The organism is Imperialibacter sp. (genome assembly GCF_048007035.1).
Classification (GTDB): domain Bacteria; phylum Bacteroidota; class Bacteroidia; order Cytophagales; family Cyclobacteriaceae; genus Imperialibacter.
The window spans coordinates 3,368,938-3,417,500 of the sequence record NZ_CP180355.1 but is presented as its reverse complement, the minus strand read 5'-3'; the positions used below and the strand labels follow the sequence as shown (position 1 = coordinate 3,417,500).

Sequence of the window (48,563 nt, the reverse complement as noted above, 5' to 3'; positions counted from 1 at the left end):
ACTTTTTTGAGGGCGTTTCCCTCAAATGGGACTGCAAAATTAGTGGCTTGGTTTTAATATACAAGGCCCACACCAGAATATTTATGACATTTTTTTGAACACCGGCACCGTACTACAAGGCTCTCCATACATAAGGCTTGAAACCCAGGGGATTAGCCTTTGAGTAGCTTCGAAAAAAGAAAAATCAGGATCAACCAAATTACTACAACCTTTGATAATCACTTTAGCTCCATCGAAAGTCGACCAGTCCTTTTTGTCTAATTCTTGCAGAAATAATTTCTTTTCAAGCTCCTCAGGAGAGCCCTTCATGCTGAACGCAGCCACACCGTTCATCTTCGTGGCCACCAACATGTAAGCCCATGTGGGTATAATCGCATCGGCCGAACAGTGAATAGCGACCAACTTTCTCTGAAAGACAGACCAATCAAATTCCTTAATGGCCAGCCTAAAGTCTTTCTCTCTAAGGATCATTCCCTGAAAAAGGTAGTCTTTCAGATCGAATACTGCCCTTTCACCGTGAGGGATAAACTCGGCCAGGTCGAGGGAAATCAAAGAACTACTGGCTACTCTATTGACAATTGGTTGTTCCATTTGATGAAATACGAAGAACTAAGTGAACACTAGCTAACCGATTTTGGTTTGGTTGCTCTGAATTCTTTTAAATAAAATGGCTCGAAGTATGCCAGGTCTTTATAAGATGAAGATTGTAGCTGCTCACATGCCAACTCACCCATCGACTTTGCAGAGGGTACTACGTCGGATATGAAAACAGCATTAGTATTTTTACCTATCAATTCTTTGCACTTGTCGGACCCATTCCCAAAAAACCAAACCTCATGTTTATCAAGGTATTCAGAAAATGAATGCTCATCTATTATGTGTGGCGCAGTTTCTTGTTCGGCTCCTCCCTCTGAATTAATCACACAAGCATACACTTCCATTCGCCTGGCATCTATCATTGGACATAAAAAAGCGTCTTTCGTATTAAACTTGTTCACTTCCGCCGCCATGGCATGCAAGGTATTCACTGACAGCAGCGGTATTTCCAATGCATAACATAAGCCTTTTGCAATAGATGTGCCTATCCGAAGGCCAGTGTATGAGCCGGGGCCTTCAGATACGGCTATGGCTGTTAAATCGGCCTTGCTGAGCGACAACCCATGCAAAGTAGTATCAATAATAGAAGGCAACAGGTTTGAGTGTGATTTGTCTATCCTGTACTCCTGGTAACCCAACAACTGTTTGTCGGCAAAAATCGCTACGGAACAAACCGTAGTGGCTGTCTCCAAACACAAAATAACGGACATGCTTAGTTGGTTGGATTTAATAGCTCTGTGTACCTGCCCTTAGCTCGGAAAAGCTTTACAGCTTCGAGGATATCGGGGTCATAGCTGAAAGAAGATTCGATGATGCCTGCCTCGAAGTAGTAGCGACTTAATATCTCTTCTTCAAGCACCTCTTTTATCTCATCCTTGAATTGTTCCAAGTCTGTGCTCTTCATCTTATTCAACTGATTTCTCAGCTGCTGGATTTCATTTTCCAGTGGTGTAAGGTACTGCTCCTTTTTTGCAGAGGCCTCGAACCCATCAAGTGACCTCTCCATGGCGCTTGAGTACTTCAAATCTCGTTTAGCGAGCCAGCTTTTGAAATTGGTGAATTCCTCATCCGACAATTTAAATGTGGCCGGAGACGGGATCGTATTGTGCTCAAAATGATATTTGGTGGCATAGTCGAAAATATGATTGCCATTGACTAGACCAAGAGTGACCGGCGCATACTCAATCATTTCCGCTGTAATGTCGGGATTAACGCCACCACCGTCGAAGACCACCCGACCTTTTGAGGTTTTAAAGGCAACCATCAGCGAGTCGGGAATCTTTGCCACACTTCCATCTGGATTTCTGTGGGCATAATCGATCGCCTGAATGCATCGACCGCTTGGGATGTAGTATTTGGCTGTTGTGATTTTTAACTGGGAATTGTATGCCAGTGGCCTCGTGGCCTGCACTAGTCCCTTTCCAAATGTTCTTCTGCCTACCAACACCCCCCTGTCATAGTCTTGAATAACGCCTGCAACAATTTCCGCCGCCGATGCACTGCCTCCGTTCACCAGAACAGCCAACGGGATTTCGGTATCAACAGCATCCTGATAGGCTTTGTAAGTTTTGTTCCAATCCTTCACTTTGCCCTTAGTGGTTACGATCTCCGATCCTTTTTTGACAAATACATTTGATACATTGATTGCTTCGTCGAGCAAACCACCGGGATTGCCTCTTAGGTCCAACACAATATATTTTGCGCCCTGCTTTTTGAGGTCAGTTAATGCGTTTCTTACTTCTTTGCCTGCCTCGGTGGTGAAGTCAGACAGCCGGATGTAGCCGATATCGGATTGAAAGAGCCCATAGAACGGGACGTTGTTGATCGTGATTTTTTCCCTGACAAGTGGCACGTCAAAAGCTTTTTCTACACCGTATCTTTCAATGGTTAAGACAATGGGAGTGTTAACAGGGCCTTTCAAAAGGTCACTAATATTGTCTGAATACTTTCCTACAATGTCTTTGCCGTCTATTTTAGTCACCTTGTCGCCTATTTGAAGACCCGCCCGGTAAGCCGGGAAATCCTTAAAAGGCATAATGATGGTGCTGTAGCCGTCCCTCTTCCCTACCAGTGCTCCTATGCCGCCATACTGGCCTGTGGTGATGGTACGAAAGTCGTCATACTCGTCTTCTGAAATAAAATCTGTGTAGGGGTCAAGTGAACTAAGCATCGCATTGATGCCACTTTTCACCATGTCATCCGGGCTAACCTCATCAACATAGTAGGTATTCACCTCTTTAAAAAGTGTGGCAAAAATATCCAGACTCTTGGCTATCTGAAAGTATTTGTCGTCTGGCTCAGTAAATGAAAGGCTAAAAACCCCTCCAATAACCAGCATCAACAAACTGCCTCTGACAATTCTTTTTTTCATAGACTTGCTATGTTTTTGCACTTTTCACATCATTCAAACGCTTCAACGCCGCAATTAGTTGACGCTCGATAAGTTGATAGGTGGCTTTTTCTTTACCAACGTAAATATAGGCGATTAAGAGGAAATTCTCCTGATCGGGCAGGGACGTGAGTGTGTGCTTGTGCCGCCGATAAGCTTCGAACATTCTTCGCCGAAGCAGGTTTCTGTCTACTGCTCTCTTAAAGTTCTTCTTCGATACTGAAAAAAGAATCTGATTAACCCCTTCAGGAACAGGGGATTCCATGTACTTGATAAGAAGGGGGTATAAAAAAGAGGAACCTTTCTGGAAAAGTTCCTTAATGCGCTTGTCTCTCTTTAACCTCTCCGACTTTGAAAAGGTAGCAGGTAGACTTTTATATTCCTGCTCCTTCATAAAAGCAGTGAAGATTTATTTCTTGTGACGACGCTCGTCAGACACAGTCAGTCTTTTTCTTCCTTTGGCCCTTCTGGCAGCCAACACCCTACGACCATTAGCAGTCGACATTCTTTCTCTGAAGCCGTGCTTGTTCTTTCTCTTTCTTACTGAGGGCTGAAATGTCCTTTTCATATCTATCTATTCTTCTTTGCCTAACTTAAAGTATCTTTCCGAGGCATACAATTGTAGTTCTTCAGAAAAATTACGGGCTGCAAAGTTAAAGAGCTTTTAATTAATTGCAAACAAGGAAGAGAAAGAATAGTTGGGAATTATTAAAAAATGATCAGATATACAGTTAGTTACAACAACCCGCTCAGCCACCTTATAAATATTGTCATGACTTTTGAGGCCAATACGGCCCAAAACGTGGAAGTTAGGCTGCCAACATGGAGACCCGGGCGCTATGAGTTGGGGGATTTTGCCAAGAATATTTTACGTGTTTCAGCAAAGGGTTCAACGGATGGGCTTCTGCCCATGAGAAAGTTAAACAAGAGCAGTTGGTCATTTTTTGTAAAAAGTAGACAGTCCATTGAGATAAGCTATCAATACTATGCATATAAAATGGATGCTGGCAACTCATGGCTTCATGATGACCAGCTTTATGTAAACCCTGTCAATTGTCTTATGTACCTGCCGGACAGGATGACAGAGCCGGTTGAATTGCTTCTGAAGCTACCTGATCACTATGAAGTGGCCACTGGATTGAAAAAAGAAGGCCACCAGCTGCTGGCAGAAAGTTTTTACGAATTGGCCGACAGTCCGTTTATTGCAAGTCCGTCATTGACACGTCTGACCTATGAAGTTGACGGCATCACTTTTCATATCTGGCATCATGGATCGACGGATGTGAAACCGGCTCAAATGCTGGAGGACTTCCGAAAGTTCACGACCACTCAGTTGCGTCTTTTTGGTGACTTGCCAATTACAGACTACCACTTTTTGCTTCAATTTCTTCCCTATCAGACCTATCATGGTGTCGAGCATGCCAATTCCACTGTCATTACTTTAGGGCCGTGCACCGGAGAGCACACGGCGAGCTTCTATGAAAAGCTACTCGGTATTTCGTCGCACGAGCTCTTCCATGCATGGAACATTACCAGGATTCGCCCTGCAGAGCTTCAGCCTTATGACTTTTCGAAGGAGAATTATTTTGAGACTGGATATGTGGCGGAGGGTTTCACGACATATTACGGCGACCTGATGTTGGTAAGAAGTGGCGTTTACGGCGAAGAATGGTGTTTGAATGAGCTGAACAAACTTCTCAGCCGCCACTTTCAAAACTTTGGCAGGTTCAATCAATCGGTGGCGGAGTCGTCGTTCGATCTATGGCTGGACGGCTACCAGGCTGGTGTGCCTAACAGAAAGGTGTCGATTTATGTGAAGGGGGCCATCATTGCGCTTATGCTTGATTTCACGATCAGGATTTCCAGCAAAGGGAAGCATTCGATGGACGACGTGATGCGGGCTCTTTGGGAAGATTTATATAAATCTGGAAAGCCCTACAAGAAAAACGATATTCAAAACATTGCAGAAAAATTGGCCGCTCGCCCCCTGCAAGATTTTTTTGACAAGTTTGTGGATGGAAATAAGCCAATTGAAAATGAACTCGGCACTCTGGCTGAACAGTTTGGGCTGGCTCTGCAAAAGAAGCTACCTGACGCTTTTCACGAAAGGGGGCTGGGCTTCAAAGTGAGGGCTGATGCAGACAGGTTGGTGGTTTCTCATGTACATCCTGAAAGCGGAGCATTCGAAATTCTGTCAGTCGATGATGAAATTGTGAATGTGGACTCAGAAACTGCCACTGACAAAATGCTGGCTGTTTTTGCGGCCGATTCTACAATTAGAATCAAAAGATATGGCAGGACTATTGATCTTTCTATTCCGACTGGTGGGCCATTTTACGAAAGCTACTCCCTGGAAAAGAAAAAAGACCCAACGGCCGTTGAGTCTTCTCTTTTTAAGGGTTGGTTAATCGGCTAAACTATTCGAACAGGTGATTCATTATTTCCTTTACCTGATGCCACTCCAGTCGGGGGCCGTACTGCGAAACCACTTTCGACGAGGCAAGGCTGGCCATTTTCCCTGCTTCAGCGATGGAGTGGCCATGTGTGATTCCATAAAGAAATGCGCCTGCGAACATATCGCCGGCTCCTACTGTGTCTACTGCATTTACTTTGTAGGGCTCAATATCGATGAAGGTGTCACCATCGAAAATCATAGCGCCGTTTTTGCCTTGCGTGATGGCGAATTTTTTTGCCGCCTTTTTTAATTCCTCCCGGGCGTGGAGTATGTTGGTTTTGCCAGTGAAGAGCATGGCCTCCTCTTCGTTGCAAAAGAGCAAATCGACGCTAGCTCCAACCACCTCCTCCATTTGAGTCTTGAAGTACTTCACCATGCTGGGGTCAGAAAACGTAAGCGCCACCTTGACCCCATTTTCCTCGGCAATTTTCTTGGCATGTTTCATAGCCGCAAGTCCAGTCTCGCTAGTCACCAGATAGCCTTCGATATAGAGGTATTGTGAGTCCTTTAAGGCTCTTTCGTCGATTTCTGCGTTGGAGAAGTTGGTGGTTATGCCAAGGAAGGTATTCATGGTGCGGTCAGCATCGTCAGTCACCATCACAAGACATTTGCCTGTTATTCCTTCCGGAGTGGTAGCATCAGTCAGGTTGGTATCGACGCCGTTTTTTCGCAGGTCTTCAAGATAGAAATGTCCGAACTTATCGTTAGCCACCTTGCAGGCATAGTAGCACTTCCCGCCGAACTGACTTGTTCCGATAATGGTGTTGGCTGCAGAACCTCCGCACTGCATCATGTTCTCGTCAAGTTGAAGTGCTTCAATAAGTTCATGCTGACGGGCTTCATCGACCAGCGTCATCAAGCCCTTTTCCACTTTATACTTTTCTAAAAAGCTATTATCAGCATCAAACACAATGTCCACCAGGGCATTCCCGATACCAAAAACGTCGTAAGTCTTTTTCATTTATATCAACAGCTATTTTTTATAGCGGGCAAAGGTAGTGAATACCTGATAATTATGAAGCCACCTGTTCGATCAGGTTAGGGTAGTCGGTGATAATGCCGTCGACGCCCATTTTGATGAGCTCCTGCATTTCTGTTACCTCATTCACTGTCCAGGGGATTACCTGAAGACCTTTGCCGTGTAACAAAGTGACATCGTCCGGCGTCAATCTTTTGAAATAGCAGCTATAAACTGCAGGGGTAAAGCCCAGTTCGCTAAGGTTTTCTTCGACGGACAGGTCATTCCCGACGAGCACAGAAAGTTTGACTTCAGGGTAGGTTTCATGAAAATAACGAAGTATCCGAAAATCAAATGACTGGATGGTCAATTTATCGAAAGGCACCTTGCCGTTGATTTCAGCGTACACAAGCTCGCAAAACACGCTTGGTTCCGGGTGGTATATATGGTCTCCCTCCTCGTCTGACTTCAATTCGATATTGTAGAAAGGAATGTTGAGGCCTTTGTCACTGGCATATTGATCCACTGCTTTGAACACTTCCGACAAAAGCGGCTTATTAACGTTCATTTTTTCCTGATCGGGAAACCCCGGATGAAGCTTACTGCCACAATCGAACATTGCAAGCTCATCGCTTCGCATTTGATAAATATTCCACTTCATTTCAGATCCTTCTGCAATAGGGTTGCCCAAAGAGTCGGTGCAGAAAGTTGGGGACAGAAATGAATCGTGAGACACTACCACCATGTTGTCGGCCGTTATGACCACATCCATCTCCAGTGTCTTGATATCGTATTCCATGGCCTTCAAAAATGCCGGGATAGTATTCTCAGGCATAAGTCCCCTGGCTCCTCTGTGACCCTGCCAATCGAAGGCCGGAACCTCAGGTGTGCATGAAAATAAAAAGGCTGCTAAACCAAAACATAAAATATTGCGCATCATTTTTGAGTAAGACCTTGTGGAAATGTTTGACATAAAGCTTTCGACGAATTTGAACAGGTATAAACGGTTGAGGAAGAATAGCGTTATTCCGACTGACCTTCTTCGAATTTGAAAATGAATTAGATAGCCGAAAAATAATCTTTTAATTTGAGCCACGAAACGGAACTATGAGAAAAGCCCTGGTAAATAATTTAATATTTTGTTCAATCCTTTTTTTGGGCTGGAGTTGTAAGCAAGCAGAACCCGCTGAGCTGATCAGGTTCCAAAAGCTCACTTTCGGCCCCGTTGTCAACAACGAAACGCAAGTTAGAGGCGAAGCTTTACTTTACAACCCTAATGCATTTGGCGTGAGCATTAAAGAAATTCAGTTACAGATTGAAATTGAGTCGACTAAAGTGGCCTCTTTAAGGGAGGTTAAAGTAGTAAAGGCAGGTGCAAAAAAGGAGTTTGTAGTCCCATTTCAAGGCATACTAGTTATGGCTGATATCCAGAAAATTGTTGAAAAAGACGGTCTGGCTTATTTGCTGGGTAAGAAAGTGCCTTTGCAGTTTACTGGCGAAATTAAAACAAGCATCGCAGGCTGGTCGTCGAGATATCCTGTGAATGTAAAAGAAGAAGTAAGTCTCAGTAAATTGCTGTCGAGATAAATGGATTGGCAACGCCGGCAAGCAAAACTACTGCCCGTTTTCCATTCCTGGCTTCTGCCACTAAGACAAAACCTTGATCCGGGTGAAGATATAATCCAAGTCTTCTTTGTTAATGACCATTCTGTAAAAATCCGTGTCTCCCAGCTGTTCCGGATTGTAACCAGTTTGTCTCAGGTATTTTTCGGTTGCTTTCTTATCGAACCAATGAATCAGAGATATTGAGCCATTCTCAATCTCGAGACAGGTGATTCCACGCTTCCCGATGACAGTGCCTGAATTGAAAAGGACCGGTATATGAAAAATAGAATGATACAGGTTGCCTATTTCCAGAAAAGGGAGCTTTTTCCTATAGATAGATTTCAATTCCTTCTTGTAGGCTTTGATACTCTTCAAAGTCACAGATTCCTCCCCCTCTTTCAGTCCAACAAGCTCCCGGCAAAGCTGCTCTATTTTGTATTTCAGCCTTTCAGCTTTTGAGAGAGATTCAAACAGCGGGCGGTGCGTATGACCGATCACTGAAGCAATTTTATTGAAGACTGAATAATTATAGACCCGCCTTTCGATTTTGTATTGCTTCCGGCTGTCATGTGCCACCGAAAAGTTTTTGATCCGAAGCGGGTTGGCTATGTATTTCAGTGTAAAGCCAATAAGCCTATTGCTTTTCTGATATTTTTTGGAAGCCTGGTGGCCGTGAAAAATAAATATGGGATTGCCTTTATACATCAGCTTGACCGACTCATACAGTTCGTACTGGAAAGGCTGCTCTGGCTCCGTTACCAGTGTGAGGTCGTGGTTGCCGACAGTCTTTATTAGAAGGCGTTTCTTATTTATTTCATCAAAGAGCTCATAAACTTCCGCCCATTGCTTTGTTATTTTCTTAAGAGAAAATCTTTGAAGCTCTTCAATGTCGCCATTCAAAACCATGGAGAAACCTTTGGGGATATAGTAGTCTTTTACCGACTGAATGAAGAGGCTGGAATTGGGAAGAAAGTCGTCTTTGGAACTACCGTCGCCCATATGCAAATCACTAAAAATGACAATCTTGCTCTTCTGGTCAATTGGAAACGACGGAGCTTGTTCGAACAACTCATCGAGGTTTCTGTAGACTAATTTAGCTTCGTTCATTTGGTTAGGTTGGGATGAAATGGGAAAGTAAAAGCGTTCTTTTCAAAACGAAGAAAGGTGCATTTTAAATAATTATTACCCGATTGTTATGTCTCCGGGGGCCGTCCTCGAATTCGTTGTAGAATCTAAGTTAATTGTCCTTTACAAGTTAAAAATAAAGCGCAATACATTGCGGCATACTTTTAGCTAAATTGCATTATCAGGTTTTACTTTTTAAAACATACTGTCATGAGACTCCTCCTAAGTTTCCTATTTTTCTTGACTTCCTTCGTTGCCGGGGCACAGCTCCCTAAGCTTATTGTGCCGATTGGCCATACCAACCCGGTGATTGGTTTGGCAACGGATCCCTCCAACACCTATCTGTACAGCGTTGATGGTGGTTCGGACGTTACCGTTTGGGATATCCGGACAAAAACAGTAGTCACTTTCCTGGAAGGGCACAGTAGCGCCATTACGTCAATTGGTGCCTCAGCTGACGGGAAATATCTCGCTACAGCGGATGCGTCTGGCAAAATTGTGATCCGCCATCAGTCGGACTGGAAAATCTCAGGCATTGCGGAAGTAGAAGGAAGTGTTACTCAAATTCAATTTGACGCAGAAGGAAAATTATTGGGCGCTCTTACCACAACTGGCAAGCTATCGGTGATTACAGCGAACAAGCCTCAGGAAGCTTATAGTGTTGAATTAAACGAGAAAAAAATCACCAGCTTCACCTGGAACGCTGCAGGCAAGCTTGCTCTCGGTTGCGATGATGGCACTTTGGGTATGCGCCAACAGGATGGTGAGGTGGCTACCACTGTTACCAATTCGGCAAAAGCGGTAACAGGCATTGTGCCAGGTGCAGAAGAAGATTCCTGGATTTACGTGACTGGCGACGGCGAAGTGTTCCGTTTTCAAAACGGCAAAATCGGGTCCCAAACCATGTCCCCCCTACCAAGAATTATCAGTCTGCATGCATCGAAAGATTTGCTGGTATTAACCGGAAGAGGTAGCACCACAAACGTTCACTTTTATCCGCTGTTGAGTGGTGAAGAGGTCTCTGACAAAATACAAATTCCAACAGCCTTAGTTGAACAATCAGGCAGTGCCATCGGGCTGCAAACAGCGATCTTTTCAGCCAATGGGAGAGAACTATTTCTGCCCGACTATCAGGGGGGCATTCACGCCTATGACCTTGCCACCGGAAAATACAATGGTGCCTTTGTCGGCCTTGCCTCCAAAATCCTCTCTCTGGCCATCAATAAAGGCGGAACCCAGCTAGCCGTCGGCAGAAATGATGGCGTTGTGTTATTCGACCTGACAGGGGCCGCTGCTCCAAAACAGCTCAAAACTGCCTCTGCACCAGTTATCGGTCTTGCCTTCGGAACCAACCAGTATCTGCTGGCAGGTGTGCAACAAAATGGAACTGTATCTGCCTGGGACAGCAAATATGATGCGGTGGTGTACAGCAGAGCCACAGGTGAGAAACTCATCTACCCCTATCTGGAAGTAACAGCCGATGACCAGCGCATTATCAAAAAAGTAGACAATGGCACAGGCATTTTTTCAATTAAAAGCGGCAAGAAACCCAAAGCAATCAAGCTCAAAGAAAGCTTTGATCAACGCCTAACGCCCGATGGGAAGCTGCTACTGGCTCAAGACGCTTCGGCTGGCATTACCTTCTATGATACTGAGAATTTCAAAAAGCAAAATGCTATTAAAATTGATGGCCTTCAATATTTCGAAGTAAGCGCCGACGGAAAATGGATTGGGGCCGTAGTGAAAAATAAAGGAACAAGTCTCCAGCTTATTGATATGGGCAGCGGTAAAGCGGTGAAAAAGATAGCCGTACCAGATGGCAAAACTATCACAAAGTTGAAGTTTGACCCTACCAGTAAGCATCTTGTTACGCTCTCCAATGTGATCAGTAAAGGAAGCAGTCAGGGTGACTATAGCATCACTTTCTGGGATCTTGAAAAAGGTGCTGAAGCCTTCCAACTTAAAGGCCATTCGGCGGCGGTCTCAGGGCTGGCCTTCAGTAGTTCTGGCGAAGTGCTTTTTTCCTCTGGCTTCGATGGGCTGATCAAATGTTGGTCGCTGAGCGACAAGAAGGAGCTGGCAACCCTGACGCCTTTAAGTGCCACTGATTGGGCAGTGGTGGCTGGCGATGGGCTGTTTGATGCTTCACGAGAAGCTATCTCACAAATGCATTACTCGGTTGGTAAGGAGTCCATTGCTCTGGAGCAGATGAAAGACAAATTTTATGAGCCTTACCTTTTACCAAAGCTACTTGGCTTTCATAAAGACCCCATCAGGCTATCTCCGAAACTGGACGGATTTGATCTTTATCCAGAAATCAAACTGGCACACCCTGAACAAAATGACGGTAAGCTGGGCATCAATCTGAATGACCAGGGAGGTGGTATTGGGCGAATTGTAATTTTCATCAACGGCAAGGAGGTCATTAATGAGTCGAGAGATGTGTCGACCACTACGGACGGTTTTGCCAGCTTCGACTACGGCATTGAAAATCATCCCTACATCAAAAAAGGAGGACTTAACAAGATTACGGTAAAGGCCTACAACCAGGATGGCTACCTCTCAAGCCCTGAGAAGAGTGTTTACCTGATCGACGAGAACAAAGTTGGCGGTGCCACGCCCCCAAAAGTATATGGAATAGTGGCGGGGGTTTCGGACTACCAGGGAAATGACATGGACCTGAAATACGCTGCGAAAGATGCCGAAGACTTTTATGGCGCCATAAAGCTGAGCTCAGAGAGTCGCTTTGGAAAAGAGAATGTGAGCATCAAATTGCTTTCTACCCTACCAGGCCATGACAAGCCTACAAAAGCGAACCTTGTTTCGGAGCTGGCAAAAATCAAAAATGTGGCTACCTCAAACGATTATCTTGTTGTCTATCTTTCGGGTCACGGTGTGGCCGACAAGGGAGAAGATGCTGACTTTTATTACTTAACAGCTGATGCTTCGAGCATGGAAGTTAATGGCAATAAAGAGAGAGCTAATTTTTCTCTGTCAAGCAAGGAGATCGCCAAGCTGATTATGGAAGTGCCTACTATCCGGCAGGTGCTTATCATAGATGCCTGTCATTCGGGCCAGCTGGCACAGAACCTTTCGGGCAGCAGCTTTACTATGAGCTCTGAAGAAGCGAGAGCCCTAGAGACCCTAAAAGATAGGACTGGGCTGTATATTATTGCAGGCTCAGCAGCTGATGCAGTGAGCTATGAAGCCTCTGCTTTCGATCAAGGCCTGCTTACCTACTCACTATTGTACGGAATGAAAGGCCCTGCTTTGAGAGAAGACCGATACATTGATATTATCAGCCTTTTCAATTTTGCTTCGCAAAAAGTGCCCGAACTGGCGTCGGAGATTGGCGGCATTCAAAAACCAGAAGTGAGAGTGCCTAACGACCTCAACACCTTCGACATTGGTGAGCTTAATGGCGAGCAGCGAAAGCAAATTGCGTTAAAGGCCAACAGGCCAGCCGTGGCGGCCTCTCTTTTCCAAAATGAGGCGTCATTTATTGATGACTTACAGCTAGGCGAATTGATAGATCAGCGTTTGAAGAAACTTGAAGGCCAGAATAGCCAGGCGGGCGTGATGTTTGTTGACGTAAAAACTTTCCCAGAAGCTTATGTGATCAGGGGAAGATATACCGAAGATGGAGAAAACATATCAGCAGTGGGTGCAGTGTTTCAGGGTAAAAAGAAAATTGCTGATGTAGAGGCAACGTCAAAAGATGCCAGTCAATTAGCAGACATGATCATAGATAAGGCACAGCAGTCGATCAAATAGCAGCTGCTAGTTGCAGATCACACAGGTACCTCCTTCGACTCTTTCGCAATCGGTTTGCGTAGCGTAGCAGGTACCGGCTCCGGCTTTCGACCATGGGCTTGCTGCCGTGCAACCAGTACAGGTAGGGTTTTCGTCGTCCAAACCACATGACACAAAAATAAGCGTACCTGCAATCAGTACACCCAGGCTGACTGACGAAAGAATTCGCTTTTGACTTAAAAGAAAGGCTTTCATATTATCGGTTGATTGTGCTAATATAGCTAAAGCCTAGAAATTTGTTCGTCACTTTTAAAAAGTGTTGTTTTTCTTCCTACAAACCCGTGTGGCACCTTTCCACATAATTTCAGGGACTTTCATGGAATTAGTTGCTAAATTATGACGTACCCTAATTTGCAACACCTATGAAATTTGCATTACTCCCAACAAGGTTCTGCCTCTCCGGTTTTCTCCAATTCGCTATGGCTTTAGCCGCCAAGCCAAAAAAAGCATCTCCAGCTTTCGGTTCAATTCCAGTCTGCTAAGGCCAGTCAACATCTCCAACCTGAACAACAACGAAAATCCTTTTATGAAACCCATTGTACAAATCTCCCTTGACCTTACCGATATAGACGAAGCACTCGAAACAGCTGCCATGGCACGGCGGGCAGGTGTCGACTGGCTGGAAGCGGGCACGCCGCTCATATTGGCTGAAGGGCTTCACGGCGTGAGAAAACTGAGGGAAGCTTTTCCCGGCATACCGATAGTAGCTGACCTCAAAACCATGGATGGCGGCTATCTGGAAGCTGAGATGATGGCCAAAGCAGGCGCTACTCATGTTGTAGTAATGGCCAGGGCTCATGAAGAGACGATTAAATGCGTGGTGCAGGCAGGCAAAGATTTCGGAGTGGAAGTGATGGGCGACAACCTCGGGTGCCCCGATATGGTGGAAGGAGCAAAATGGCTTGAAGGGCTCGGATGTGACTACGTAGTGCATCACATAGGCTATGATGAACGAAGAGGCATAGCGGCGGCAGGAAAAAGAATGCCGAGTCCGCTGGACCAGCTCAGGGAAGTAGTGGAAGCGGTGAACATTCCGGTGCAGGCAGTTGGTGGATTAAGTTTGGAGCAGGCCATTCGGTGCCCGGAATACGGAGCGCCGCTGGTGGTATTGGGCGCACCACTAACGATCGACGCCGACGCCTTTAAGACAGCCGATGGCAATCTGGAAAGCTCGCTGAGGATGATTTGCGAGAAAGTGCATGGTTACGGGGAGGTGGAAATCAAAACTGCAAGCAATAGAAGATAGTGCAAAAGAAATACGGCTCTGAGGCGTGTGGAGACATCCGCCCAACCAAAGAATTAGAGGTGGTGTGTGAAGACACCCACCATAACATAAAAATAAGGGAATTATGAAATCTGCGGCAGTTGTGAATTACTCCGAAGCGAAAGGCTCGGTCGAGATTCGGGAAGTAGAGCAGCCGGTGATCGGGGAAGACGAAGTGCTGCTCGAAGTGGCCAGTGTCGGCGTTTGTGGTAGCGACCTCCATCAGTGGACGTCGGACCACAGCTGGACTGTGAACTACCCTGTGGTGCTGGGCCATGAGTTTGGCGGGCACATCGCCCAGCTAGGGAAAAGAGTCACCGGCTGGAAAGAAGGAGACCGGGTAGTAAGCGAAACAGCTGCGGTAATAGATCAAAACAACCCCATGTCAAGAAGAGGTTTTTACAACCTCGACCCCAATCGCAAGGGCTTTGGCTATGGTGTGAATGGCGCTATGACAAAGTATGTGAAGGTACCCGCCCGTTGCCTCCACAATGTGCCGGACCAGCTATCCTTCGAAGAAGCTTGTCTTACAGAACCCTGCTGCGTTGCCTACAATGCCGTAGTAGAAAACAGCCGCATCAAACCCGGCGACAAGGTGGTAGTAATCGGCCCGGGAACCATTGGTATCCTTTGTGCCGCTGTGGCTCAGCTTTGTGGAGCTGAAGTAGCTATCATTGGGCTGGAGGCAGATAAAAAAAGGCTGGAGATCGCCAAAAAGTACGGTCTCCAGACAATTATTGGAGACGCCGCCGAATGGGCGAAAAAAGTCGACGGCATGGGAGCCGATTGTGTGGTGGATGCAGCTGGTGTTAGCGACTCTCTTCAAATCGCTCTTGATTTGGTGCGGCCTAAGGGCCAAATTACGAAAGTCGGCTGGGGGCCTACCCCCCTTGGCTTTTCACTAGATCCTATTGTGCAAAAGAATGTAACGCTACAGGGAAGCTTCAGCCACAACTGGCCTGTTTGGGAGCGAGTCATCGCCTTACTGGCTAGCGGCTCGCTCAATGTAAAACCTATCATCGGCGGTGTGTGGCCCGTCACCAGTTGGCTGGAAGCATTCGAAAAAATGCACCACCACGAAATTGTGAAAAGTGTTTTGAAACCTGTTTAAACATGAGACTACAGGACAAGGTAATAATAGTAACAGGGAGCACTACCGGTATTGGCAAAGCCATTGCGCTGCGTTGTGTGGCTGAAGGCGCCTCAGTCATCCTTCATGGGTTAGAAAAGGACTGGGGCGAAGCTGTGCTAAAGGCCATTGGCAAGGAGCATGCGAGGCTGCACATAGAAGACATCAGCAAGGAAGGAGCACCCCAGAGGCTGGTAGACTTTGCCATTAAGTCTTTCGGCAGGCTGGATGCTATTGTTAACAATGCGGCCAGTGTACTGTCGTCCAACATTCACACGACCGACGCTGCCTTTCTTCGCGAAGTCATCGAAGTCAACACAATCGCACCATTTAACCTCATCAAAGCCGCATTGCCAGAGCTGAGAATGAACAGAGGCTGTGCACTTAATATTGGCTCGGTGAATGCCTGGAGTGGCGAGCCCAACCTCCTGGCATACAGCATTTCCAAAGGAGCGCTTATGACCATGACCCGCAACCTGGGCGACACACTCCACCGGGAGGACGGAGTGAGAGTGAACCAGATCAATCCTGGATGGGTGCTCACAGAAGTTGAAACCATTCGCAAGCGTGAGCATGGCCTGGCCGACGACTGGTACAAAGACCTGCCCGACGTGTATGCACCGGCAGGAAGAATACTAGCGCCGGCGGAAATCGCTGCAGCAGCGGTGTACTGGCTGGCAGACGAAAGTGGGCCTATCAGCGGACAGGTAGTGGACCTGGAGCAGTATCCCTTCATGGGCAGAAACCCACCTAAAGACACAACCACCATTAAGCCGAAGAAAAAATAAGCTTATGCCTCAACTCGCAGCCTTCCCCAAAGCCTTTATGCAAGCCCTTTGCAAAGACGGAACGATGACGGTTTCGCAGTGGATTGAGCTGGCAGTGAAACTTGACATTGACGGTCTGGAATGGTACGCTGGCTTTCTGGAGATGAATGACCAGAGAAACTGGTCTGAGTTCCGAAAACAAGTTGAAGGACATGGGAAGGTGATTCCGATGATGTGCTGTTCGCCCGACTTCACCCATCCTGATAAAGCTTTTCGGCAAAAAGAGATAGAGAAGCAAAAGCATTGGATTGACATGACCTATGCCCTGGGGGGAAGCTACTGCCGTGTTCTTTCCGGACAAAAAAGGCCCGAGCTGACCATTAATGAAGGTGTGAAGCTGGCTGTCGATTGCATTGAAGCCTGCCTTCCCTATGCAGAGGAAAGAAGCATCACGCTGATCATTGAGAATCACTATAAAGACGATTTCTGGGAGTATCCCGAGTTTGCACAAAAAGCTGATGTCTTCTGCCAACTCGTTAACAGCATAGATGATCCTAACTTTGGCGTCAACTACGATCCGAGCAACACCTACCTGGCAGGAGAAGACCCAATAGACTTGCTCAAGCGGGTTTCGCACCGGGTGGTGACCATGCATGCCAGCGACCGGTATTTGAAATATGGCTCCATTGAAGATTTGCGGACCGAAGAAGGAGGAGCCGTTGGGTATGCCAAACGATTAAGTCATGGAGAGATTGGCAAAGGGCTGAACGACTATGATGCCATTTTTACTGAATTGAAAAGGGCAGGTTTCAATGGTTGGATCAGTATTGAAGATGGCGTAGACGGCATGGATCAGCTGGAAAGAAGCGTGGCTTTTGTGAGGAGAAAGATGGCTGAGTATTGGCAAGCCTGATGGTTAGCTGCAAGCTTAGTTGCCCTTTGTGCTACAGATTTTGAAGCCAACGCATAAGTAAAGTATCATGCAAGGTATGTCTGCCATCATTTACAATGACGAATTCCTTTTTTGTCAGCGCCTGTAAGGCTGAACTCACTGAACTTGCCGCTCCAAAGCCATGCTTACCCAAAAACTCCTGAGAAAGTGGATTCTCCACCTCTTCTGATTTGGCAATAGCAATCAGCAATTTCCATTGAAAGGCTGTAAGCAATTGCTGGTAGGTAGAAAAAATTGGCACCTCCTGATAAATAATCTCTGCAAGCACTTCATCGAGTACCTTCTGGTCGACAACATTACTCCTTCCATACAGCTTGTTACAAATCAGCTGTACATAGTAGGTTTGCCGCCTCGTCCACTCAAAAATCCTATCAATAAAAGCCGTGCCGATCGACTTCCCAGCGTTGTTGAATCGAACCGAAATAAAATCTGAATACTCTGCAACCGGAAGAGCCTCTAGTTGCAGCATTTGAGCACTTCTATAAAAAGGCCTCGATGCTTCACTGAACATAGATTCCATCATCTGCCGATGGCTTCCACTGAATACGAAGCGTACCATCGGAAATTCCTGCATCCAGGTGCGAAACGTGGCCTCTGCGTGCTCCTCCTGGTAATTAACTACTTGTTGAAATTCGTCAATGCAGATCATCACGGGTTTCTTCCTTGCTTCCAGGTATTTGCCCATAGCTTCCAGGGAGGATGGCACAGACTGATCTGGAACAAGGCCAAAAGTAACCTGGGGGGTTCCGCTAAGTGGGTCAACGCCAAAAGTGGCGCCAATAGAGCCAATGAATTTGAGTAAACCAGCCCCTATTCCTTTGCTGGTATCATTTAGCTGATGGACTATGGCGGTTGCGATCCGTTTGTTAGCTTCGCCCAATGTTGAGGTTCCCAAAAGATCAACAAATACGGTGTCTGCCTTTTTGTTCTTATTCAAGTGATAGAAAAAATGCCTGATCAAAGACGTCTTCCCCATGCGGCGCCATGAATAAAGCACTGTGTTTCTCTCGTTATCAAATTGCTCCATCATCCAGGCTAACTCCCGGGCCCGGTCACAGAAGTGCTCAGGGCTATGATAACCTGAAACAATGAAAGGATTCGCTGATGGCCTCATACCTGTCTATTTATTACGAATTATTCGTTACGCATAGTTCGTTACGTAAAGTTCGTAATAAAGGTAAGAAATACCAAACAGTTGGATATAGAAGTGAAAATGTGGGATCAATCTGTATTTCTGGGGGGATTGATGTTTGGCATGGGTATTTTCTGCTTGCATAAAAAAGCAAAAGGTCCAAGCCTAACCCGGCCGGGCGAGACGCATTGAACCAGTTCTGCTTTTTTATTGCCGCCTATTTGCTGAATCGAATAACACTCCTTTTGAGTTTTATCCCCCAGATTTTCCGCTTGATCCAAAATGTTTTTGGTATTGTGAGACCGCAGATGCAGGCTATTTTATTTTAAGGCAAAAAAAGAAGGTGTTCTACCAGAACACCTCTTTCAACGCTGCCTATTCGCACAGTATTTCTACTTTACGATCAGACGGCTAATATTTTATGGGTTGGCCTAAGGGCCGCTCCCCTAAAAAAGGAGAGCGTCCTTAAGCCGAGGTCAGGTCGATGGCCTCATTGTTGTTTATGACTAAATCTTTTAAATCTGTTGGTGGAGAAAATGTCTCAAGTCGTCTGAACGACCACCCGATGAATCTGGCTTTGAGTGCTACAGCTTTCGAAATCTGGCCGAGCAACAATACGTCATAAATATTCATTAGGCAGCGATAAAACTCGTCTGATAAGACTTCCTCTTCTCCAAGGTGCTCAAATCTTACCAGGCGAAGTAGCGCTATTTAGCCAACGACATGATTTTTTTAGTGATCGACAGAGGTAAGCGAGAATGTGATTACAGAAGAGAAATTTTGGCCATAAAATCAGGCTTATAGGCCCGGCCAATAGGGATTTTCGTTTTGTCGAAAAAAACGTAGCCCTCGCTTATCATCGTGATTCTGGAAAAGTTGATCAGGTAAGACTTATGCACCCGTTCGAAGCCAAAGGCCAGCAACTTGTCCTCAATACTTTTTAGTGTGTGACTGATAATGTGCGATTGACCCGCCACAAAAATCTTTGCGTAGTTATCAAATGCCTCCACATAGTCAATGTGTTCCGGATCAACTGACACCAAACCTTCTTTGTCTTTTATAAAGAACTTTTCCGGTTTGGTTCGCCTGGCAGACTGGATTTTATGAAAGGCCATTTCAACGTTCACTTGTATATCCTGCTGATTGAAAGGTTTCAGTATATAGGCTACCGGGTTCACTTCCTTCGCACGACTTAGCGTATCCGTATCATAGTAGGAGGTAATAAAAATAAACGGGGTTGGGTTTGTCCGATTAATGAACTTTGCCACATCTATGCCATCTTTTTCACCCGAGAGATTTACATCCAACAGTACCAAATCAAATGTTGACTCGGTAAGCCTCCTGAGAGCATCTTCGTATTTGAGAGATATTTTGATGTCGCTGACACCAAGATCCTGCAGATGAAAGGAAAGGTCATCAGCGATAAGCGGTTCATCCTCTACTATAAGTACCTTTTTCTCCATGATCTTTTACGCCAACTTAAAACTAGAAATGAGTAAAGACGCTTCTGTACCGTTATCGAAATTAAAGCTGACAGTGGCTTCCAGTTTCATTGCAAGTGATCTGATCATCCGAATCCCAAAAGAATCAGATTTACTAATATCCTTTTTGCTACCCACTCCGTTGTCACAAACCTTCAATTCAAGCTGGTTGTTGGCTCTTTTCAACGCAATTGAGATGTTCCCCTCCTTGTCGTTGGGGAAGGCGTGCTTGAATGAATTGCTTATCAATTCGTTCAGGATAAGCCCGATGGGTATGATGGTATCTACATCAATGTTAAGGTTTTCGATATCGTAGCTCACGGACACCCGTTCAGGCCCGACACCATAGGAGGAGCGGAGTGTGCTGGTGAGGTTTTCAATGTAATCCAGGGCTTCTACGCCAGCCAGGTTTTCGTTTTGGTAGAGCTTCTGATGAATAAGCGCCATTGCCTTTACCCTGTTCTGCCCCTCATTCACTGCATCCTTGGCCCCTTTGTCTTCGATGTACCTCGATTGCAAGCTCAACAGGCTCGAAATAATTTGCAGGTTGTTTTTGACCCGATGGTGAATCTCCTTCAGAAGCAGCTCCTTATCCTTCAATGACTTGGATATTAACTTGTTGGATTTTGTCTTGGAGCGAATGAGCACCCCAAGAAAAACCGCTCCCACTATTACTATGAGCGTAACAAAAAGATAAATATTCCGCTGATTGACTGACTGCTGATTTTCAAGTTTGAGCTCTGTGATCTCCTGCGCCTTCTTTTCGCTTTCATATTTGGTTTCCAATTCCGCCAGGGCCTTCAGCGACTTTTCATTGATGAGAGAATCATTTAAGGCCACATAGCTATTCAAGTATTTATTGGCTGTTTTATAGTCTCCGGTGGCTTGATACGATTGATACAGAAGCTGGGTAGCGTCTACGGCCGATGGAAGTGTTGCCGTTTCATTTGCAAGGCTCATAAGCCTTTCCGCATAGTCTATCGCTTTTGCATAGTCTTCGAGTGTGAAAAGTATCTGGCTGGCATTTTTCAAAGAAGAAGTCCTGATGTCTACGTCAGGGTTTGTGCTTTGCAGCATCTCATCGTATAGCGACAATGCCCGGGCTAGTTCGCCTCGATTTTCATGCAACTTTGCCAGATTTAGTGTATTGTAATCTCTCAGGTAAGGATCGCTATTCTCCCTTTCCATTAACAAAGAAGCCAGCTGATGATACTCAAGAGCCTTTTCGTATTCTTTCGTCTTGTTATAAATTAAAGCCAGGCCAACATAGCTGTATTCCATTTGGGCCGTATCACTGATCGATTTTGCATGCTCAAGCCCACGCAGGCTGTATTGCTCGGCTTTCTCATTGTCGCCCATGCTGAAGTAGATGCTCGCCAGGTTAGCAATAATGGAACCTTCAAAGCTTTGGCTCATAAAGTCGGGCTTTCCTTCTACCTCCTTCAAAGCATTCTGAAAGCTCTCAAATGCCATCTCATTGTTGCCCTTTTGCCGGCTTACATTGCCTATACCGTTGTGAGCCCGGGATTTGAGTAAATGCTGCGCTTCGCTGCCTAATTGCAGCGCCTGATTGAAGAAGTATATCGATGAGTCGGCTTTCCCGGAAATTCCATAGGTAATGCCACAACGAAGAAAGAATTCAGCTTTAATGGAGTCGTCCCCCTCCTTCTGGAGTAGGTTTTCTCCAAGTTTAATAAGCTTCAGTTTATATCCGGGGTTTTGAATGGTGTCAAACTGACTAATCACTTCAGGGAGGGATTCCTGTGCATTGGAGATAGTGCAGCTAAGCAGCAACAGTGCTAACAAGTGAGCTTTCTTTAACATATAATATAGGCAGTCGGTCGATTGAGTCATTCCGAAGAATCGCTCAGCAGTGCCTAAGATAGTAAATTTGAGTTTTAGACAGTCGTTTGTGGGAGATGCAATACAGGAACGGCGAAAAATAAGAAGGTCATCCATTTCTGAATGACCTTTTATAGTGGGCCCACCCGACCGCAGGGAAAATTTCGAAGCCGAAAACAGGCGTTTTCATATCTTTTTATCCTTGCACTAAATAAAACGTATCGCCAGGCTTAGAGAGTTGCCTATTTACCTTTTGGGTTCCCTTTTGCTTGTAGTTTAAGTATTTTTTTTAGTTCCTGGGCATCCACTAAGTCTTGCATAGAATCATCAAGTCGCTTCGTGTTTTCCTTCATTTGTATTAGATGATTGATGTGAACAACCGGAAATTTAATGTCTTTCAGCGTAATCACATTTGAATGCTGCTTGCACTCGTCCCAACTGAAAATTCTCTGAAATGTATTAGTCATCAAATCGACATAGGTTGCTTCATCATCTGAAAAAAGTCTTATCGGTGTCGGGCTCTCAACAGGTCTGTTTTTTTTTATGGCTGTTATCGATGCATGGTCATATTTTAACACGTCAACAAGCGCTGAGTAAAGTTTGCTCATGTTGCTTTCGGTAGACTTTACCCAAAGATCCATATCTCCGGTATACCTGTGGAATCCATAGTAGGCAACTGCAAGGCCACCAACGAGGACGTATTCTGTGCCCGTGCTATTGAGCGCTTTTGCGATCTCGTAATAAAACGGATCGTTTATGTCCATTTTATGATTCTTTTCTCAAATGTAACAGCTGTCGTGCGGCCCACATTAATTAGTCGCATCATGGCGTTCCAATATTCGTGATCACTCATTGCCATGCAGCGAAGCCGGTCTTCGGTCCGAGGATCGCTCTCTGGGTTCCAGGACAAAGAAGACTTCATTCCGTTGGGCAACACGGTGGTGGAAGAAACCGCCTTTAATGTCTGCTTAGTCTTCATATTCTTTGTAGTCAGCACACTTAAAGTTACAAAAACTGGCTTTTAAAAATTAATCATACTAAAGTAATGGGCAAATAGTTGGCAGAATCTTTCAAAAAAAAAGTCACCCATTTCTGAGTGACTTTCGTGGGCCCACAAGGATTCGAACCTTGGACCCCCTGCTTGTAAGGCAGGTGCTCTGAACCAGCTGAGCTATGAGCCCCACTATTTATTATTCTCACGCTCCTGGCCTTTTACCCTCCCGACCTGAAAGTCGGGATGCTCTGAACCAGCTGAGCTATGAGCCCCTTTTCAAAAAAGCCTGCTGTTTTCACAACCCGCTTCTCCGTTAGGGAGTGCAAATGTAGTACCCTTTTGTATTTTTGCAAATAGGTTAATAAAAAATATTTCTTCGCTCATAAAATTTATATCGTCAGCGTTGTATCGTAGAAACGCCTTTGATTTGTTTAATTTTATCCTGTGAAAATTCCACGGCTAGCCGCACTGATACTTACCGGAGTAATTGCTTTTGTCACTGCCACGCTATTGGCTTGCCTGCTGTACATTCAAATCAACCGTGATGAGTTCATTCAATACTTTCTGGACAATGTAAATGAGAGACTCACCACCCCGGTTAAAGTAGGGCACATCGACATTTCGTATTGGGACAGTTTCCCCAACATATCGATTGTCTTGCAAAAGGTTGAAGCAGGCACACCCGAAGACCCATTGGTAAGCATTGGGCGATTATCGTTCAGTTTTCACCTTTGGAACTTCCTTGATAAAAATTACCACATTCGTCAGCTCAACGTAGAAAAAGCCGAAATCAACCTACTCATAGACGAAAACGGCATCAGGAATTTTGATGTGTTCAAAAAGAAAGTGGTGGATGAGGAATCGCCCAAGTTAACTATTGGCAAGCTGAGAATTTCCAACAGCAAGATCCGTTACGAAGACAGGCCTTCAGAGCTACTGAGCTATTGGGAGTTCAGCCAGGCGCACTTCGATATCCAGTCCATTAACAGCCCTCAGGTTTTCTCAGGACATTGGAAAGGCACCAATCTGAAAACGGTTTACCAGGGCTTTCCCTACATGGAGGGAAGATTGCTGGAAATAGAACTTCTGGGAATGAGGATCGACAAGGGGCATTTGACCGAAATCAAGGCCTGGGAGCTGAAGGAGGCCAGCCATAACCTGACCGGCACGCTGACGTCATCAAGCCCAGATGAACTGCTACTGGAGTGGTCTGGCAACACAAAATCATTGAAGGATTTACTTAGTAATATCCCCGCTGGATGGCCGACTGACTGGGCCAGTTACGATTTAGAAGGCGAGGCGACATTCAAAGGAAGCTACGTAAAACAAAATGGGAAGCCCACCCTGGTCACCGACTTTAGCGGACAGCATGTCCGGTTCCTTTACCCTAGCCGCCAGCTAACATTTTCGGACTTTAGTTTGGACGGCCGGCTGACAACCAACCTTCAGTCGGAAGGCACGAGTCTTCAATTGCAAAACCTATCGGGAACGATGAACGCCTTTCCTGTCCAGGGCGACGCCACCATCACCAACATGGCCACCATGCACACCAGGGCAGAGCTGGAGGGCAATATGACACTAGCGCAGTTTGAGAAAATCGTACCCGACTGGGGCATAAAAAGCGAAAGCGGCACGCTGACCTACCTGCTTGGCTTTGAGGGGAAACTGGATGAAAAAGCAACAGGCGATTGGCTGATAGATGGAGAAACAACTATCCAGGATGCAACCTTTTCATGGCAAAGCTACCCGCTGTTGTTCCGGGAGTGGAGTGGGATTTTACTATTCAACGACCGTGATGTTGCATTTACAGAAACTACCGGCAAGCTGGGAAACAGCGATCTGCGAATTAATGGACTGCTGCGAAACTTTCATTTTTTCTATGAGGAAAAGAACAACCTGCTGCTGGTGGAAGGCAAGGTGTCAGCCAACAGACTGGACCTGAATGAACTGCTGGCCAATAAAAACACCTCTAACGGGGACGGCGGCGCTTATTCGCTTACAGTGAGCCCCAGGCTCCGTGTGAAACTAACGGCAGAGGCTGAAACGGTGGTTTTTGACCGGTTTACCGGCAAAAATGTAAATGCCGAAGTGCTTATTCAAAACCGGCAGGTATATGTGAAAAAACTCGATTTCTCTACCATGGGCGGTGATATCAAGCTTACCGGTAACTTGTCCGACCAACCCGGGGACACCCTGCTCACCTATTTCTCAGGAGAAGTGAAAAACCTCTACATCGACAGCGTCTTCTACGTTTTTCATGACTTCGGACAAACCTGGATGCAAAGCAAGCACATCAAGGGACAGCTTTTTGCCGACTTTGATGTCGACATGGGCGTTCACAACAACCTCAGCTTTATGTCCGACCTGTTCAGGGCCCGCATCAATGCCAGGGGCGTTAACGGTCAGCTCATAGATTTCGCCCCTATGCAAGAGCTTTCAAGACTTGTGAAAGAAGACAAACTGGGGCACCTGACCTTCGGAGAGCTCACCAACCAGTTCCTTATCGAAAACAGAAAGATCCTTATTCCAAGCATGGATATCAAATCTAATGTATCCAATATCACCCTTAGCGGCACCCATACTTTCGATCAGCAAATCGACTACCGCCTGAAGGTTCCTTTATTCAACAAGCAACGCCGGCGTGACAACGATGAAAGCTTTGGTGCTATAGAAGAAGACGAAAGGGGGAATATCTACGCTCACGTGAAGATTGCCGGAACAACCGATGACTACAAGGTAAGTTATGACGCCCGCAGCGCCGCCAAAAGCCTGATTGAGAACATCAAAGAGGAAGGGAAAGTGTTGCTACAGGAAATCAGAAAAGAACCCGGGAAAAACGCTAAAACGTTACAACTGAAGGAGGAAGAGTTTTTCGAGTTTGAGGCCGACACAACAAAAAAGGGAAATTGATAAAAAGAGCTACTCTCTCCTCAATAAGCTTCCGTTTCGTTCTTCGACAAACTCTCCATTGTTTCTCGCCAACTTGCCATTGACCAAAACAAAATCGACACCCTCAGTGAGGTGGTGAGGATGCTGGAAGTCGGCCTTTACTTTGACTTTAGCCGGGTCGAAAATTGCGACATCAGCTTTGTAGCCTACCTTCAGTAGCCCTCTGCCTTTCAGCCCGATAATTTCAGCGGTTTGTCCGCTCATTTTATGAACGACTTGCTCCAGCGTAAAATAATCACCTTGCACAGCGTAAGTCTCAATCATTTTACCGAAGCTGCCATAGCCTCTCGGGTGTCTCATGCCGGGGCTGCCGTCGGACGACACAACCACATAGTCGCTTGTCATCAAAGCCTCCTGCAATGAATCGTCCATCACAAAATAAGCTGCACTTGCTCCTCTGGGCCCAATATCATCAATCAGGATATCTTCAAACGGTTTGCCGAGCTCTTTTTCAAGGTCGGCCAGCGTTCTGCCTGCATAGGGAGCTGTGCCGAAGAGGGTCGCAGCCGGCCCATTTCTTTGAGCAATCTTATTTCGCAGAAACTCCTCCAATTCACCCCTTCTCGCCTTTTTAACTAAGTTGAAATTGGCTGGCGGAATGGCCCAGTCGGGGAACACAATACCTATACCTGTGAAGCTAGCCATATACGGATAGACATCAGCACTTACCCTGTAGCCAAGCGATTCATACTTCGTAAGGATGGAAATAATTTCCAGAGCCCTTTTTGTACCCTCGCCGTATACCGACTTGAGATGGGACACGTGCACAGGAGCCCATTCACCCAGGCTCAGAAACTCATCTAGAGAGGCTTCCAGCTTGTCGTTGTCTTCGTTGCGGATGTGAGCCATTAACACGCCCTGGTAGCTGCCCACTATTTTTGCCAGCGCCTGCAATTCCTTTCGTCCAGAGTATCTGCCTGGAACATACTCCAACCCCATGGTCAGGCCAAAGCTGCCCAACCGTAGCTGATGATCCAGTTCAGTAGTCATCATCGCCATGTCCGCCTCACTTAATTCCTCTTCAAAAGGCGTTTCTGTTTCCATTCGCAATGAACCATGACCTGTAAACGGAGCAATATTAAGTGCCGGCCCAATACTATCTACGGAAGCCTGCCATGCGCCAAACCCGCCCTTGGAATCACTTGAGCCATCCTGCCCGAGACAAATGGTAGTGACTCCCTGGGCAACAAAGTTGTAGAATTCGGGTGTTTTGATTGGGTCGCCATGTGCGTGAGCATCAATAAAGCCAGGCGTAACCACTTTGCCGCTCGCATCTATCTCAAGCGTGGCAGTTCTGGTGGAGTCCAGCTGACCAATGTAGGCGACTGTATCGGCCTGGATGATAATACTAGCCAGATAGCCCGGTGACCCAGAGCCATCGATAACCTTTCCATTTCTGATAACAACGTCAAATTTCTCAATCCCTCGCAGGTTTTTCGGAAGGCTGGGCTCAGGGGAGCATGCTAACATGCCGGCGCCCATAACCAGAAGATGGGCGGTCGCTAGTTTCCTTTTCATATTGGAAGATAATGGAATTATGTCAACAGACGACCTCAAACTATTGGAATGGAAATAATAAAAGTTGTCGATTCTTCATCTGACGACTCCAGCGCCAGCGACCCTCCGATCCTCTCAAGGGAGCTGGAAGCGAGATAGAGCCCTAAGCCTGATCCTTTTGACTCTTCCGTGCCTCTGTAAAAAAGTGTGAAAATATGATCTCTCACATCATTTTTTATCCCGATGCCATTGTCAGTTATTCGAACCTGTATATGGGTCTCTGTTTTAACATAGTCAATGACAATGGTGGCCTTCCTTACTCTTTCAGGCGCTCTAAAGTTGATGCTATTTTCTATCAGACTGTCAAGCGCCACCCGAAAGAAATACTTATCGCAGCAAATGGTTGCGTCCTCGTGCCCTGTCAGCTTCAAGTCAACATTTTGCCCGGAGAGGTCAAAACTAAAGGCTTTGACAGACTCGTTGATCATTGACTGAAGGCTTCGCTCCTTCGTTTCCAAAACTCGTCCTTTGATGCTGTTGATGATTAAAAGCCTTTGCAGGGATTTATCCAGCTGGTAGGCGGTTTGACCAATAAGCCCAAAGTACTCCTTTGCATCAGGCAGATCGTGAACATTTTTTCCCAGCTCTGAAAGCCCGATCATCCTGGCAATGGGGCCTCGCAAATCATGAGACGCCCGGTACACAAAGTTGTTGAGTTCGTTAACAGAGCTTGCTAGGTCTTGCTCCGACTTCAGCATTTCGGAGATATCATGCACCAACACCATATTGGCACGAGATTCTTTGTAATCTATGGCGTGGGTAAATATCTCAACAAATATGCTAGCACCACTCTTCTTCACATGCTTCCAACGACCTGTAAGGTGGAAAAAGCCCTCCTTCTCAGTTGACTCGGGCAAAATTTGCTCGGGCTGAATTTCCACCTGTATATCTTCCAAAACCATCGTCAAAAACTCCTCCCTTGAATAGCCATAGATGTCTACCGAGGTTTCATTCACATCCAGTATTCGGCGGGTATCAGTGTCGTACACCCACATCGGCAATGGATTTTGATTAAAAAGCAATCGGTATTTCCTTTCGTTTTTCAGGGCTTCTGTTCTTTCCAGGCGTAGCTCCTGGGTGTTGAATTTTATGAGGCAGTACAGCAGTACGGAGGTGGAAGCGACAAAAAAAAGTCCTTTATAGCTCTGGATCTCTGAGAGCATATCTATATCCTTTACCAAATAAGATACAATCTTGTCTGACAGAACGATATACATCGTGGCTATCAGAAAATAAACCGCAACGATGCGAAAAGAAGTTAATTTCATTAATAATTCCTTTCTTGATCTATTCAAGAAAAGTTATGCGTAAAAAAACAGAAATATAATGATGCCTGTCAGCATAACGCCCGGCAAAAATCAAGCAGAGTAGGTAAAAATAGTAGGATGAGAACTGTTCAATCAGGCTTAGAACCTAAACAATCGGGCTGATTCTGACCACGGGATTCGAGAAAGAATCAGTATCAATGCGATTCCGAAAAATATTGCCTGAAGCTTGAATTTTTTCTTATCAACAGAAGTTTTCTTCACCCGGATACTTCCAATTTGGGCTACGATCACGGCCACAATCATGATCGAGATATGCTCAACGGCCCAATATCTCACAGCACCCACTTTCATGGCCATCTTCATATTCTCTATTGCTGTGGTGGTGATAGGGCTATACACGAAATAAAGCAGCAACCCAATCAGCAGCTGAAGGTGAAGCGTTCCAATCAAAGAGGTTGTCAGTGTCTTGTCCTTTTTTAAGTATTCCTTGCCTCCATTCATCCCACCTAGGGAGTTAAAGAGCACGACAGCAAAAAGAATGAGGGTGACCCAACGAAGCCAGGAGTGAGTAAAAAGAAGTATTTCGTACATTATTCGAGTTATTTGGCGGAAAGGTAATTACTATTTGCCTATAGATCAAAAAAGTGGGGTATTGGAGCGACAGCCCGCTACGCTACATTGGCCATCAGATCATTTACGCCGACACTGCCTGCTCGGAGTCCACACAGTCAGGTATTTCGACGATAAACCTGCTCCCCTTATCAAAAGCCGTTTCTACACGCACAGTGGCAGATAGCTTCTCAGCGGCCTTCGAAACGATATAGAGGCCAAGGCCATTCCCTTTTGACTTCTCGGTCGCTTTGAAATACATGGCAAAGATGTTCATTTTATGGTCGTCGGGAATTCCATGTCCATTGTCTTCCACTTCAATAACCAGGCTGTCTTCCTTCAGGTAAGCGTTGACTTTTACATACGGTTCCGATCTGCTGGAGAAATTCAAGGCATTCTCAATAAGGTTGTCCATAATAATCGAAACAAGCACAGGATAGGTAGTTATTGCTCCCTCAAGCTGAACATCCACAGTGACATCAACACCAAGCGTCTCAATTTCCTGCACATGCTTTTCGAGGCAACTTTCAATAAGATCCCTGATCATCACATTTTTGTAAGACAACTCCATAGCTCCTATGTCAGATATGGACTGCAACTTATACAGCATCTTGTCCAGGTTCTCGGCAGTCACCCTCACCATTTTGAACAATTCGATGGCTTGCTCGTCTTTGACAGTAATTTTGGCAACATCGGCCAGGCCCATGAGCGTTGTAAGCGGCCTTCTAAAGTCGTGTGATGACCGGTAGAAAAAAGTATCTAATTCGGCATAGGCTGCCCTGAGCTGACTTGTGCGATCATTCACTTTTCGCTCCAGGGTATTGTTTGCCTCCAACACCGTGAGGTTTGCCTCTTTCAGCTGGCTGTTTGCCAGCGCCAGGCTCTTTTGCACATGACTCAGCTTTCGATACAAGTGTATCATTATCGCCACAAACACAGAGACGATTACCAAAAAAAAGACAGCGACGTAAATCTGTAATTTCTGGTCTCTTATTTCGGCATTTTGCAGGAGCAGTAAATCCTCGTGCATTTGCCGTTGATTTTTCAATGCCGCAATCTCATTTTCTTTCTGTTTTAGGTTATACGTTGCCTGCAATACGGCAATCTTCGCCGAACTTTTGTCTGAGAAGATGCTGTCAGTAAGTACTTCATATTGTTTCCTATAAGTCAAAGCCGATTTGAAGTCCCCTTTTGCTTCATGTAGCAGTGAATACAAAAGATAGCTGGCTCTTAGCGACAACCTGGAGGCTGATCTGTCACCCATCCTGGTCGCCTTTTCAAGAAAATTCTCAGCCTCGTCAAAACGGCCCATTTTTATCAATAGTTTGGCAATTTGCTGATAGTAATTGGAGAAACTTAAAGCATTGTTTATCGGAGTGACAAGTTCGATTGCTTGCAATAGTTGCTTCAGCGCCCTTTCGTTTTCTCCCAACTCTTCAAACACAAGTGCCTCGTTATAAAGAGTTGCCACAATCCCCCTTGCGTAGTTGATTTCCGTTCGCAGCGCCAAAGCCAGCCTGAACTGCCCGATAGCTTGCGGGAACTTCTTCTGCAGAAAATAGATAAGCCCCTGCGTGTTATGAACATAGGCAACGCCGTATTTGCTGCCAATTCTCTCATTTATCTCCATTGAGCGTTCTGCAAAATCAAGCGCCAAATCCAATTTTCGCTCTTCTTTAAACACCCAGGCGATTTCGATCAGGATATTAGCTGTCTCAGCGTCCAAGCCAATTGACTCGCTAAGTGTGAGGGCCTTGAAATAATAATCAAGTGCAAGGTCAAAATCGGTTAACTGAAAATAGATCATTCCTGCCTGATACAAAATTTGCACCTGCTGCGCAGGATAGTTGTAAACCTTGGTTATTTCCAACGCATCCCTGATATTCTCAAGAGCCTCAGGATAATTCCCTCTGTCGTAAAAGAAATCCGCTTGCCGAAGCATGCACTTAATTCTGAAGTAGTTGTCGTTGAAAAATTCAGCAATGGAGCACATTTGCTCAAACGCCTGATGCGACTCGTCTAACTTGAGGAGGTTGTTTTGGGCCTCGCCATACAATGTCAGCAATTCCATATTTCTGAAATCCTGTGTGGAATCAGGAATCAACGACCTGGCACTGTCGAGGAAAAGTAACGCCCTATTGTTCTCCCATTTTCTTAACGATATCCTGGCAAACCCGAGGTAGGCCCTGGGTAGCCAATATGAATTGCTGCTTTTCGCTTTTGCCAGCATTTTGTCAAATACAATTTCAGCTGAATCATATTTCGCCAATACTGTAAGGCACTCTCCAATCAGCGCCGAGGCGTAGAGATCCATTTCACGGCTGTCTTCATCCTCAATTTTCTGCGATTCACTGAATTTGAAAAGCGCTGAATCGTAAACAGCCCGACCATAAAAACCAATGCCCTGCAAAAGAACAGCATACTTTAAACCTGCCTGATACCCTATTTTTCTGCTGAGACGGGCTGCGCTATCTGCGTAGGAGTTTGCGATTGTGTCGTTGGAGTCAAAGTAACTATAGGATATCTCATTCATCAAATCGACCCTCTTTCGATTATCAGTTTCTATCCTTAGCTTTTCAGTCAAATCCCTTCTCAAGTCGTTGGGAGCAACAATTGCCTGGACAACGAAACTTTGTACGAGTAGACCTACAACAACAAGGTATTTAGATCGGATCAAGATGGTTCAAGGTGATGAATGGATTGTATAATTTATCCAAAAAATATCAATATTAAAAGTAAATGAATGACAAATGCCCCGAGATGATGTCTTATCTCATCGTGTATTAATTTCCGCTCGCCTACATTTGATAAACTTCTAAGCAAAACAGTATATTAGCCCACTTTTGCAACACCTAACAAACTACCATAGTGGCTTCAATCTCCGTAAATTCTACTTCAGGCACATCTCAGGGAGCACCCTCCGGCGGCCAGTTACAGGCTCAAATCTCACTGTTCTCGCTCTTCTTTATGTGGGGTTTCATTACCTGTCTCAATGACATTCTCATTCCCTATCTGCGAGGAGTATTCACGCTCACCATCTTCCAGGCAACACTTGTGCAGTTTGCCTTCTTCGGCGCCTATTTTCTCGGAGCCTTGTTTTACTTTCTGTTTTCGGTGCGATTTGGCGACCCTATCAACCGCATTGGCTATAAGAATGGCATCATTATCGGTCTGGTTGTGGCTGGTGCCGGCTGTTTCCTTTTCTATCCGGCAGCCATATTCCTACAATACGGCTTATTCCTCGGCGCCTTATTTTGTCTGGGGCTGGGTCTCACTATGTTGCAAATTGCCGCCAACCCATATGTCGCCTTGCTTGGCAGACCAGAGTCAGCCAGTAGCCGACTCAACCTGGCGCAGGGATTTAACTCATTTGGAACCACAATCGCACCCGTCATCGGAGGCTTCTTCATCTTTCAGTACTTTGTAACCGATGCCTCTGCAGGTGAAGTGGCAGTGAAAATTCCTTACGTCGTGCTGGCCGGTCTTTTCTGGCTCCTGGCTGTGGTTATCTTCTTTATCAAACTACCAAAATTTGCCAATGAAGATGTGATCGAAAAGGGAGCCAAAGTGCTCGGCTTCAGCCACCTCAGGGGAGGCATCTTTGCCATTTTTGCCTACGTGGGTGCTGAGGTGGCTATTGGTAGTCTGCTCATCAACTTTATGGGTCTTGAAAACATCACCGGGCTGGAAGAAGGAGCCGCCAGCAAATTGCTTTCCTTCTATTGGGGTGGTGCCATGATCGGTCGCTTTATGGGTGCTATCATGATGAGCGACAAGTCTACCGCAGGTAAGAAGCTAGCTGGAATGTTTGCTTTGGGCGTAGCGGGCTATGCCATCGTTTCACTCATTGCTGGGGTCAATTTCATGGATTCACTACCCTATTTAATTGGCCTGGCAATGAACTATGTTATCTTCATGATCTTCGGTGCACATCCGAATAAAGTACTGGCTGCCTTCTCTTTGTCAGCCATTGTGTTGCTGCTGATTGCTGTGTTCATGAATGGTGCCATATCTATGTGGGTGTTGCTTTTCATAGGTCTTTTCAATTCCATCATGTGGTCCAACATTTTCACGCTGGCCATCAAAGACTTAGGCCGATACACCAGTCAGGGCTCTTCACTTCTTGTAATGGCAGTGCTTGGCGGTGCAGTGGTGCCACCGATTCAAGGGCTCCTGGCAGATGAGTTTGGTATACAAATGTCCTTCCTGCTTCCTGTTGTTTGCTACATCTACCTGTTCTACTATGGATGGAAGGGCTATGAAGTAAAACAAAAGGCCACCTAAGCCTGCTTTGCATGGCCAACTGCTTGATAAACGGCCATGATTTTGGATGACCTTTTCAGTATATTGTTGACATCTACTAATACTACAATGTTATGTCAGCAAATCAGAACAGAAGAGACTTCCTGAAAAAAACCACGGCAGCCAGTGTTGGCATTGGCTTGCTGGGCAGTCACGGCTACAACGCCTTTAGTACACCAGCCAGCGACAAGCTTGTGGTTGGCATTATGGGTGCCAACTCACGGGGCTCAGCACTGGCGACGGGGTTCACCAAAACACCAGGGATAGAAGTCGCCTACATCTGCGATGTGGATGACAATGCCATGGCCAATGGGCTGAAAGCCGTAGCAGATGCTGGCCAGAAGAAAGCCCCCAAAGCTGTCAAAGATTTCCGCCAGGTGCTCGACGATAAAGGTGTGGATGCGCTGGTCATCGCCGCCCCCGACCACTGGCATGCGCCCGCCTCACTACTGGCACTAAGTGCCGGGAAAAATGTATACGTAGAAAAGCCCGGAAGCCACAACCCCTACGAGGGAGAAATGGTCGCTTCGGCCTCCCTAAAATACGGTAAGGTAGTGAAAATGGGCAATCAGCGTCGCTCGTGGCCTTTTGTGGCTGAGGCGCTTGGAGAACTCAAAAACGGCATCATTGGCAATGTATACCTGGCCAAAGGCTGGTATGCCAATACCCGGGCATCAATTGGCTACGGAAAGGAGGTGGCAGTTCCTGCTGGCCTCGACTTCGACATGTGGCAGGGCCCGGCACCACGAATGCCCTACAAAGACAATCTCATTCACTACAACTGGCACTGGTTTTGGCACTGGGGCACAGGCGAGCTGCTGAACAATGGCACCCACTTCGTCGATTTGTGCCGCCTGGGCCTTGGAGTAGAATTCCCGACAAAAGTTAGCTCACAGGGCGGCCGGTATGCCTACAAAGACGACTGGCAAACGCCCGACACACAGATGACACTGTGGGACTTCCCTGGCAACAAAACCATCTCCTGGGAAGGGAGAAGCTGCAACGGCCACCGGCTCGAAGGCGCATCCACAGGTGTTTCCTTCCATGGAGAAAATGGCACCCTGGTGATTGACGGCAACAGCTACCTGGTGTATGACAATCAGGACAAGCTGGTGAAGAAAGCAAGTGCCGAAACCACAGGTAAACCACTGGATGCCACAGGCCCTGGCTTCGATCTGGACGCAGATCATATTGCTGACTTCTACAAGTCCATCAAAGAAGGTAAAACGCCGGTTTCAGATTATAAAGATTCCAGAAAAAGTGTTTTACTCTGCCACCTTGGTAATATTTCCCAAAGGGTGGGCCGGTCGTTGAACTGCAATCCTGAGAACGGAAATGTGATTGGTGACGATGAAGCCATGGCCCTGTGGAAACGCAGCTATGAGCCAGGCTGGGAACCAAAAGTTTAACTTTTACAAAAGACTTCCTTTTTATGACACCCCTCAATAGAAGAGCATTTTTAAAGAAATCGGCCGTGGCTGGCGTCGGGTTTGGCATTTTGGCCAACGAAGCTTCGGCCAGGAGCTTGTTCCGGGCAAAACCAGTGCGGGTCGGTATTATTGGCCTCGACACCTCGCATAGCGTGGCCTTCACTAAACTACTCAATGACCCCGAGGTGGCCTCCGACCTGGCTGGCTACCGGGTAGTGGCAGCTTACCCCCATGGCAGCGCCGATATAGAATCGAGTGTGAGCCGCATTCCAGGATACATTGAGGATGTGAAAAAGCTGGGGGTAGAAATCACCAGTTCCATCAAAGAGCTACTCGAAAAAACCGACGTCATTCTCCTTGAAACGAATGATGGGAGACTTCACCTTGAGCAGGCCAGGCAAGTAATCAAGGCGAAAAAGCCCATGTTCGTTGACAAGCCAGTGGCAGCCTCGCTTAAAGATTGCCTCACCATTTACAAAGAAGCGGCAGCAGCCGGAGTCCCCATCTTCTCAGCCTCCTCACTTCGCTATATGAAGGACGCCAATGAGGCCAGAGAAGGAAAGCTCGTGGGCAAGGTACAAGGTGCAGACACTTACAGCCCGGCACATTTGGAGCCTCATCATCCCGACTTTTTCTGGTATGGCATTCACGGAGTGGAATCGCTTTTTACCGTGATGGGAGCAGGCTGCAAAGAAGTGAGCAGGACGCAAACGCCCGACACCGACATGGTAGTTGGTGTGTGGAACGACAACCGGGTTGGAACATTCAGAGGAATGCGCACGGAGAAAACTGGTTACGGAGGCACCGTCTTCGGCGAAAATGGCATTGCACCGGTTGGGCCTTACGACGGATACCGACCCTTGCTGGTGGAGGTCATTAAGTTCTTCAAAACAGGAAAAGCACCGGTTAACCCTGAGGAAACCCTGGAGATATACGCCTTTATGGAAGCCGCCGATGAGAGCAAACGACGCGGTGGCAGCAAGGTGACTCTGGCGGAAGTAATGAACAAAGCGAGAGGTTAATGACAACGGAATCCTTTCACCCTAACCACTCCTACCTTGCAACTAAGTACGCCTGACTTTATCGTAATAAGCCTATTCTTTGTGCTTATGCTGGTCATTGGTCTGTGGTCGATGGCCAGGAACAAAACAGCCGAAGACTATTTCGTGGCCAGCGGCCAGCTGCCCTGGTGGCTGTCGGGCATTTCGCATCACGTTTCGGGCTACAGTGGAGCCGTATTCGTAGCATATGCCAGCCTCGCCTACACGCATGGGTTCTCTATTTACGTGTGGTGGGCCTTTACCATCGGCATTACTGTTCTTCTAAGCGCCAGGCTATTTCCCGTCCTCTGGGTGCGGCTGCGAAAGCGCCTGCAAATTCAGTCGCCGCTGGAATACCTCACTGTTCGCTACAACCTCCTCACCCAACAAATCATGGCGTGGAGTGGAGTACTGCTGAAACTTTTTGATGTGGGTGCCAAATGGACAGCCATCGCTGTGTTGCTTAATGTATTTACAGGACTTCCGCTCATTTATGGTATTCTTATTTCCGGAGGTGTTTCTCTTATTTACGTCACATTCGGCGGACTATGGGCAGTAATAATTACCGACTTTGCTCAATTCATCGTGCAAATTTTAGCTGGTCTCATTATGCTGGTCATGGTGGTTCGGCACCTGGGCGGATGGAATGAGATTCTCACCTTTTGGAACGATCTGCCAGAAGGCAACAGTCAACCTTTTAATAGTCCATATACTGTTGGCTTTGCTTTGGCTTTTCTCTGCATCAATTTTCTCAGCTACAATGGCGGCACCTGGAACCTGGCCACCCGCTACATCTCGTCTCCTGATGAAACCCAGGCCAAAAGAGCGGCCTACCTCTCCGGCAGTCTGTACCTGATCTGGCCTTTGATCTTGTTCCTCCCAATGTGGGCTGCCCCTCTTATTTTGCCCGCACTAGAGGATCCCAGCCAATCATATGGCCTTCTTACCTTGAAACTACTTCCCGCAGGCTTGGTTGGTCTGGTGGTGGCGTCGCTCTTTGCTAACACCATGACGATGACGTCCTCCGACATCAATACCATTTCGGCGGTGCTCACCAGAGACATACTGCCCGTGCTGTCAAAGCGGTTGAAAGAAAAGCGAGCTTCGCTGGTGGTAGCCAGAGCAACCACCTTCATCTTCACCCTGATGACACTGGTGGTGGCCTCTCAAAACGAACGCTTTGGAGGCGTGTTTGGTCTTATTGTTACCTGGTTTGGGGCTTTGGTGGGGCCCATTGCCGTGCCCATGCTGCTTGGCATGTTGCCTGTGTTCAGGCACTGCGGGCCATCTGCGGCTATTGGATCAATTGCAGCGGGTTTTGTCACTTTCATTGTCACCAAGAACATTGAAATCGCCAGCCTGGCACTTGCTGTGGCCTTGCCATTGATTGTATCTTTATCTGTGTTTATCGGATTCGGGCTATTGAACCGGAACAGGCCGGTTTCTGAAGCTGTTAGCGGTCTGCTAAAATCATTGGAGCATGAAGGTTAAAGTATACAAAAACAGAGCGGAGATGGGGGTTGCTGCGGGGAAGGCAGTAGAACAAGAGATACTAAACCTGTTAAAAAAACAAGACGAAGTCCGGATGATATTTGCCGCTGCTCCTTCACAAAATGAGTTGCTGGACTTTCTGAAAAAGAGTGAATTTATTCCGTGGCAAAAGGTGGTAGCTTTCCATATGGATGAATATATAGGGTTGCCTGCCGGATCGCAGCAGTCTTTTGGCTACTTCCTGAGCAATCATTTGTTTGATCATGTGCCTTTAAAACAAATCAACCTCCTCGACGGAAACGGAGGGGACGATGAACTAGCAAGATATGCCCAACTTTTGGCTGAGAAACCCATTGACATCGTCTGTCTGGGCATAGGTGAAAACGGCCATATCGCTTTCAACGATCCGCCGGTGGCAGATTTCGACGACCCTGAAACAGTAAAGGTGGTAGAGTTGGATGTCCTCTGTCGTCAACAGCAGGTCAACGACGGGTGTTTCCCATCTTTCGACGCCGTTCCTACTCACGCCCTTACGCTTACTATTCCCACGCTGATGGCTGGAAAGAGCTTGTTTTGCGTAGTGCCCGGTAAAAACAAAAAGGCGGCCGTTGCAGCTACCCTTCATGGCCCCATTGCCACCATGTGCCCTGCTTCTATCCTGAGAAAGCACGAGGGTTGCCAGCTTTTTCTCGATCCTGATGCCTTCGGCGAAAAATACATTCCATCTGCCTGATGAAAGAAGCGTCATTTATAGAAGCTATCGACTGCCTTAATGGTCGCCACGTAACAGTGAATGCTGCCAGCGGAATATCAGCTTTATCAAAATCATGTTCCGTGTCCGACCAGGTTTTGTTTGTGGGGCCAGGCCTTGTGGACCTTCAGGTAAACGGCGTCAATGGGATTGACTTCAACAATACTTCTCTGAACGGGGAAGACCTCTTAAAAGCTACCAAATTTCTTCTGAGCCACGGCGTAACCACTTTCTTCCCTACTATCATTACCAATTCCGACGAAAACATCTGCCAACTGTTGGCCACCATCAACGAAGCCTGCCGTCAACATGATTTGCTTCGCCAGTGCATTGGCGGCATCCATCTTGAAGGGCCCTTCATTTCGAAAGAAGAGGGGGCCAGAGGTGCTCATGATAAAAAATATGTGAAAGCACCGAACTGGGAGCTGTTCATGCGGTTTCAGAAAGCTGCCGGCAACCGGATCAAGATGATTACCCTTTCCCCTGAGTGGGACAACTCTGCGGCGTTTATTTCCAGCGCAGTAAAAAGTAGAGTGCTGGTGTCAATAGGTCATAGCCTGGCTTCACCCGAGCAAATTCAAAAAGCAGTTGATGCCGGTGCTACCATGTCAACACATATCGGCAATGCGGTGCCGCTCATGCTGCCGAGGCACCCCAATATCATTTGGGAGCAGCTGGCCCAAGATGCTCTTTCATGTAGTTTTATCGCAGACGGTTTCCACCTCCCCAACAGCTTCATGAAAGTCGTCATCAAGGCAAAAGGCAATAACTGCTTTCTGGTGAGCGATAGTACTTCGTTTACTGGCATGAAGCCTGGTGTTTACAACACTCATATTGGTGGCCAGGTAAAGCTCGAAGCTAACGGTCGACTGAGTATGGAGAGTGGAAACGGACTACTTGCCGGTGCCGCCATGACGTTGCTTCAGAATGTGGAATACCTGGTAACACATCAGGTGGCAAGCTTAAGCCAGGCCTGGAAAATGGCATCGGTCATTCCAGACAGCTTGATGAATACCTACAGAGAGCCCAATAAAATACTCTGGGAAGACGCTGTTATCTTTTCTTTTGAGGAAAAGATTGCAATTCAAAAGGTCTACAAGTGTGGAGGACTGGCTTTCGAAGGATAAAAAAACCGGAGCTCTCAACCTCGCTGGGCGAAAGCTCCGGCAATCAACAATGCTTTACTGAATATTAATCTTCTCTACTTTGTCATAGCCAAATAGCTCTTCCAGGGTCAGCTGTTTCACTTCACCATATTGCTGAAGGCCTTTGAAGTCGATCTTGTCCTTGTCGCCCAGCACCATCATGTTATACTTCTTCCCTTTCACATATTGCTTCTGAAAGGCTACCACATCCTCCATGGTCATGGTCGGAATCTTTTCATAAATATCTTTTCTGATATCATGGTCCAGCCCCATATCGCTGGCACTCTCATAGTTAAAAAGCTTCCTCGCACGAGTAATTCGTTCGCTCTCAATCTGGCTCATGATCGACTTTTTGGCAGTTGCCAAGCCTGTTTCTGACTCCGGAAGGTTCTCAATGATGTTGAGCAAGGCCGGTACCGCCTGATTTTGCTTGTCGGCCTGAGTACCCACGTAAGCGAAGAAGTGATTGTTTTTACCAACCTCATCTGCTGTGGAATAGTTGGCCCAAACCGAATAGGCCAAACCCTGTGCCTCTCTTATCTCCTGAAAAACAATAGAGCCCATGTTACCTCCGAAATACTCATTATAGAGCTCTGTTTCCGGCATCAGCTGCACGTCAAATTCCTCGCCTTTTGTCAGGAACAGAATTTCTTCCTGCACCATGTCGTAGTCGGCCCAGAAAACTTTCGGCTTGTCTACATCCTGCTTGGCGAATTCCTTCGGCTCCGGAAGCGGCAACATGGTTTCTGGCAAGGTATGTTTGGCATTCAATATACTCACAAGCCTTTTCGAATCTACTGGCCCATAATACAACACCTTGTGTGTCGTCTTGGTGAAGTTTTTGGTGAGGCCAAACAGCTCCTCCGAATTGAGGTTCATCAGGCCAGTATTGGACACCACGTTGGTAAATGGTGACTGGGCCCCGTAAAGTCCGTAGTTCATTAGCCCGCTGAAAAGTATGGCTGATTTGTTCTTTTTCTGGTCTTCTCTTTCCTTTAGTATCCTGTCTTTCAGTTTTGCCAGTGCCTCGTCATCCGGCTGGGCGTTGGCGAGCAAATCCTCGAAGATTTCCATGGCCTTTTCCATGTTTTCAGAAAGGCCCGTTAGCATTACATAGCTTTCCTCAGCCGAAGAAAATACTGAGAAGTTGCAACCGAGCTTGAAAAGTTCTTTCTGGATTTCTTCAGCAGAATGAGTTGGTGTACCAACAAATTCCAGGTAGTCGACGGCTACTTTTATTTTCGGGTCGATATTGGTACCAAAGTCTGCCTTATAGTACAAGTCAAACAAATCGTTCTCGTCATTGCGGGTGTAGAGCACCTCCAGGTCATTCTTCATTGTCAACTTCTCAATGTCCTTGTTATAGTCCACGAACAGTGGCTTCAACTTCGGAGGTTCACTGTTAATAATCGTTTCATGAAAAGGTGATTTGGCTTCCCTGTTCAGCTCCACCTTTGTTATCTCCGGCTTTTCCACCTGCTGGGCATTCGGATCCTTGCCGGTCCGCTTATAAACAAGCGCATAGTTATCGCCAAAGTTGGCTTTGGCATAGGCCATCACATCTTCCTTTGTCACTTTCGACATCCGGTCGAACTCTGATACAAAGTCGCCCCAGGGCATGTTGCTGGTGAAAGCCACGACCAGGTCGTTGGACCTTGCCCAATTGTACTGGTACTGATTGAGCTGGTTCTTTTTCAAGTCGTTTACCACAGCTGAAATCAGCCAGTCGTCAAAGTTCCCGGTTTTTATTTTTTCAAGCTCTTCCAGAAATAAGTCCCGCAGCTGATCAAGCGTTTGGCCGTCTTTGGGGCTTGCCATCAGCACCTGCATGCTGTAGTCGTTCATGTCGTAAACGAAAGTAGATGCCTCCAACACCTTCTGCTGTTTCACCAGATCAAGGTCTACCAAACCAGCCTGGCTGTTACTCAGGATATTGTCGATGAGTCTGACCATGATATAGTCTTTACTCGACCTCCCGGGCAACCGAAAGCCCATCATGATGCGTTCCGCATCTGGCCCCAACACCTCTGTCACAATTGGCGCTGTGAGAGGCGCTTCCTGCACTGGCGTCCATGTAGGTAGTGTTTCGTTAGGCATCCAGCTTCCAAAGTATTTGTCGATCAATGCAATAGTAGCATCGAAGTCCAAATCACCGCTTAGGCAAATGCCCACGTTGTTGGGCACATAGTATTTATAGAAATAATTTTTGATCTCTGTAATCGAGGGGTTCTTTAGGTGATCAATAGTACCAATCACCGTTTGGGTACCGTAGGGATGCTCTTTGAACAAAGCACTCAGCATTGCCTCAAATCCCTTCCAAATATCGCTGTCAAGGCTGCGGTTTTTCTCCTCATACACTGCCTCCAGTTCTGTATGAAAAAGGCGATTGACAATCATTTGAAACCGGTTAGCCTCAATTTTCAGCCAGTTTTCCAGCTGGTTAGCTGGTATGTCGTTGATATAAACCGTGCGGTCATTAGTCGTATAAGCGTTAGTGCCCTTGGCACCGATGCCGGAAACCATCTTATCATATTCGTTGGCAATGGCATATTTAGATGCTTCAATCGACACCTGATCGATAATGCGATAGTGTTTTTTGCGCTCTTCCGGATCGGAAATTTCTTTGTACTGATTAAAAAGTGCCTCCACACTGTCAACCAGCACGCTTTCGGTTTCCCAGTCTTGGGTGCCGAAAGTGGCTGTACCCTTAAACATCATATGCTCCAAGTAGTGAGCCAGGCCGGTGTTGTCAGCCGGGTCATTTTTACCCCCAGCTTTCACGGCGATGGCTGTTTGGATGCGGGGCTCATTTTTGTAGTCACTTAAATATACTTTGAGCCCATTACTCAGGGTATAGATCCTGGTTTTTAAAGGATCGCCCTCCACGTATTCATACGTGAAACCGCCGCTTTCTGCCTTTTTTAATTCGTAATTTGTTTCCTTGTTTTGCGTGCAAGCCGCCAGGGCCAACAGGCAAATAATAATTCCAAGCTTGGTTTTCATGGATTTTTATTTGGTTAATGAGTGAGTATTTGAGTGTAGAGTGTTCTGAAAAAAGGAATTTTTGTCACGTGTTAAACCATGAAGATAATATTTTCTGAACTATTATTAGTCAATTAATGTCCCGTACAGACTGGTTCGTACTGTCTCAAATGCGCCACCTTAACAATCAAAAGGTTTTACACAGGCTATGGTTTATTTTCTATATTTGCAGTCACTTTTTGATCAGAGTATCAAATGAGAATAATAATAGCAGGGGCAGGAGACGTAGGATTTCACTTAGCAAAGCTGCTCGCCTACGAAGAACAAGACATCATTCTGATTGATCTTGACCAGGAAAAACTAAAGTATGCTGCCAACCATCTGGACGTGGCAACTATCAGGGGAAGTTCGACATCTTATAGTGTTCTACTGGATGCCAACATAAGCAAGGCAGACCTCCTGATTTCGGTCACTTCCAATGAGGAAACCAATATCGCCACATGCATCATCGGCAAAAACCTTGGTGCCAAACGCACCGTTGCCAGAATCAGCAACATAGAGTTTCTTCTCGGCAAAGATATCCTCGACCTTAAAACAATAGGCATTGACGAAATCATTTCCCCTGAATCGTTAGCTGCAAAGGAAATCAAACGGCTCCTTCGTGAGTCGGCCCTCACCGACACATTCGACTTCGACAACGGCCTGCTTTCACTGGTCGGCATTACTATCGACGACAATGGAGAGCTGGCTGAGAAAACACTCAGCGAAACCGCCTACCTCAACCCCGACAATAGCTTCACCACGGTGGCCATTTTGAGGAACAACGAGACCATTATTCCTCATGGTGAAAATGCCTTCAAAGCCAACGACCACGCCTACTTCATTGCTCAGCCTGACGGCGTCGACAGGGTAATGGATCTTTCGGGCAAAAAGAGGACAGACATTAAGAATATCATGATACTTGGTGGCTCCAAAGTAGGTATCAACACCGCCAGGCGCCTTTCTAAAAAGTATAATATCAAGCTGATTGAGCAGGACAAGGAGAAGTGCTTTGAACTGGCCGACATGCTGCCCGACACCCTGATCATCAATGGTGACGGACGTGATATCGACTTGCTGATGGAAGAAGGCATCACCGATATGGATGCTTTTATTGCCGTAACAGGGAACTCCGAAACCAATATTATTTCTTGCCTTGTGGCCAAAAACCATGGCGTGGCCAAGACAATTGCCCTGGTAGAAAACATTGACTATATCCACCTTTCACAGAATATCGGCGTGGATACCATGATCAATAAAAAGCTGATTGCTGCCAACTTCATTTTCCGATACATCAGAAAAGGAGAAGTACTCAACCTAACGAGTATCCATGGTGTGGATGCGGAAATCCTGGAGTTTGAAGTAAAGCCAGAAAGCAAGATATTGGCAGATGAATTGCGCAATCTTGACTTTCCTAAATCTGCCGTTGTGGGTGGTGTGATCAGGAGAGGAAGAGGACACACCGTGAGAGGTTCTTTCCGTTTCGAACCCAAAGATCGGGTCGTTGTTTTGATTCGTCCCGAATGTCTTCATAAAGTAGAAAGCTTCTTTAAATGAGATTCAATGTACCGGTGATGGCGAATATCCTGAGCGTTTTGCTCATTATGAATGGGATATTGATGCTGCTCTGTATACCAATTTCTCTTCACTACAATGAGGGGGATCTCGCAGGTATCTCCCTGTCGAGCGCCATCACACTAGGCAGCGGCTTTTTAATGTGGTTTTCGACCCGAAAGATCAAAGACAAAGAACTAAAAAAACGAGATGGGTATCTCATAGTAACACTGGGTTGGCTATTAATGTCGTTTTTTGGTTCCCTTCCCTACATCCTTAGTGGTGCCATTCCCAATTTCACCAATGCCTTCTTTGAAACTATCTCAGGCTACTCTACCACAGGCGCTTCCATTCTTACGGACATTGAGTCGGTACACAAAGGCATTCTTTTCTGGCGAAGCCTCACTCAGTGGATCGGTGGCATGGGAATTATTGTGCTGGCGGTAGCTGTTTTACCTATATTGGGCATTGGCGGCATGCAGCTATTTGTAGCGGAAGCTCCGGGCATTTCTCCTGACAAGCTGCAACCCCGAATCAAGGAAACTGCCAAGCGCCTCTGGCTGATTTACATCGGGCTTACCGGTATAGAAACAGTGTTGCTGTGGGTAGGCGGTATGACCTTCTACGACGCCATCAACCATGCCCTGACAACCATGGCCACCGGTGGCTTTTCTACCAAAAACGCCAGCATCGCCTACTACACTTCACCTTTTATTCAGTATGTGATTATTGTGTTCATGTTTTTGGCGGGTACCAATTTCACTATGACCTACTTTATTTTTAAGGGGTACTTCAAAAAGGTTTTTTCCAACGAAGAGTTTAAATACTACGTGCTGTTTTGCTCTTTCAATGCGCTGCTGGTGGCGCTCACCATCTATTTTGTGAGCGATTCCTCTTTTGAAAAATCCTTTCGTGACGGGCTCTTTCAGGTGGTGTCGGTGGTGACAACCACTGGCTATGTATCAGCGGACTACACCTCATGGACACCGTTTCTCACCGTGCTCTTCTTTGTGCTAATGTTCTTCGGTGCCTCGGCCGGTTCCACAGCTGGCGGAGTGAAAATTGTGCGTCATGTGATCCTTTTCAAGAACAGCGTGCTTGAGCTAAAAAGACAAATCCATCCGTCGGCAGTTATTCCGGTGCGATTCAACAAAAAAGCGATAACCAGGGACATCACGTTCAACATCCTGGCCTTTATCATGATCTACATCAGCGTGTTTGGCGTTGGGTCGGTGGTGATTGCCGCCACCGGAGTCGATTTTATGACCGCCATTGGCTCTGTGGCCACCTGCCTGGGCAATATCGGCCCGGGCTTGGGTACCGTTGGGCCAGTCGACAATTTCGCTCATCTGCCCGTCGTTGCTAAGTGGATACTTTCCTTTTTAATGCTTGTGGGCAGGTTGGAATTGTTTACTGTTCTTATGTTATTTACGCCCTACTTCTGGAGAAAACACAGTTAAATCAATATCAAAAGAATGCTATCATACCTTATTTGGAATCCCGACCCGGCCATTTTTAATATTGGAAGTTTTGACGTGCGCTGGTACGGATTGCTCTTCGCACTCGGCTTCATTGTGAGCCAGCAGGTGATGTACAAGGTGTTCAAAGCCGACGGCCGGGATGAGAAAGAAGTAGACACACTTACCCTTTACATGGTGGTGGCCACGATCGTTGGTGCAAGATTAGGGCATGTGCTTTTTTATGACCCGGTAGAGTACTTAAGTGACCCCATCAGGATACTTTATATAAGAGAAGGCGGGCTGGCCAGCCATGGTGGAGCCATCGGCATTTTCATCGCTTTGTGGCTGTTTGCAAGAAAAATGAAGGGCATGTCGTACTATTGGATCCTCGACAGGGTGGCCATTGTGACAGCATTGACAGGGGCATTTATCCGGTTTGGTAACTTTACAAATTCCGAAATTCTTGGCGAGCCCACAGAGTCCAATTACGGGGTTGTGTTTGCCACACCGGCGGCAGATTTCCTCAAGCAGTACATTGTTCGCTCTGAAGAAATTGACATCAGTCGCACGACAAAGATCACCAGCGACGTGCCTGGAAGAGCGCCTATCGATGTGCTAGTGAAATACAACGAAGTGCCTGTGGACGAACAGGTAGCCCACAGCTTCTACCAAACAAAAATGCCGACAATTCTCGGCAACTCCGGTTATCTGAGCGAATACATTTGGCACAACCCCGGCGATGGCCTGAAATACGAACTCTACAAAGCCAATGGCACTACCTATGCCGAATTCTATACCTATGGCATCGTGCGGCATCCGGCTCAGCTCTATGAATCCATTTTTTGCGTGTTTCTCACCATATTCCTCTATTATCTCTGGAATAAAAAGAGAGCCAAAATGCCGGAAGGACTCCTTTTCGGTATATTCATGACACTGCTCTTCACGTCCCGCTTTCTGATCGAGTTTGTGAAGGTGTGGCAGGAAGAATTCAACAATCCGCTACCTATCAACATGGGCCAGATATTGTCGATCCCTATGATACTGGCAGGACTGATAATTATCTGGAGGGTGACGAGAAAGAAGAACCTGGCCTAGCATCCTGAAATAAGACCTCCTTTTCCGATCCGCCTGACAATTGTCCGGCGGTGTATTATACTTTCACGGTGCGTTCATATGCGCAATAGTCTTAGTATATTCACTTACCTAAGCAATACTCTGACTACTATGACAATGAAATTTCATCTTCCCAAAGCGCTGCTTCCTTCATTTGTATGGCTCCTGTGCTTGTATTCCTGTTCTTCCCCTGACCCTATCCAAAAAGAAAAGCTTGAAATTGCTGATGCAATGGAGAAGTCGCTCACTACCGAGCTGCTCGACAAATGGTACCCGGTGGATGTCGACAAGGAAGATGGCGGGTTCCTGAGCAGCCTTACCTATGACTTCAAGCCGGGAGAAAATCAGGACAAAATGATTGTGACGCAGGCCCGTCATGTATGGACCAATGCCAAGGCCCTTCAGCGCTACCCTGAGAAAACCTATTATAAAACAGGTGCCGAGCATGGTTTCAAGTTCCTTCGTGATAAGATGTGGGACAAAGAAATGGGCGGTTTCTACCAGCTGGTGGACAAGCAGGGTAATCCCAAAACCATGGACAAAACTGCCTATGGCAATGCGTTTGGCATCTACGGTCTGGCTGCGTATTACATGGCTACCAAAGATGAGGAAGGCCTGGAGCTAGCAAAAAAGGCTTTCTACTGGCTGGAAGAGCATAGCCACGACCCCGATAAGCTCGGCTACTTCCAGCACCTTGAGCGTGACGGAACACCAGTGGTTCGACCCGACACCATCCCTTCCACTTCCGACCTGGGCTACAAAGACCAGAACAGCAGCATTCATTTGCTGGAAGCAATGACAGAGCTCTACCAGGTGTGGCCCGACCCGCTGGTAAAAGAACGATTGGCCGAGCTGCTCTACCTGATTCGGGACACCATTACCAACCCTAAAGGCTATTTGGTACTTTTCCTCACGCCTGACTGGCAACCCATTTCTTTCAAAGACTCGACAGAGGAGGTAATTCTTCGCCACCACAACCTCGACCACGTGTCGTTTGGCCATGATGTGGAAACAGCCTTCCTGATGCTCGAAGCAGAGCATGTGCTGGGAGTGCACGACGATCCAAAAACGCTGGCCATGGCCAAAACCATGGTGGATCATGCACTGAGCATTGGCTGGGACAATGAGGTCGGCGGATTTTACGACGAAGGCTACTACTTCAACGATGGCTTCCGCATTATCAGAGACACCAAAAACTGGTGGGCGCAGGCGGAAGGACTCAATGCACTGCTCATGATGTCGCAGCTGTTTCCTGAGGACGAGCACCAGTATTATGAAAAATTCAAGCTGTTGTGGTCATATGTTGACACCTACCTGATCGACCATGAAAATGGCGGCTGGTACTCCGGTGGCCTCGACAAGCAGCCCGACATGAAGCCACGTGGCAAAGGCAATATCTGGAAATCTGCCTACCACAATTTCAGAGGCATGTCAAATTCAGTGGATATGCTAAGGGGGAAGAACTTACTGGAATCAACGCAGCATTAAAAGGCCAAAGCTATCATAAAACAGAGCCCGGAGTTTAAAACCCCGGGCTCTGTTTTATGAAAGTGAGTCACCATCACTTCAAACTCTCCAGCTTCTCATTCTCTATCCTGGACAGCTCTTTTAGCAACCCCTTTTCAAGCTGCTCGTCCGTTTGGTGAACTGTGATGGTTGAATCGATTGGTTCGTAATTGACATAATCCTGGAAAAGAATGCCGTCGACAGTCTGTCGATTGTACGCTTCACGAAAGCGGATGCCGGTTTCGTCGGTATTGTAGTAGTAAGCCAGGTAATCCAGCTGATAGGTGTCCTTGTCGAACCAATAAATGAAGACATCTTCAAAGTCTTTTCCGCCACCCTCCTGCTGAAAGGTAATCTGCACTTTGTGATAAGGCTTGCCTTTAAAAGTTACCTCGCCAAGGTATTTTTTAATGACAGCTGCGTCGTTGAGGCCGTAGGGCAGGAGAGCGAAATAGAGTACTGAATTTACTGAGTTGGCGTATTTGAACGCCCACTCGTCGGTAAGCTCCACCGTGTCGCCATCCACCACACGGGTTAGCTGGCTGCTGTTGACAAGAACATCTTCCACATAGCCAATGGAGTCCTGCCACGACCGGGTGTAGACGTATCGGTCAGGAAATCTCTCCACAGTGTAGTGCTTTTCCCGGAAGTCGAAACCAACTGCAACAGATTCGTAGGCATCGCCGCCATGCTTTGCAATAGCTTTGTCTACGATCTCCTGAGCCTTTGGATCAGCGTTGGATTGGGCTTGCTCCACCCTGGTAGAACACGATGTGACGTAAAGTGAGATAATCAGGCTTACGGCTAGTGTATTTCTAAACATTCTTTTTTCTTTCTTAACGGAAACGTTTCGGGTCAAATTTA

38 protein-coding genes and 1 tRNA gene are annotated in these 48,563 nt (G+C 46.6%); 18 read left to right on the top strand and 21 right to left on the bottom strand.

From position 1 onward, the window contains the following. Positions 1-81: 81 nt before the first annotated feature. Genes ACMVP2_RS14720 through rpmH form a run of 5 tightly spaced genes read right to left on the bottom strand, consistent with a single transcriptional unit; the run spans position 82 to position 3,554 of the window. Positions 82-591 carry a DUF2480 family protein gene (locus tag ACMVP2_RS14720; RefSeq protein ID WP_416868182.1) on the bottom strand — a complete coding sequence of 170 codons (510 nt, stop codon included), beginning with the start codon at positions 589-591 and terminating at the stop codon, positions 82-84. 29 nt (positions 592-620) lie between these two features. Further along, positions 621-1,307, bottom strand: a complete 687-nt coding sequence (tsaB, locus tag ACMVP2_RS14715) for a tRNA (adenosine(37)-N6)-threonylcarbamoyltransferase complex dimerization subunit type 1 TsaB (protein WP_339794116.1) — start codon at positions 1,305-1,307, stop codon at positions 621-623. Positions 1,308-1,309: 2 nt separating this feature from the next. After that, positions 1,310-2,968, bottom strand: coding sequence for a S41 family peptidase (locus ACMVP2_RS14710; RefSeq protein WP_416868181.1), 1,659 nt, complete (start codon positions 2,966-2,968; stop codon positions 1,310-1,312). A 7-nt stretch (positions 2,969-2,975) separates the two neighbouring features. Continuing rightward, entirely contained in the window at positions 2,976-3,380 is a 405-nt protein-coding gene (gene rnpA / locus ACMVP2_RS14705) for a ribonuclease P protein component (protein WP_416868180.1), read from the bottom strand. A 15-nt stretch (positions 3,381-3,395) separates the two neighbouring features. After that, positions 3,396-3,554: a 50S ribosomal protein L34 gene (gene rpmH, locus ACMVP2_RS14700; RefSeq protein WP_151996459.1), complete on the bottom strand. Its 159-nt coding sequence runs from the start codon at positions 3,552-3,554 to the stop codon at positions 3,396-3,398. 147 nt (positions 3,555-3,701) lie between these two features. Here rpmH and ACMVP2_RS14695 point away from each other — a divergent pair, with 147 nt between their 5' ends. Further along, positions 3,702-5,402 carry a M61 family peptidase gene (locus tag ACMVP2_RS14695; RefSeq protein WP_339794109.1) on the top strand — a complete coding sequence of 567 codons (1,701 nt, stop codon included), beginning with the start codon at positions 3,702-3,704 and terminating at the stop codon, positions 5,400-5,402. 1 nt (position 5,403) lies between these two features. On the opposite strand, the gene ACMVP2_RS14690 is transcribed toward ACMVP2_RS14695, so the two are convergent. Further along, positions 5,404-6,402, bottom strand: a complete 999-nt coding sequence (locus tag ACMVP2_RS14690; protein WP_339794107.1) for an adenosine kinase — start codon at positions 6,400-6,402, stop codon at positions 5,404-5,406. Positions 6,403-6,454: 52 nt separating this feature from the next. Continuing rightward, entirely contained in the window at positions 6,455-7,372 is a 918-nt protein-coding gene (locus tag ACMVP2_RS14685; RefSeq protein ID WP_416868179.1) for a glycerophosphodiester phosphodiesterase family protein, read from the bottom strand. Positions 7,373-7,506: 134 nt separating this feature from the next. On the opposite strand from ACMVP2_RS14685, the gene ACMVP2_RS14680 reads away from it, so the two are divergent. Continuing rightward, complete coding sequence (locus ACMVP2_RS14680; protein ID WP_339794103.1) at positions 7,507-7,986, top strand: LEA type 2 family protein; 480 nt, start codon at positions 7,507-7,509, stop codon at positions 7,984-7,986. Between the two features lie 60 nt (positions 7,987-8,046). Here the strand turns inward: ACMVP2_RS14680 and ACMVP2_RS14675 are convergent, their stop codons facing one another. Beyond that, positions 8,047-9,111 carry a hypothetical protein gene (locus ACMVP2_RS14675; RefSeq protein ID WP_416868178.1) on the bottom strand — a complete coding sequence of 355 codons (1,065 nt, stop codon included), beginning with the start codon at positions 9,109-9,111 and terminating at the stop codon, positions 8,047-8,049. Between the two features lie 228 nt (positions 9,112-9,339). Here ACMVP2_RS14675 and ACMVP2_RS14670 point away from each other — a divergent pair, with 228 nt between their 5' ends. After that, a complete protein-coding gene (locus tag ACMVP2_RS14670) occupies positions 9,340-12,903 on the top strand; it encodes a caspase family protein (RefSeq protein ID WP_416868177.1) in 3,564 nt (1,187 codons plus the stop codon). Positions 12,904-12,909: 6 nt separating this feature from the next. Here ACMVP2_RS14670 and ACMVP2_RS14665 read toward each other — a convergent pair whose 3' ends face one another. After that, positions 12,910-13,137 (bottom strand): hypothetical protein, encoded by a 228-nt coding sequence (locus tag ACMVP2_RS14665; RefSeq protein WP_416868176.1) that lies wholly within the window; start codon positions 13,135-13,137, stop codon positions 12,910-12,912. A 331-nt stretch (positions 13,138-13,468) separates the two neighbouring features. Between ACMVP2_RS14665 and ACMVP2_RS14660 the strand changes: the two genes are divergently transcribed. The 4 genes from ACMVP2_RS14660 to ACMVP2_RS14645 all read left to right on the top strand — a co-directional run bounded on the left by ACMVP2_RS14660 (position 13,469) and on the right by ACMVP2_RS14645 (position 17,015). Then, positions 13,469-14,188: an orotidine 5'-phosphate decarboxylase / HUMPS family protein gene (locus ACMVP2_RS14660; RefSeq protein WP_416868175.1), complete on the top strand. Its 720-nt coding sequence runs from the start codon at positions 13,469-13,471 to the stop codon at positions 14,186-14,188. A 103-nt stretch (positions 14,189-14,291) separates the two neighbouring features. After that, positions 14,292-15,317 carry a zinc-binding dehydrogenase gene (locus tag ACMVP2_RS14655; RefSeq protein WP_416868174.1) on the top strand — a complete coding sequence of 342 codons (1,026 nt, stop codon included), beginning with the start codon at positions 14,292-14,294 and terminating at the stop codon, positions 15,315-15,317. 2 nt (positions 15,318-15,319) lie between these two features. After that, on the top strand, positions 15,320-16,123 hold the full coding sequence (locus tag ACMVP2_RS14650) for an SDR family NAD(P)-dependent oxidoreductase (protein ID WP_416868173.1): 804 nt from the start codon (positions 15,320-15,322) through the stop codon (positions 16,121-16,123). 4 nt (positions 16,124-16,127) lie between these two features. After that, positions 16,128-17,015 (top strand): sugar phosphate isomerase/epimerase family protein, encoded by an 888-nt coding sequence (locus ACMVP2_RS14645; RefSeq protein ID WP_416868172.1) that lies wholly within the window; start codon positions 16,128-16,130, stop codon positions 17,013-17,015. Between the two features lie 31 nt (positions 17,016-17,046). Here ACMVP2_RS14645 and ACMVP2_RS14640 read toward each other — a convergent pair whose 3' ends face one another. The 6 genes from ACMVP2_RS14640 to ACMVP2_RS14615 all read right to left on the bottom strand — a co-directional run bounded on the left by ACMVP2_RS14640 (position 17,047) and on the right by ACMVP2_RS14615 (position 22,690). Beyond that, on the bottom strand, positions 17,047-18,168 hold the full coding sequence (locus ACMVP2_RS14640; protein WP_416868171.1) for an AAA family ATPase: 1,122 nt from the start codon (positions 18,166-18,168) through the stop codon (positions 17,047-17,049). A gap of 782 nt (positions 18,169-18,950) precedes the next feature. After that, positions 18,951-19,649, bottom strand: coding sequence for a LytR/AlgR family response regulator transcription factor (locus ACMVP2_RS14635; RefSeq protein ID WP_339792109.1), 699 nt, complete (start codon positions 19,647-19,649; stop codon positions 18,951-18,953). 6 nt (positions 19,650-19,655) lie between these two features. Next, complete coding sequence (locus tag ACMVP2_RS14630) at positions 19,656-21,491, bottom strand: tetratricopeptide repeat-containing sensor histidine kinase (protein WP_339792108.1); 1,836 nt, start codon at positions 21,489-21,491, stop codon at positions 19,656-19,658. 260 nt (positions 21,492-21,751) lie between these two features. Beyond that, positions 21,752-22,273: a nucleotidyltransferase gene (locus tag ACMVP2_RS14625; protein WP_416868170.1), complete on the bottom strand. Its 522-nt coding sequence runs from the start codon at positions 22,271-22,273 to the stop codon at positions 21,752-21,754. Further along, complete coding sequence (locus ACMVP2_RS14620; RefSeq protein ID WP_416868169.1) at positions 22,264-22,488, bottom strand: hypothetical protein; 225 nt, start codon at positions 22,486-22,488, stop codon at positions 22,264-22,266. Before ACMVP2_RS14620 ends, ACMVP2_RS14625 begins: the two co-directional genes overlap by 10 nt. A gap of 127 nt (positions 22,489-22,615) precedes the next feature. Continuing rightward, a tRNA-Val gene (locus ACMVP2_RS14615) sits at positions 22,616-22,690 on the bottom strand. A 257-nt stretch (positions 22,691-22,947) separates the two neighbouring features. Here ACMVP2_RS14615 and ACMVP2_RS14610 point away from each other — a divergent pair. Next, positions 22,948-25,413, top strand: a complete 2,466-nt coding sequence (locus ACMVP2_RS14610; protein WP_416868168.1) for an AsmA-like C-terminal region-containing protein — start codon at positions 22,948-22,950, stop codon at positions 25,411-25,413. A gap of 9 nt (positions 25,414-25,422) precedes the next feature. On the opposite strand, the gene ACMVP2_RS14605 is transcribed toward ACMVP2_RS14610, so the two are convergent. From ACMVP2_RS14605 to ACMVP2_RS14590, 4 genes are all read right to left on the bottom strand, one after another. Continuing rightward, positions 25,423-26,970 carry an N-acyl-D-amino-acid deacylase family protein gene (locus ACMVP2_RS14605; RefSeq protein ID WP_416868167.1) on the bottom strand — a complete coding sequence of 516 codons (1,548 nt, stop codon included), beginning with the start codon at positions 26,968-26,970 and terminating at the stop codon, positions 25,423-25,425. A gap of 35 nt (positions 26,971-27,005) precedes the next feature. Then, the gene (locus ACMVP2_RS14600) at positions 27,006-28,277 is read right to left on the bottom strand and encodes an ATP-binding protein (RefSeq protein WP_416868166.1); all 1,272 of its coding nucleotides are present in this window, start codon (positions 28,275-28,277) and stop codon (positions 27,006-27,008) included. A 138-nt stretch (positions 28,278-28,415) separates the two neighbouring features. Further along, complete coding sequence (locus ACMVP2_RS14595; RefSeq protein ID WP_339792101.1) at positions 28,416-28,868, bottom strand: hypothetical protein; 453 nt, start codon at positions 28,866-28,868, stop codon at positions 28,416-28,418. 103 nt (positions 28,869-28,971) lie between these two features. After that, entirely contained in the window at positions 28,972-31,563 is a 2,592-nt protein-coding gene (locus ACMVP2_RS14590) for a tetratricopeptide repeat protein (RefSeq protein WP_339792099.1), read from the bottom strand. A 191-nt stretch (positions 31,564-31,754) separates the two neighbouring features. Between ACMVP2_RS14590 and ACMVP2_RS14585 the strand changes: the two genes are divergently transcribed. From ACMVP2_RS14585 to ACMVP2_RS14560, 6 genes are all read left to right on the top strand, one after another. Continuing rightward, entirely contained in the window at positions 31,755-33,170 is a 1,416-nt protein-coding gene (locus tag ACMVP2_RS14585; protein ID WP_339792097.1) for a sugar MFS transporter, read from the top strand. Positions 33,171-33,262: 92 nt separating this feature from the next. Continuing rightward, the gene (locus tag ACMVP2_RS14580) at positions 33,263-34,597 is read left to right on the top strand and encodes a Gfo/Idh/MocA family protein (protein WP_416868165.1); all 1,335 of its coding nucleotides are present in this window, start codon (positions 33,263-33,265) and stop codon (positions 34,595-34,597) included. A gap of 23 nt (positions 34,598-34,620) precedes the next feature. After that, positions 34,621-35,640, top strand: coding sequence for a Gfo/Idh/MocA family protein (locus ACMVP2_RS14575; RefSeq protein WP_416868164.1), 1,020 nt, complete (start codon positions 34,621-34,623; stop codon positions 35,638-35,640). 36 nt (positions 35,641-35,676) lie between these two features. Next, positions 35,677-37,149: a sodium:solute symporter family protein gene (locus tag ACMVP2_RS14570; RefSeq protein WP_416868163.1), complete on the top strand. Its 1,473-nt coding sequence runs from the start codon at positions 35,677-35,679 to the stop codon at positions 37,147-37,149. Beyond that, positions 37,139-37,882, top strand: a complete 744-nt coding sequence (locus ACMVP2_RS14565; RefSeq protein WP_416868162.1) for a glucosamine-6-phosphate deaminase — start codon at positions 37,139-37,141, stop codon at positions 37,880-37,882. Before ACMVP2_RS14570 ends, ACMVP2_RS14565 begins: the two co-directional genes overlap by 11 nt. After that, positions 37,882-39,027, top strand: coding sequence for an N-acetylglucosamine-6-phosphate deacetylase (locus ACMVP2_RS14560; protein WP_416868161.1), 1,146 nt, complete (start codon positions 37,882-37,884; stop codon positions 39,025-39,027). Before ACMVP2_RS14565 ends, ACMVP2_RS14560 begins: the two co-directional genes overlap by 1 nt. Positions 39,028-39,081: 54 nt before the next feature. On the opposite strand, the gene ACMVP2_RS14555 is transcribed toward ACMVP2_RS14560, so the two are convergent. Next, positions 39,082-42,048: a M16 family metallopeptidase gene (locus ACMVP2_RS14555; protein WP_416868160.1), complete on the bottom strand. Its 2,967-nt coding sequence runs from the start codon at positions 42,046-42,048 to the stop codon at positions 39,082-39,084. A gap of 234 nt (positions 42,049-42,282) precedes the next feature. Here ACMVP2_RS14555 and trkA point away from each other — a divergent pair, with 234 nt between their 5' ends. The 4 genes from trkA (at position 42,283) to ACMVP2_RS14535 (ending at position 47,681) form a co-directional block, all read left to right on the top strand. Continuing rightward, positions 42,283-43,623 (top strand): Trk system potassium transporter TrkA, encoded by a 1,341-nt coding sequence (trkA, locus tag ACMVP2_RS14550; RefSeq protein WP_339792083.1) that lies wholly within the window; start codon positions 42,283-42,285, stop codon positions 43,621-43,623. Further along, positions 43,620-45,080, top strand: a complete 1,461-nt coding sequence (locus ACMVP2_RS14545; protein WP_339792081.1) for a TrkH family potassium uptake protein — start codon at positions 43,620-43,622, stop codon at positions 45,078-45,080. The genes trkA and ACMVP2_RS14545 overlap by 4 nt, the downstream gene beginning before the upstream one ends. 15 nt (positions 45,081-45,095) lie before the next feature. After that, positions 45,096-46,175 carry a prolipoprotein diacylglyceryl transferase gene (locus tag ACMVP2_RS14540; protein ID WP_317489600.1) on the top strand — a complete coding sequence of 360 codons (1,080 nt, stop codon included), beginning with the start codon at positions 45,096-45,098 and terminating at the stop codon, positions 46,173-46,175. A gap of 135 nt (positions 46,176-46,310) precedes the next feature. Then, complete coding sequence (locus ACMVP2_RS14535; RefSeq protein WP_416868159.1) at positions 46,311-47,681, top strand: AGE family epimerase/isomerase; 1,371 nt, start codon at positions 46,311-46,313, stop codon at positions 47,679-47,681. A gap of 73 nt (positions 47,682-47,754) precedes the next feature. On the opposite strand, the gene ACMVP2_RS14530 is transcribed toward ACMVP2_RS14535, so the two are convergent. Continuing rightward, a complete protein-coding gene (locus tag ACMVP2_RS14530; RefSeq protein WP_339792078.1) occupies positions 47,755-48,522 on the bottom strand; it encodes a DUF6503 family protein in 768 nt (255 codons plus the stop codon). Positions 48,523-48,563: the final 41 nt, after the last annotated feature.

What these genes read in the sequence shown, in the direction of transcription:
- ACMVP2_RS14625 (WP_416868170.1), bottom strand. Translation starts at nt 22,273, where the DNA reads ATGGACATAAACGATCCGTTTTATTACGAGATCGCAAAAGCGCTCAAT.
- ACMVP2_RS14670 (WP_416868177.1), top strand. Translation starts at nt 9,340, where the DNA reads ATGAGACTCCTCCTAAGTTTCCTATTTTTCTTGACTTCCTTCGTTGCC.
- ACMVP2_RS14665 (WP_416868176.1), bottom strand. Translation starts at nt 13,137, where the DNA reads ATGAAAGCCTTTCTTTTAAGTCAAAAGCGAATTCTTTCGTCAGTCAGC.
- ACMVP2_RS14660 (WP_416868175.1), top strand. Translation starts at nt 13,469, where the DNA reads ATGAAACCCATTGTACAAATCTCCCTTGACCTTACCGATATAGACGAA.
- ACMVP2_RS14540 (WP_317489600.1), top strand. Translation starts at nt 45,096, where the DNA reads ATGCTATCATACCTTATTTGGAATCCCGACCCGGCCATTTTTAATATT.
- ACMVP2_RS14605 (WP_416868167.1), bottom strand. Translation starts at nt 26,970, where the DNA reads ATGAAAAGGAAACTAGCGACCGCCCATCTTCTGGTTATGGGCGCCGGC.
- ACMVP2_RS14630 (WP_339792108.1), bottom strand. Translation starts at nt 21,491, where the DNA reads ATGTTAAAGAAAGCTCACTTGTTAGCACTGTTGCTGCTTAGCTGCACT.
- rpmH (WP_151996459.1), bottom strand. Translation starts at nt 3,554, where the DNA reads ATGAAAAGGACATTTCAGCCCTCAGTAAGAAAGAGAAAGAACAAGCAC.
- ACMVP2_RS14650 (WP_416868173.1), top strand. Translation starts at nt 15,320, where the DNA reads ATGAGACTACAGGACAAGGTAATAATAGTAACAGGGAGCACTACCGGT.
- rnpA (WP_416868180.1), bottom strand. Translation starts at nt 3,380, where the DNA reads ATGAAGGAGCAGGAATATAAAAGTCTACCTGCTACCTTTTCAAAGTCG.
- ACMVP2_RS14600 (WP_416868166.1), bottom strand. Translation starts at nt 28,277, where the DNA reads ATGAAATTAACTTCTTTTCGCATCGTTGCGGTTTATTTTCTGATAGCC.
- tsaB (WP_339794116.1), bottom strand. Translation starts at nt 1,307, where the DNA reads ATGTCCGTTATTTTGTGTTTGGAGACAGCCACTACGGTTTGTTCCGTA.
- ACMVP2_RS14595 (WP_339792101.1), bottom strand. Translation starts at nt 28,868, where the DNA reads ATGTACGAAATACTTCTTTTTACTCACTCCTGGCTTCGTTGGGTCACC.
- ACMVP2_RS14645 (WP_416868172.1), top strand. Translation starts at nt 16,128, where the DNA reads ATGCCTCAACTCGCAGCCTTCCCCAAAGCCTTTATGCAAGCCCTTTGC.
- ACMVP2_RS14545 (WP_339792081.1), top strand. Translation starts at nt 43,620, where the DNA reads ATGAGATTCAATGTACCGGTGATGGCGAATATCCTGAGCGTTTTGCTC.
- ACMVP2_RS14640 (WP_416868171.1), bottom strand. Translation starts at nt 18,168, where the DNA reads ATGAGGCCATCAGCGAATCCTTTCATTGTTTCAGGTTATCATAGCCCT.
- ACMVP2_RS14680 (WP_339794103.1), top strand. Translation starts at nt 7,507, where the DNA reads ATGAGAAAAGCCCTGGTAAATAATTTAATATTTTGTTCAATCCTTTTT.
- ACMVP2_RS14690 (WP_339794107.1), bottom strand. Translation starts at nt 6,402, where the DNA reads ATGAAAAAGACTTACGACGTTTTTGGTATCGGGAATGCCCTGGTGGAC.
- ACMVP2_RS14685 (WP_416868179.1), bottom strand. Translation starts at nt 7,372, where the DNA reads ATGTCAAACATTTCCACAAGGTCTTACTCAAAAATGATGCGCAATATT.
- trkA (WP_339792083.1), top strand. Translation starts at nt 42,283, where the DNA reads ATGAGAATAATAATAGCAGGGGCAGGAGACGTAGGATTTCACTTAGCA.
- ACMVP2_RS14655 (WP_416868174.1), top strand. Translation starts at nt 14,292, where the DNA reads ATGAAATCTGCGGCAGTTGTGAATTACTCCGAAGCGAAAGGCTCGGTC.
- ACMVP2_RS14635 (WP_339792109.1), bottom strand. Translation starts at nt 19,649, where the DNA reads ATGGAGAAAAAGGTACTTATAGTAGAGGATGAACCGCTTATCGCTGAT.
- ACMVP2_RS14580 (WP_416868165.1), top strand. Translation starts at nt 33,263, where the DNA reads ATGTCAGCAAATCAGAACAGAAGAGACTTCCTGAAAAAAACCACGGCA.
- ACMVP2_RS14575 (WP_416868164.1), top strand. Translation starts at nt 34,621, where the DNA reads ATGACACCCCTCAATAGAAGAGCATTTTTAAAGAAATCGGCCGTGGCT.
- ACMVP2_RS14720 (WP_416868182.1), bottom strand. Translation starts at nt 591, where the DNA reads ATGGAACAACCAATTGTCAATAGAGTAGCCAGTAGTTCTTTGATTTCC.
- ACMVP2_RS14555 (WP_416868160.1), bottom strand. Translation starts at nt 42,048, where the DNA reads ATGAAAACCAAGCTTGGAATTATTATTTGCCTGTTGGCCCTGGCGGCT.
- ACMVP2_RS14710 (WP_416868181.1), bottom strand. Translation starts at nt 2,968, where the DNA reads ATGAAAAAAAGAATTGTCAGAGGCAGTTTGTTGATGCTGGTTATTGGA.
- ACMVP2_RS14535 (WP_416868159.1), top strand. Translation starts at nt 46,311, where the DNA reads ATGAAATTTCATCTTCCCAAAGCGCTGCTTCCTTCATTTGTATGGCTC.
- ACMVP2_RS14695 (WP_339794109.1), top strand. Translation starts at nt 3,702, where the DNA reads ATGATCAGATATACAGTTAGTTACAACAACCCGCTCAGCCACCTTATA.
- ACMVP2_RS14675 (WP_416868178.1), bottom strand. Translation starts at nt 9,111, where the DNA reads ATGAACGAAGCTAAATTAGTCTACAGAAACCTCGATGAGTTGTTCGAA.
- ACMVP2_RS14530 (WP_339792078.1), bottom strand. Translation starts at nt 48,522, where the DNA reads ATGTTTAGAAATACACTAGCCGTAAGCCTGATTATCTCACTTTACGTC.
- ACMVP2_RS14565 (WP_416868162.1), top strand. Translation starts at nt 37,139, where the DNA reads ATGAAGGTTAAAGTATACAAAAACAGAGCGGAGATGGGGGTTGCTGCG.
- ACMVP2_RS14560 (WP_416868161.1), top strand. Translation starts at nt 37,882, where the DNA reads ATGAAAGAAGCGTCATTTATAGAAGCTATCGACTGCCTTAATGGTCGC.
- ACMVP2_RS14620 (WP_416868169.1), bottom strand. Translation starts at nt 22,488, where the DNA reads ATGAAGACTAAGCAGACATTAAAGGCGGTTTCTTCCACCACCGTGTTG.